The organism is Streptomyces sp. NPDC048297 (assembly GCF_043201585.1).
GTDB lineage: Bacteria > Actinomycetota > Actinomycetes > Streptomycetales > Streptomycetaceae > Streptomyces.
On sequence record NZ_JBICZA010000037.1, the window covers coordinates 1 to 56,398 of the forward strand.

The window sequence follows — 56,398 nt, forward strand, 5'->3', positions numbered from 1 at the left end:
ACACCTGTGGTCGCCCTCGTACTTCTCCGCGTCGTGCGGCGGAGCACCGTTGGCGATCGTCCGCCAGTACATCGAGCAGCAAAAACGTCCGCTCTGAATCGTACGTCAGAGCAGTCTTGAGATGCATTCATCCCCGGCGTGAACGCCGGGGCTTTCTGCAAGAGTCCCGGTAAACGGACTTGTTCCGTTGGTTGTCATGCGTTTCAAGGACGCCAACGCCCGTGCGGCAGCGTTGACCGGGGCAACGAAGCCCGTTCCCGGGATGATTACGTACCTCATCGCCGAAGACAGGTGGGAGGGACGCCAGGGCGACGGAGCAAGGCCAGCCGGAAGATCGACGACGCCCCAGCGGCACGTCTGACGCAGCTGGCTCGGTCGATCGGCCCAATCGATCAGAACGACGTGGCCACCCTTTCGCGTGACTTTCTTCAGCACCTGGTCCAGCCGCGGGGCCGCGCGGCGAGCAGTTCGATCACCTCCATTGCTCAGCGGCGCACCGTGGTCGCGGAGATGCGGTTGCCGCCCGCCATGTCGGCAAGCCGCTGGTCATGGCGGAGAACGGCGAGGACGATCGTGGCGATCTGCCCGGGCGAGAGCTTGTGCCACCGCGAGCCGATCTTCTTCAGATCGCCGCGCAGCAGGTCACCGAGGAAGGTCAGGACGGCCGTGGACAGCTGCAGGCCGGGACTGGTAGACAACCGTCTCAGTGCCCCCGGCTCGGCGTCCAGCTGTTCGGCCAACCGACGCGCGACCCGCTCGGCGACGGCAAACTCCTCCAGTTCGTCGCGGACGTCGTGAAGTTGCTGGCTCAACTTCTCTGCCTACGAAGTCAGTTCGGCCCTGCGGGCTGTGATCAGCCCACGAAGGGCCGGTTCCGCACCCCTGGCCACCTGTGCACCTCTCGCCCGGGTCGTACGGGACAGGCGCTTCGCTCACACCGGGGGACCCGTGGATCCGCGATCACCGGGGCAGACGATCTTGAATTCCGTCAACCGCCCGTGACCAGCACGAGCAGACGACCACGGACTCACACCAGCCCCGTGACCAGCGACGTGTCGAAGCCGGCGCGTGACCATCCGCGAAGGAGGAAACGTACCCTCACGTTGGGGCGGCCCATCGGTACCACCGATCCGCTCGCCCCGGTCGATCTCGGGGTAGCCCAACGGCTGACCCGCCGAGTCTCCACGGACCACCTGGAGATCGGCGAGGCAACCGCGCACCGCATCGTCGGCCAGGCCCCGGCCTGGAGTTGGTGATCAAGATTGGTGCGGGTTTTCCGGGCCTGGCGGGGGTGCCTCTACAGTTCGTGTCCGGGCTACTGGGGTGGCGTGGGGGAGGGCAGCCGAAGGGTAAAGGCGGCACCGGGACCGTCTTCGTCCCCTTTATCTCCCGGGTGGGCGGGGGCGACGGTGAGGGTGCCGTCGTGGGCGGTGGCGATGTCCCGGGCGATGGACAGGCCGAGTCCGGTTCCGGTGGACTGGCCCGGCTTGCGGGCTCGGGCGCTCTGGAGGCGGACGAAGCGGTCGAAGATCCGTTCCCTGGCCTCGGGCGGGATGCCGGGGCCGTCGTCGGCGACGGTGAGGACGGCGGTGCCGGACTTCTCGGTGGTGACGGTGACGGTGACGCAGTGGCGGGCGTGGTGGTCGGCGTTGTCCAGGAGATTGCGGATCAGCCGGGTGAGCTGGTCGCCGTCGCCGAGGAGCACCACCGGGTGCGGGGCATCGAGGCGGATGGGGATACGGGAGGGTGCGGCGTCGATCGTGGCCGTGGTGAGGGCTGTGAGGTCGAGGGGGGCGCGGCGGGTGAGGAGGGTGTCGTCGTCGGCGCGGGCCAGCAGCAGAAGCTGGTCGACCAGGCGTTGCAGCCGTGTGGTCTCCGTGACGGCGCGCTCGGCGAGTTCGGGCCAGGGCGCGCGGTCGGGGTGGGCGAGGCCGACTTCCAGGGATGTGCGGACGGCGGCGAGCGGGGTGCGCAGTTCGTGGGAGGCGTCGGCGAGGAAGCGGCGCTGGCGTGTGGCGGAGGACTCCAAGCGGGCCAACATGGAATTGAGAGTGCGGGTCAGGCGGCCGATCTCGTCGTTGCTGACAGGTTCGGGGATGCGGCGATGCAGGTCGCTCGCGGTGATCTCGGCGGCCTCCGCGCGGATGCGTTCCACGGGGCGCAGGGTGCGTCCGATCAGCAGCCAGGACAGGCCCACCGCACCAGCCAGGCCCAGGGGCAGGACGTAGAGCAGGCGGCCCTGGATGTCGCTGGTCAGCAGGGAGAGTAGTTCGGTGGAGCCGCCCGCGTAGATGACGACGGGGGTATGGCCGGAGACGTAGCGCTGGGCGATGACGCGCTCGTCGGACTGCTCGGCGGCCGCAGTGCGCTGCGGGGTTGTGCTGTTTACGGGCACGGTGTAGCGGGCCTGCTGGCCGGCGACGTTCGCGGTGGCGGCGACGACGCTGCCGGACGTGTCGACCACCTGGGCCCAGGCTCCCAGCCCGCCGGGCGCGGGGGGCAGCGGACGGGGCCAGGTTCCGTCGCTGCCGGAGCGGGCGACGCTGTCGGCGTAGGCGCCAAGTGTGGTGGTGACATTGCTGCGCACCGCGCGTACGACGCTGAAGACCAGCACGGCGGTGGCCAGGGCGACGGTGACGGTGATCGCGAGGGTGGCCAGCGCGGTCAGTCTCAGGCGCAGGGAGCGGCTAGGGGCGATGCGGGTCAATGCGGTACCCCGATCCTCGGACCGTCTCGACGAGGCGGTGGGTGAAGGGCTGGTCGATCTTGCGGCGCAGGTTGTGGATACGGACCTCGACGACGGCGGGGTCGGTCTGCGCAGCCATGTCCCAGCAGTGGTGGAGCAGTTCGCTCTTGGGCACGGCGCGCCCGCTCGCGCGCAGCAGGTATTCCAGGACAGACAGTTCGCCTGGCGTCAGGGCGATGGTCTGCCCGGCCCGGTACACGGTGCGGGTGGCCGGGTCCAGGGTCAGGTCCGCGGCGGTGAGCAGGGCGGGGCGTGGGGTGGCGGCGCGGCGTAGCAAGGAGCGGATGTGGGCGAGCAGGACCGGGTAGGCGAAGGGCTTGGTGAGATAGTCGTCGGCACCCAGATCGAGGCCTTCGGCCTGGTCGAGGTCGGTGTCCATGGCGGTGAGCATGAGGATCGGCGTCCAGTTGCCCGCGTCGCGCAGGCGGGAGCAGATCTGGTAACCGTCCAGGCCGGGGAGCATGACGTCGAGGATGATCAGGTCGAACTCGCCCTCGGTGGCCTGCCACAGGCCTTCGTTGCCGTCGGCGGCGAGTTCGACGGCATAGCCCTCGGCGCGCAGTCCCCAGGTCAGGGAGGCGCCGAGGGTGTCGTCGTCTTCGATCACCAGGATGCGCATCGTTCAAGCCTTAGGTGGCGGCCAGGGTGTGGGTGGCGGGGATGATGAGTTTCAGGGCGAGACCGCTCGGCCCTGGGCGGGCCGAGGACAGCTGTGCCCTGGCGGGTAGTGCTTTCAGATAGACGGTACGGGGTGTGAGGCCGACAGCCAGGCTGTTTGCGCCGAGTGTGTGGGCCACGGCGCTGACGGGCAGGGCCCGGCCCAGGACAGACACGGTGGTCGGGATGAGGGTGATGCTGTGGGCGGTGGTGGTGATGCGCGCAGCCACGGTCACCGGCAGGCCGAGTGTGCCCGCGCTCTGGGTGAGGGTCACCTCGTCGCCGTCCGTAGCAATGCTCGCGTGGGCGGCCTGGGTGCCCAGGTGCCCCATCAGCGCGGTGTAGGGGATGGTGGCGGTGGCGGTGCCGCCGGTGGTAGAGCCGTGGGTAGTGACGTCGTGCAGGGTGGCGGTGATGTTCTCCAGGTCCAGAGTGCCGCGATGGACGCCGTCGGCGGTGATGCGGACGGTGCCGAAGGTGCCGGTGAGCGTGTTAAGGCCGGCCAGGGCGTCGGTGAGCTGGACGGTGACCGCCCCGCTGGGGTGGAGCCTTTGGTGCACGGCGTGCGTGATGTGCTGCCGCGCGGTGTGGACGACGAGCTGGTCAGTGATGCAGGTGCCGGCCGCGCCGACCGCTGCGAGAGCGGCGGCGATGATCACTGGGATGCGATGCAGTTTCATTTGTCACGGCTCCGAATTCGGACGTTGGAAGGCCACAAGGCCCCACCCCCGGACCGGCGCTGTGTCGCTTCGGTCCGGGGGCCCTTTGCGCGGGACTGGGGCCGACGGGATGAGTGCAGGTGCGGGTGGGGGGCATCGAGGCGTCAGGTGCGCTGCCGGGGCAGCGCGCCCGCCGGGGTCAGGAGACCGTCGTCGTGGCCGCTTTCCCCCGGGTCCCGGTGCTCGGCGACGGCCGCCGGCTTGGTCCGCAGGACCTTCGCGGCCCAGGCGGGCAGGTACCAGTTGGCCCTGCCGAACAGGACCACCAGGGCGGGGGTGAGCAGGGTGCGCACCACGACGGCGTCGATGAGGACGCCCGCGGCCATGCCGGTGGCCATCATCTTGATGGTCACGTCGGGGGCGGAGGACAGCGACAGCAGGGCCAGGAACAGGATCAGGGCGGCGGAGGTGACCAGCCGTCCGGTGCGGGAGATGCCTTCGACCACGGCGGAGTTGGTGTCGCCTGTGCGGTCGAACGCTTCACGGACCCGGGCCAGGATGAACACCTCGTAGTCCATCGAGACACCGAAGAGGAAGCCGAACAGCAGCATCGGCACCAGCGGGCTGATCGACCCGGTCGCGGGGATCCCCCACAGGCTGTTGGAGCCGTAGCCGAGCTGCCAGATCAGCACCAGCACGCCGTAGGCGGCGCCGACGGAGACGATGTTGAGTGCGACAGCCTTGGCGGGAAGCAGCAGCGAGCGCATACCGCGAGCCAGCAGCAAGAAGGTGACCAGAGCGACGATGGCCAGCAGCAATGGCAGCCAGTGGATCAAGATGTGCGTGATGTCGGTGTTCTGGACGTCCTCACCGCCGATGAGAGCGTTGTGCGGGGCGGCGGCACGCAGGTCCGCCACGATGGTCCCGGCGTGGGAGGTGCCGACCTCAGTCCTGGGCAGCCCCACGATCACCGAGCTGCCCGTGTGGCGCCAGGCGGGGGTGTCGGCGACCAGGACGCCGTGTACAGAGGGCACGGCGCGCAACGTCGCGGCCGTGGCGGAGGGGTCGGTCCCGGCAGGCAGTTCGATGGGAACCGAGGTGAGCACCCCGGCGGGGAAGCCGTCGTGCTGCAAGGAGACCAGTGCCTCCTCGGCGGGGCTGGCGGACGAGAGTGAAGTGACGGCGGGCTGGTTCATGTTGATGGTCGCCCCGAACGCGCACAGCACGCCCAGGATCGTGGCTCCCACGGCGGCGGCGATCTTGGGCCGCCTCACGATCGCCTGCGCCGTGCTCGTCCACATCGTGCCCGGGCCGGTGTTCCGGCGCTTGCGCAGCCGGATCCGGTCCATGCGCGGCCCGACGCTGGACAGCAGCAGCGGGACGACGGTCAGCGAGACCAAGGCCGCGATGGAGGGGATGAACAGGCCGGACACGCCCACACCCTGGAGGAACGACACCGGCACCACCATCAGGGCGAACAGCCCCAGGGAAGCGATCAGGGCACTGAAGGCTACGGAGTGGCCGGCCTTGTGCAGCGATCGGATCACCGCCTTCTTGTTATCCGCGCCCGCGTCGCGTTCCTCACGCCACCGGTTGACCAGCAGCAGCGCGTAGTCGATTGACAGACCGAGCCCCAGCAGGGCGACGATGAACTGCACGGAGGGGTTGATCGCGATGCTGGTGGCGTAGGTCAGGCCCCAGACGGCCAGCTGCATGGTCAGCACCGAGATGATGGCCGAGATCAGCGGCAGTACGGCCAGCGCGGAGCCGAAGACCCAGGCCAGAACGATGAGCGCGAGCCCGATGCCTACCAGGATCTCGCTGAGCACGCTGCCGCCGGACGCACCTCCGCCCGAGCTGAGCTGCTCGACACCCGTCACCTGCACGTGCGCCCCGGGAACGGTGTGGGTGATCGCCGCGCGCATGGCGTCGGTGACCTGCTGCGGCACCGGGTCACCCATACGGGGCGGATACACCATCACCAGGGTGGAGGTCTTGCCGGTGCCGACCAGGGAGCGGTCGCCTGTGTTGGCGTAGGACAGGGAGCGCACCTGCGGCACCTTGTCGGCGATCTTGTCCGCGGCCGCAAGACCCGCCTTCACCGTCGGGCTGTCCACGGTGGTGCCCTTGGGCAGGCCGACCACCAGCACGCTGGGCCGGGCGGCGACCCCGCCGTACTCCTTCTGTAGAGCCTGGTTCGCGGTGTAGCTCGCGGCACTGATCGTGGTGCCGCTCTTGAGGCGACCCGACACCTGCGGCGCTATGAACACCCCAACGACCGTGACTGCGACCCAGGCCACGGCTACCCAGATCCGGTGCCGCATCACGAATGCGGCGAAGCGTTGCATGACTGCATTACCTCCAACAGTGGCGGGCCCGTCGTCGCGGACCCCTCATGCCTGCCGAAGGTAGGGAGCCGAACCTTTCGATTCGCTTAACCGGCCACCCTCGCGCAAGCGCCTCGTTTCGGGCAGGTTGGTGGCCGGTGACTCTCAGGTTTCCACCCCCTTGACACCCGCGGGTCGCCAGTGCAAGGTCTGCTGCCATAGCAAACAGCCCACAGGTAAAATCCGAATAGGTGCATTATGCTATAGCATATTGCCTACGGAGAGAGGTTGTCGTCATGCGTCCCAAGTCCTCCCATTCCGCTGTCCTGGCCCTTGCTGTACTGGTGGCGGGTGCAGCTCTCGCGGGCTGCTCGGCCAGCGGCTCCAGCGGCTCGACCACGCCAGCGGCTTCGTCGTCGCCTGCGGCCTCCCCGGCGGCGGTCACCGATCTGGTGAGCCGGTCCCACAAGGAGTCCGGGCTGATCGTGTACGGCAACACCCCGGCATCGGTGATGAAGCCGCTGCTGGACGCCTTCACCAAGGCGCATCCGTGGATCAAGCCCGCCTACTCGCAACTGTCGGACAACCAGGTCTTCAGCAAGTACCAGTCCGAGCACGCCCAGAGCGCCCGCACCGCCGACCTGCTGATCTCCGACTCGATCCCGCAGGTGCTGCAGGGCGAGAGCAACGGCCTGTTCGCCTCGGTCACCCCCCAGGGGCTGGAGAAGTTCCCGAAGTTCACCAACCAGGGCCACGGCGTCTATGTCATGTCTCCCGACCCGGTGCTGGTGACGTGGAACACCAAGCTGGTCCAGGGAGCGAAGGTCCCCACCAGCTATGCCGGCCTGGCCGCGAACGTGAAGGCCGACCCGGCGCACAACTCGCTGGTCAGCTACTCGCCCGACAACCCGCTGGGCTACGAGGCGGTCTACGGGCTCATCCACATCCTGGGCGCCGACACCGTCTACAGCCAGCTCGACGCCTTCGGCCCGCACACCAAGACCTTCGACGAGGGCCTGGACGGTCTGCAGTACCTGGTCCAGGGCGGTGCCTCCACCGGCTGGCTGTCCAGCGGCATCGCCCAGGCCGTCGTCCCCCAGTACAAGGGCCTTTTGAAGTACGGGTACATGAGCGACGCCACCCCGCTGACCCCGCGCCTGATCAGCCAGACCTCCGGGGCCGCCTCGCCCGCCTCCGCGCAGCTTTTCCTCGACTTCGTCTTCAGCGAGCAGGGCCAGCAGGTCATGTGCGCATCCGGGATGGAGGCCTCCATGAACGGCTTCAAGCCCGCCACCGGCTGCACCGCCGACCTCACGGATCTGGCCAAGCATGTGCCGGCCGCGAAGACTTACCTGGTGCCGGTCTCGCAGGGCGTCGTCGATCAGCAGAAGACGATCACCGGCCGCTGGAACAAGGCCCTGGGCCGCTGACCCGCCATGACTCTTGACGCCCTCCCGTCACCGGCCGCCACAGGGCAACCCGCGGGCCGGTCCATGGAACCATCTGCGCGGCGGCGCCTCGGCGCCGCTCCCGGCCAGTACCTGGTCTGGGGTCTGGTTGCCGTCCTCGCCCTGGCACCACTGGTGCCGCTGGTGTACACGTCGCTGCTGTCCAAGCCCTACTACCTGCCCGGTGGCGTCTTCAGCACCGACGCCTACCGGCAGCTGTTCACCGACCCCGCCTTCCGTACCGCGGCCGTCAACACGCTGGTCTTCGCCGCCTCGTCCACCGCCGCCGCGCTCGTTTTGGGCGCTGCCTTCGCGGTCCTGGTCACCCGTACCGACCTGCCCGGCCGGCGTCTGCTCGGACCGGTTTTGCTGGCCCCGCTACTCATCCCGCCGCTCGGCCTGATCGTGGGCTGGGAGTCGCTGTACGGGCCCTCGGGGTATCTCACCCAGCTGTGGCACAAGAACCTGCACCTGCCCGTCTGGAATCTCACCTCGCTTCCCGGCATGTCGGCGCTGGGCGCCGTGGTCACCTTGCCCATCGCCTATTTGACGTGCAAAGCGGTACTGGAGGGCGCGGACGGAACCCTGGAGGACGCGGTGCGCGCCTCGGGCGGCGGCACGCTGCTGGTGCTGCGCACGGTGACCGTGCCGATGCTGCGCACCGCGCTGCTCGACAGCGGCCTGCTGATCTTCACGCTCAGCCTGGAGATCCTCGGTATCCCGCTGTTCCTCGGCCGGCCGGCGAACATTCAGTTCATCGCCAGCTACCTGTATGACTCCTGGTCCAACAGCCCTGTCCCGGACCCGCCAGTTGTCTCCGCCGGCGCAGTGCTGCTCCTGGTGGTGGCCTCCGGCATTCTGCTGCTGCGCGGACGGCTGCTGCGCCACTCTGCCCGCTACACCGCCGGCGCCCGGGCCACCCCGCCCGCACGCCCGATCGCGCTGGGCCGCTGGCGGAAGCCGCTCGCCGCCGTAGCGGCCGCATTCGTCGGGTTCACCTCGGTGATCCCGCTGCTGGGTCTGGCGCTGATGTCGGCGGTCACGTCCCTGACCACGCTGGTGGCGCCCTGGCATCTGTGGACCGGCGACAACTGGCGGCAGATCTTCACCGACCCCACGCTGCACCGCGCCATCACCGACAGCCTGATCGTGGCCGCGGTCGGCAGCCTGGCCACCGTCGCCCTGGTCGCCCTGGCCACCGTGATCGCGCACGCCTCCGGGTTCCGGCTGCGCCGCACCCTGCCGGCTTTGCTGGTCTACCCGCGGGCCACGCCCGGCATCGTCTTCGGCGTCGGCTTCTTCTGGCTCTTCCTCATCGTCAACTGGCCCGGGGCCATGCTCCGCACCAGCCTGTGGGGCGAGCTGATCGCCCTGTGCGTGCGCAACATGACCCTCTGCTACATCATCCTCGCCCCGGCTCTGGCCCGGCTCAGCCCCGAGCTGGCCAGGGCGTCGGCGGCCTCGGGCGCCGGCTGGTGGACCACCACCCGCCGCATCACCCTGCCCCTGCTGCGCCCGGCGCTGATCAGCAGCCTGGTACTGATGTTCGTGACCTTGATCAGCGACTACGACCCGGTGGTGTTCCTGACCAAACCCGGCACCGAGCTGATGGGCACCACCATGCTCCAGACCTGGTCCAAAGGGCTTCCCGGTCCGGTCGCGGCCCTCGCTGTGGTCCAGGTCCTCCTAGTCGCACTCGCCCTCGGCCTGGGCCGGCCCCTGCTCAAGGGGCCGTCTCATTTGGCGAGTCGGCAGTAGTCGATGAGGGTGCAGGCGCTGCTGGTGAAGGCCGGGAAGTGTTCGGCTTTGCGTTTGTAGCGGCGGTGCAGCCGGCGAGCCAGGCCATGGTGCGTTCGATCCTTTCTTGCCCCGGTCTACAGGATTCGGACCTGTCAGCTCCCCCCTCTCAAGGCCCGCATGCCACCGAGTCGATCGCGCATCGGGACCAGTCCAGCTCGCCGTGTGCACCCAGTTCGTCCAGGACCAGGCGGTGGAGCTTGGCCCAGACCCGGGCCCTGCTCCACTCGCTGAGCCGCCGGTGGGCCGTCGGCCCCGGGGGCCCGAACGAAGGAGGCGACTGCCGCCGTGTGCAGCACGACGTGGCCACGAAGATGATCGCTGTCAGAACCTCGCGGTCTCCGTACCGCCGTCGGCCACCGTCCTGCGGTCGCGAGGGAGCGGGCGGCACCACCCGCTCGAACAGTTCCCACAACTCATCCGGCACCAGACGCTCAACAGATCCCCACGGTTCCAGACTATCGAACACGCCAAATGAGACGACGTCCAAGAAAGCCACCGCCATGCCTGAGATCACCATCACCCGGCTCACCCAGGTCTTCGGGGCCACCAAGGTCCTTGACCAGGTCGGCTTCACTGTCCCCGACGGCCGTTTCGTGACCCTGCTCGGCCCCAGTGGCTGCGGCAAGACCACCACCCTGATGTCGATAGCCGGATTCCACACGCCGAACGGCGGCACCATCACCCACGGCGAGCGGATCCTGTTCGACGCAGGCAAAGCCAACCTGCCCGCCGAACGGCGCGACCTCGGCGTCGTCTTCCAGTCCTACGCACTGTGGCCGCACCTGAGCGTCGCCGAGAACGTCGCCTTCCCGCTCAAGATCCGCAAAGCAGGCAGGCTGGAAATCAGGCAGCGCGTCGCCGACATCCTCGAACTGGTCGAACTCGGCTCCCGCGCCAATGCCTACCCCCACCAACTGTCCGGCGGGCAGCAGCAGCGGGTCGCCCTGGCCCGCGCCCTCGCCCACGATCCCAGCGCCCTGCTGCTGGACGAGCCGTTCTCCAACCTCGACGCCAAACTCCGCGACCGCGCCCGCGAATGGCTCGGCGAACTCCAGCGCGACCTCGGCATCACCACTGTCTTCGTCACCCACGACCAGACCGAGGCCCTCGCCATGAGCGACTACATCCTGGTCATGAACCAGGGCCGCATCGTCCGCGCAGGCACCCCCGAAGACGTCTACCATCACCCCGGCAACCGCTTTGTCGCCGAATTCCTGGGCCGCTGCAACTTCCTTACCGGCACCGCCCGTTACCTCGACGGCCACCACTGGCTCCTCGAAGCTCCCCACCTGCCCGGCGGCCTGCCATTCCGTAGCCCCACCCCGCCGCCCGGAGGCGTCACCCTCGCCGTGCGCCCCGAAGCCGTCCTCCTCGATGCCCCCGTCGCCCCCGGCGCTCCCTCCTGGCAGGCCGAGATCACCAGTGCCACGTTCCTCGGCGACCACTACCTCTACACCCTTCGCATCGGCCCCCACGAGCTGCAGGCCTTGCACCGCCGGCGCCTGCACGAGGCCATCGTCCAGGTCACCCTCGTGCCCGACAGCGCCACACTCGTCACCGACGAACCCGACCCGCTGCCCGCCAACGACCCGGTATCTTCGGCCCTCCGCGCATCCGTTTGACAATGTGCTGTAGCAGATATCGAATACGTCCATGTCGCTTCCCGTACTCAGTTCGCAGTCCCTGTCCGACCAGGCCTACCAGGCCCTTCGGGCGGCGATCGTCCAAGGTGACCTGCCCTGGGGCGAGAAGATCACGGAGCGTGGGCTTGCCGATCGCCTCGGCGTCAGCCCTACCCCCGTCCGCGAAGCCCTGCGCCGACTGGAGCAGGAGCAGCTGGTGGAGCGCACCGGCCCGCGCTCGCTGCGCGTGGCCAGCGTCTCACCCCTTGCCCGCAGTGAGGGCGGCGCCATCGAGGCCGCCTTGGAAGGAGTCGCCGCCCGCTTCGCCGCCCAGAAGGCAACCGATGAACAACTGCAGCGCATGCAGCGGCTCCTCGACGCCGCAGACAGGGCCGCCCGGGTGCTGCGCGCCGACCACGACGCCGGACGCGAGCCGTCCGCCGAGCACACCGAGCGTATCTTCAACGCCGTGCGCGACTTCCACCGCGAGGTCGAGGCCGCCGCCAGCAACGCCCAGCTCACCCGGGCCCTGGACCAGTTTCGCGCCTTCAGCCGCTCCCAGCGGCTGAGTATCGCCACCGCCCAGATCTCCGCCGGCCGCACCGCAGGGCAGGAACAGCGCTACCACCAGCACCACAAATTGCTCGACGCCCTGCGCGCCCGTGACGCAGAGCGCGCCGAACAGATCGCACGAGCCCACGCCCAAGCCTCAGTCGGCGATCTTATCGACTTCGACCACACCTACGACGCTGCGGCGGGTACTCGGGCGCGCTGAGTCGGCCAGTAGTGGTTCTGTCCCAACTTCTGTGGAGCGGTGGCGCTCAGTTTTGGCGAACGACTCTCTGCCATCACGACCGACGGCGCTGCCAGTGGGAAGATTGATGATTCCGGTCATGGCAGATCGCACTCCGGTCCTCTGGATCGTCACCTCCGCGGCGCGGGAGTCCTGAAGTGTCAACGGCCAGTTCGTTCTCCCCGTAGGCGGCCAGGAGTTCGCCCCGCTGGCGACCATCGAGATGTCCCCGGTGGCGGCCAGATAATTCCCCGCCCTCGGGTCGGTCGGGTCAGCTGAAGGGCTTCACTCCCTGTCCGCTGGTGGCCTGGGTGAGCCGGTAACTGTCACCCTGGGTGACGACGATGTGAGCGTGGTGCATAAGCCGGTCGACCGTCGCGGTGGCCGGGGTCTTGGGCATGATCTCGTCGAATCCGGCGGGGTGGAGGTTGCTGCTGACGGCGATCGAGCGTCGTTCGTAGGCGGCGTCGACCAGGCGGTAGAAGCCTTCGGCGGCGTCCGGTGAGACCGGTAGCAGTCCGATGTCGTCGATGATGATCAGGTCCGAGCGGATGATCTTCGCGAGGGCTCGGGCGATGGAGTCGTCGGCGCGGTGCCGGCGGACCAGGGCTCCGAGGTCCTCGATGGTGAACCAGGCAACGGTCAGTCCGGCCTCGACCGCGGTCTGGCCGAGGGCTTCGGTGAAGTGGCTCTTGCCTGTGCCCGAGGGCCCGCAGATGCAGAAGTTCTCCCGGCGGCCGATCCATTCCAGGGACTTGAGGGCGTCCTGGGTGGGGCGGGGGATGGCGGACTTGGTCTCGTCCCAGTCGCCGAAGGTCTTGCCGGTGGGGAAGTCGGCCCGCTTGCGGCGGGTGTGGAGGTTGGCCCGTGGGTCACGCCTGCACGGCGGCAGGCGTCGGCGAAGGCCCGGCTGCAGTACTGGGCCCCGTGATCGGTGTGCATCACGGCGCCGGCGAGGCTGCCGCGGGTTTGCCCGGCCGCTTTGAGGGCGTCGACGACGAGGTCGGCGCGCATGTGGTCAGCGATCGCCCAGCCCGCCAGGCGCCGTGAGCAGAGATCGATCACGGTCGCGAGATACCGGAACTTCCCGCCGGCCGGCGGCAGATACGTGATGTCGCCGACGTACTTCGTGTTCACCTCGTCCGCGGTGAAGTTACGGCCGATCGGGTCCGGGACCTTGGCCGCGGCGGGGTCCGGGATTGTGGTGCGATGCTTCCTGCGCAGGCGGAGACCGGCCAGCCCGATCGTCCTCATGACCCGGGCGGCCCGCTTGTGGTTCACGCGACCTGGGGCAATGTCGGCCGTGAACCGGTGCTCTGTAGCCGGATCAGCTCAGGGGCTGTTGAGGGCGGCGAAGGCGTCCTCGATGAAGTCGGTGAGCTGACCGATCGTGCGAATGGTGTCGCTCTGGTCGGCATGGACGGCGACCAGGGCGCGTAGGGCGGCGACGCCTGCCCTGGCCTTGACCGCCGCCTGGAGCCGGACTGTCCCGGGATCTGCATCGGGTGCGCTCGCCGCGAGGCGTCGCTCCAAGGCGTCCGTGACAGCCGCCTCCAGGTCCGAGAGGAGGAAGCGGTCCGTGCGGGAGTCGGGGTCGAAGCGTCGGGGCGGGCCGGTGATGAAGATGGCGGGCGGGACGTCGTGCTGGTCGGCGAGGGTGAGTACCGCGTTGCGCATCGCAGTGTAGGGCGGTTCGTCGGCCGGACGGTCGAGGAGTAGCTGCGCGAGGCGAGGGATGAGCTCGCGGACCTGGCCGGAGACGAGGGATTCCTTGGTGGGGAAGTAGCGGAACAGGGTTCGCTCGCCGACGCCGGCGGCCCGGGCGACGTCACGGATGGTGGTGTTGGCGAAGCCGTGCTCGTCGAAGAGGTGGGCGGCGGCGTCTTCGATGGCCTTGCGGGTCTTCTGCTTGTTCTGTTCGCGACGTCCGGGAATGTTCATGCCCGTGATCATCCTTCCTGCGTACTCGATCCCAAAGTGGCAGCACTGCCATTTTCATGTAAAGTGACAGTGCTGCCATTTTATGCGTCGGGCGTAAGTCCCGCGCCTTCCTCCTGGAGCACCTCCATGGCCACCCTTCTGTACCGGCTGGGCCGGGCCGGCTTCCGCCGCCGCAAGCTGGTGATCGCGGTCTGGCTGGCCGCCCTGGCCGCCGTGATCGCGGCGATGTCGCTGTTCGGCGGCGTCGGCAAGCTGAACGACGACTTCTCCATCCCCGGCTCCGAGTCGCAGCAGGCGCTCGATGCGATGGGCCATGAGTTCCCTGGCACCGCTGGAACGAGCGCCCAGCTCGTCTTCACCGCCCCGGCCGGGCAGAAGGTCACCGACTTCCGCTACAAGGCCGCGATCGACAGCGTGCTCGCGAAGGCGGCGAAGGCCCCGCAGGTCGTCCAGGTGACGCCGCCGGCGAAGGCCGGAACCGTCTCTGCCGACCAGAAGGTGGCGGTCGCGCAGGTCTCGTACGACGTCGTCAAGGACGACCTGCGCTCCGGCAGCCTCGACGCGCTCGATGCGACCGCTGCCCCGGCCCGCGCCGCCGGCCTGGATGTGGACCTGGGCGGCGCCGCCCTCGGCGGCGGTGGCGCGCAGCCCGGAGCGCAGGACCTGATCGGCGTGGTGGTCGCCGTGATCGTTCTGGCGATCACCTTCGGCTCGCTGCTGGCGGCCGGGATGCCACTGCTGACCGCCCTCGTCGGCGTGGTCGCGGGAGTCGTCGGCGTGTTGGCGCTGACCGGGGCCGTGGCCATCTCCTCCACCGCGCTGACCCTCGCGTTGATGATCGGCCTCGCGGTCGGCATCGACTACGCGCTGTTCATCCTCACCCGCTACCGCTCGCAGCTCGCGCAGGGCGACGATCCCGAGCACGCCGTCAGCCTCGCCGTCGGGACGGCGGGCGGCGCCGTGGTGTTCGCCGGGCTGACGGTCATCATCGCGATGGCCGGGCTCTCCGTGGTCGGGATCCCGTTCCTCACCGTCATGGGCCTGGCCGCCGCGCTCGCGGTCTTCGCCGCTGTCGCTGTCGCGCTCACCCTGCTGCCCGCCGTCCTCGGATTCGCCGGAAGCCGCCTCGCCCCGAAGCCCGGCTCCCGCGCTGCCCGCCGCGAAGGGGCCGTCGCCGCCCACACCGCCGACGTCGCGGTGAACGCCGGCGAGAAATGGGTGCGGTTCGCCACTGCCAGGCCCTGGCTCACCGTCCTCGCCGTCCTCGCCGCGCTCGGCGCCCTGGCCTGGCCGGCGAAGGACTTGGCGCTCGCCTTGCCCGACAACGGCTCCTCCCCCGCCCACACCTCGCAGCGTGCCGCCTACGACACCATCGACAAGGCTTTCGGGCCCGGCTTCAACGGCCCCCTGATCGTCCTCGCCGACACCAGCCGCACCAGCGCACCCGGACAGGCCGCTGCCACGATCGCCAAGGACCTCAAAGACCTCCCAGGCGTCGCCGCGGTCACTCCTCCCGCGCTGAACCAGGCCGGCACGTACGGGATCGTGCAGGTCGTCCCGAAGGGTGCGCCCGACTCCAAGAGCACCGAGGGCTTGGTCACCGCCATCCGGGACAAGGAGCCCGGCATCGCGAATGAGACTGGAGCAACGGTCCGGGTCACCGGCCAGACCGCCGTGTCCATCGACGTCTCCGCCCAGCTCTCCTCCGCCCTCGTGCCCTTCGGCGCGGTCGTCGTCGGCCTGTCGCTGCTGCTCCTGCTGGTCGTCTTCCGCTCGCTGGTCGTGCCGCTGAAGGCCGCCTTCGGTTTTCTGCTCTCGGTCGCCGCCACCTTCGGCGTCGTCGTGACCGTCTTCCAGAACGGGCACTTGCAAGGCCTGGTCGGCGCGGACGGGTCCACTCCCGTCGCCTCCTTCCTGCCCGTCGTCGTCATGGCCGTCCTGTTCGGCCTCGCCATGGACTACGAGGTCTTCCTCGTCTCCCGCATCCACGAGACCTACACTCATACCCGCCGCCCCCTGCACGCCATCCACGTCGGCGCCCGGTACAGCGCCCGCGTGGTCACAGCCGCCGCGCTGATCATGGTCTCGGTGTTCGCCGCGTTCGTGCACAGCGAGTCGATGATCCTCAAGCAGATCGCGTTCGCGCTCGCGCTCGGCGTCGTCATCGACGCCTTCGTCGTCCGCATGACACTCGTGCCCGCGATCCTTGCCCTCACCCGGCATTCCGCATGGTGGCTGCCCGCCTGGCTCCGCAAGCGCCTTCCCGACCTCGACATCGAAGGCGCCCGCCTCACCGAGCCCGGCCCCGCCGGGGCGGTCGAGCCTGCAGCCGCCGAGCTCCACTGACCCGGCACTACACGGCAGCACCCCCTCAGCCCGTTCCGTCCGGCACACCTGCTGCCGGACGGGACGGGTTGAGGCAAGGACATCAACCGCTTTCCGGGCGGCAGTGCCCAGGGATATATCGCTTTGCCTCAGAGGAGCCACGTGACCGTATCCGACCGCCACCACTACGCAAAGAACCTCCGCGCCGGCGCCCCTCAAGCGTTCAAGGCGCTCCTGGCCGTTGCCGCGTCCCTGACCACGTACGGCGCCTACTCCATCGACACGCACCCGAAGGCCTCGTGCGCCGAAAGCACACCCCAGGAAGAAGCGGCGGGGACTTCCCTTGGGGCATCCGTGCAGGCGCCGTAGCCCCCTGGTCCGTACGTACGGGGGCAGCAGCCCGGCCGTCCGACCGCGCCTGCCTTCAACTCCGAGCCCAGGATGGGCTTCCCGCGCCGCGAAGACGGTCGATTGTCTCCTTGCCCCCGCCCTTCCCGGGGACGGCCTGGTCCCTGGCGGCGTACAGCCCGGCCCGCCCCAGCTGGTTTGCGGGCCGCCACCAGACAGATATGGCTTGGCCAACGATTCACCTTGACCCATTGACTATTTGCTATAGCAGGAGCACTCTTGCTTGCATGAGTAATGACGCCCTGGGTCCCATGGAGACGATGTCGCTGGCCGACCAAGCCTACCGGCGGCTTCGTGACGCGATCCGTGAGGGCGCCCTGTGGCCGGGGGAGAAGATCACCGAACGCGACCTGGCCTCCCGGCTCGGCGTCAGCCCTACCCCGATCCGGGAGGCGCTGCGCCAACTCGTCCACGAGGGGGTCGTCGAACGTGTGGGCTCGCGGGCCCTGCGGATCGCCGACCACTCCTCGGCGGCGCGCGCGGAGATCGTCGAGGCGGAGGTCCGACTGTCCGGACTGATGGCCCGTCTCGCGGCGCGCAACGCGACCGCCGAGCAGCTCACCGGGCTGGTCTCGCTGCTGACGCAGACCGACCAGATGGTGGCCGGTATCGAGGAGGCCGTCGCCGAACAAGGCCAGGAAGTCGATGTGGCCGACCAGGTGCAGGCCGTCTTCCACAAGCTGCGCCTCTTCCACCATCAGGTGGAGGCATGCGTGGGCAACCCGGTCCTGGCCGGCCTGCTCGACCAGGCTCGGGCATTCAGCGACGAGGAACGCCTCGACCTCACCATGAAGATCGCGCCAGAGCGGGCCGAGGCCTTCCGGGTCCGCTACCACGAGCACCGCGAACTCCTGGACGCACTTCTCGAACGGGACGAGGACCGCGCCGAAGAGCTCGCCGTGCGCCACCACCGCGCCGCGCTCGTTCAACTCTCCAGCGGCTGACCCCCTTAGAGCCGCCTGCCCGCCCAGGGACGTACGGGCGGGCAGGCATCCCATTCTTGCTATAGCATATAGCGCAGGAGCCGACATGATGTTCGATTCCCCACCCGCCTCTGGCGGGGCGACGACCATGCCTCGCCCAAGCGTCGGTGAGCGTATGAACCGCAGCGCCGTGCTGTGTGTGACCCTCGCCGTGTTCGCTCAGGAAGCGGTCTGGAACTTCTACGACGCCCAGGTCCCTGAGCAGCTGCGCCACTACTTCACCTCCGCTGGCGTGATCGGGCTGATCATGGGCCTGGACCACTCCTGGGGCATCATCACCCAGCCGTCCGTCGGGTTCGTCTCCGACAAGCTCGTCCGGCGCCGCCTCGGCCGCTGGCCGATCATCCTGGTTGGCGCCGCTGTCGCGGCCGTGCCGTTCGCCCTGATTCCCTGGGCGACGAACCTGCCCATGCTGATTGTCTGCGTGGTGGCGTTCGCCGCGATCGCCAACGCCTTCAAAGGTGTCACCGAGACCCTCGTCTCTGACTACGTGGTCCCCTCTCAGCGCAGCAAGGCGCAGGGGTTCATCAAGGCGGGCGTCGGCCTCACCATCGTCGTCTCCTCCCTGATCAGCCTCTTGGTCGTCGACCGCTCCCTGCACCTGGCCTTCGCGATCCCCCCGCTGCTGATGCTGATCATGCTGGGGCTGTCCTGGGCCTTCCTGGGCCGCCGTCACACCGAGGCGGTCCTCCCCGAGGGGAACTCGGGGGCCAAGGCCCAGACGGTGCGGGAGTTCGCCTCGCCATGGGCGGTGATCAAGGACGCAGTGCACTCGCCGTCGAGCCCGATGCTCATGCTGATGGTCGGCATCTTCTGCTTCGCCGGCATGTGGTCCGCGCTCCGCTCGCTGATGACGCCGTACAGCACCCAGGTCCTGGGCCTGACCCGCGGCGAGGCCGGCGGCTTGGCCCTGCCCGGCGCCGTCGCCTTTCTCGTGTGCGTCGTGCCGATCGCGTACGCGTCGAACCGGCTCGGCCAGCTGCGCACCATGCGCTACGGGGTGGGACTGTTCATCGCGGGCCTGCTGGTCGGCTTCGCATGGCCCACCGTGCCCGGCACGATCGCGGCGATGATCCTCTCCTCCCTCGGGTACGCCACGTTCGCGGTGAACGCGCTCGTCGCCCTGTGGAACCTCGCCCCCACACAGAAGCTCTTGGGCACCTACACCGCCCTGTACACGATCGCCTCGCAGTCCGGGATGGCGCTGGGCCCGGCGATCCTCGGCACCACGATCGACCTCACCGACTGGCGCTACATGCTCCTGAACGCCGCCTTCTTCGCCGGGATCACGTTCCTCGTCTTCACCCGTCTGGCCCGCCCTCTTCCCGACCGGGCCGCGCTCTGACGCCCCGGGACTTCCGCCTCCCGCACGCGTATCACCGAAAGGCCCCACTCTCATGGAACTCCGTATCCTGGCCCCTACCGGCGCCCTCGGCGCCGGGTTCGACGCCGACGCCCTCGCGCGCGGCGTCGCCGCCCGCCCGGACGTGATCGCCTGCGACGCCGGGTCCACCGACTCCGGCCCCGCCGCACTCGGCTCCGGCGTCCCGAAGCTGTCCGACCAGGCCGTCGCCCGCGACCTGCGCCTGCTGCTCAAGGCCCGCGACAAGCTCGGCGTACCGCTGATCATCGGCTCGTGCGGCACCTCGGGCCGCGACGTCGGCGTCGACCACGTCGCCGCACTCGCCCGTACCATCGCCGCCGAGGAGAACCTGCACTTCAAGCTCGGCCTGATCTACTCCGACCAGCCCGCAGACCGCCTCCAGGACCTCTACGACGTCGGCCGCATCGCTCCGCTCGCCAACGCACCTCGGATCGACCGGGACCTCTTCGATCGCAGCCACACGGTGGCGATGATGGGCATCGAGCCCATCCAGGAAGCCCTCCAGGACGGCTGCCACGTCATCCTCGCCGGCCGCGCCAGCGACACCGCCCTCTTCGCCGCCCTGCCCCACCTCAAGGGTGCGGACCCCGGCCTGACCTGGCACATGGCCAAGACCATCGAGTGCGGCGCCGCCTGCGCGATCCCCCCGTCCGCGAACGGGTTGCTGGTGACCCTACGCGAGGACCACTTCGAGGTGACCACGCTGGCCACCGGCAGCCGGCTTACGCCCCGGTCGGTCGCCGCGCACACGCTGTACGAGAACGCCGACCCCTTCCACATCGCCGAGCCCTCCGGCGTACTGGACACCACCGACGCCACCTACGAGGCCGTCGACGAGCGGACCGTACGGGTGCGCGGCGCCCGCTACGTTCCGGCCGACGGCTACACCAACAAGCTCGAAGGCGCTGAACTCGTCGGCTACCAGACCGTGATCTTCGGGGGCGTGCGCGACCGGGTCGTGGTCGACACACTGCCCAAGCTGCTGCCGATGGCCAAGTACTACTTCGACGCCAAGATCTCCGATGTCTTCGGCGGCGCGGTCGACCCGGCCGACGTCGACATCGATTACCGCCTCTACGGGGCAGGGGCCGTGCTGGCGGGCAGCGAGCCCAACCCGCTCGACCCCCGCGAACTCGGTGTCCTGATCACCATCACCGCCCCCGACCAGGCAACAGCCCACGCCGTCGCCACGTTCGTCGCCCACGCCAGCAGCCACCTGCCGGTCCCCGAGTACGACGGCCTGGTCTCCACCCTCGCCTACCCCTACTCCCCGCCGGAGATGGACCGCGGCCCGCTGTACCGCTTCACCCTCAACCACGTCGCCACCGGCGTCACCCCCACCGAGCTGTTCCGCACCAGCACCGAGGAGCTGTGACCCGTGACCACTCTGCTCGACTACTGCTCCCTCGTCCGGTCCAAGAACGCCGGGCCGTTCACCCTCACCTTCGACTTCATGTGCCACGACCAGACCGCCTATGACGCCCTCGTCGCCACCGGCTTCCTGAACGAGACTCTCTTCGCGACCCTGTATGACACCGACCCCGCGGAGATCCTCGTCGTCAACCACCCCCGCGCCCTGGCCGTGAAGGCCTCCCTACCCCGCCCCACCGTCCAGGGCGACCTGCATGACACCGACTGCTACGCCGGCCAGCAGTACGCCCCGCTGATGGACATGGAAGTAGCCCCAGCATGACCACGCACCGCCCGGCAGCCCGGTCATCCGGGCTGCCGGTGTCGTGGCTGGTGACTGTCACCACCTGCCAGCAGGTCTATGGACACGACGTCCACAGCACCCGCTCGTGGATCGTCGCCGCCTTCGACCAGCAGGGCGCCCTGCACGCGGCCGCCGCCTTCATCCAGACCGTCGCACGTCCCCTCACGGGACCTCCCACCGCCCGTCGCCTGAGCGCCTAGCCAAGCCCGGACCGCGCGGTATTTACGCGCACGTCTCCGCCGCCCCGCCCTGCCGCCACCACGGCCCTGCTCCCTTTTCTATGGCCGACCCGGCCCACCCACGGCGGTCGCCCCTCCCGCACTGACGCATCCGGCGATCCCGGCCATGGGGACCTCCCCGACCCACACCTGCCCGGAGCCGCACATGCACACGCCCCTTGATGCCTTCGCTGCCTTCGACCCCAGCCCACCATCCGACCGCGCCTCCGTTCCGACGCAGCTGCCGACCGCGGCCAGCCGCCTGCGCCGGCGGCTCGTCGGAATCAACGTCGCCGCCGCCAGCACCGTCCTCGCCCTCAGCTGGACCGTCCGGGACGGGCTCGCCACCCGTGTGACCGGACCGCTCACCCTCGGCATGATCCTGCTCGCCCTGTACACCCTCACGCTGTGCAGCAGCGCCCTGTGGTACGACCGCGCCTGCGCCGTGCAATGTGACCCGCTGGTCACTGGCGACGACGAACAGGAGCAGAGATGATCCACCTCGCCTCCGCCGACGGCGGCCTGACGACCTCGCTGACCGCGTTCCTGCTCGTAGTCGTCGCGTCCTTCTTCCTCTGCCTGATCGTCGGCACCTCATACGACACCGTCTCCGGATTCCTGACCGCGAACCGGTCCCTCGGAGCCCTGCGCAACGGAATCGCCATGTGCGGCGACTACATATCGGTGACCGCCCTGCTCGTCCCCGTCGGCACCATCGCGCTCGCCGGCCAGGACGGCATAGCCTTCACCACCAGTACCGTCGCCGCCCTGATCATCCTGCTCGTGCTGGCCGAACCCGTGCGCAACACAGGCGCGTTCACCCTCGGAGGCATCCTTACCACCCGTGTCCCCGGCCGCCAGGTCCGCATCGCCGCCGCCGTGGTCACTCTGATGGTGTGCGTGCCGCTGACCGTCGTCCAGCTCAAGGTCGCCGGAGATGCCATGACCTACCTCCTCGGCCTGGACGACGCCGGCGCCGGACAGGTCTGCATCGTGTTGCTCGGCCTCCTGATCGTGTCCTTCTCCGCCTTCGGCGGCATGAGCGGCACCAGCATGATCGAGATCGCCAAGGTCATCCTCGCCTTCGGCACGTTCGTCACCGCCACGGCGGTCATCCTGAACCGGTTCCACTTCGACCTCGGCGCCCTCCTCGCCGCGGCCGCGAAAGGCAGCGGCCGCGGCGAGGACTACTTCGCCCCCGGCCAGCTCTACGGGCCCACCGCGACCGGCACCGCCGAACGCTTCTCGGTGGCACTCACCCTCGCCCTCGGCTCCGGCATCCTGCCCCCAGTACTGATGCGCATCAACGCCTCCCGCACCGGGCGCACCGCACGACGCTCCGCCCGGCACGCCGTGCTCGCCTTCGCCGCCTTCTCCCTCGCCCTGACCGTCCTCGGCCTCGGAGCCGCGGCGCTGGTCGGCACCCCGGCCATCGTCGCCCGCGGCGGACAGGGCTACGCGGCCCTGTTCTTGCTCTCGGAATCGATCGCCGGTGGCCACGGCGGTGGAACCTTCTTCACCCTGTTCGCGTGCGCCGTGTTCGTCACCGCCCTCGGCGCCGTCTCCGGACTCACCTTGTCCGCCGCCGCCTCCCTTGCCCACGACCTGCGCACACCCCACGACGGCACCACGACAAGGGACGAAAAGCAGGTCACCCAGACGCGCTGGTGGCTCGCCGTCGTCGGCATCGTCAGCGTCGTACTCGCCGTCCTCGTGTACCGGTGGAGCATCCTCTTCTTCGCCTCCTACGCCGCCGCGCTCGCCGCCTCCACGATCCTGCCCGCCCTGATCTACGCCCTGTTCTGGAGGGGGTTGACCCGGAACGGACTGCTCGCCACCCTCTACGGCGGCGCGGCTGCCTGCATGCTCCTGCAGGTGTTCAGCCCGACCGTCTCCGGAAGCCCCGCCGCGCTGTTCCCCGGGCAGGACTTTCACTGGTTCCCGCTGGAGAACGTGGCGCTCCTCAGCGTCCCCGTCGGATTCCTCGCCGGCTGGATCATGAGCCGCTTCGACCGTCGCCCTCCCGCCCAGTACGCCACACCCCAGAACCGGATGCTCACCGGCAAAGCCCCCACAAGTGAGACACGGGGACGGCCTCAGTGACGCACAAGTGTGCACCACAGAACCCCGGGTTGGGCCTCCCGCAGTGGCGGCGAGAGCCAACAGACTGGTATCCGCCGAGTGCGGTACTGCGGCCCCATGGCGGCCAGGTTCAGCTCACACTCGAGGGCGGGGAAGATGCCGGCCCTGAGACCGCGTTCACGATCTCCCGCATGCCGTAGGCGCCCTGATGGCCGCTCACCGAGCAGTACCAGTCCTTCCCCGCGATGATCACCGGCTCGATCAACGACCACTGCTCATCCGATACGTCACTGGAATACGGCTTGCGTTCACTCACCCCGCCAACCCCACCAGACCCCGCACCGCGGACCCGCGGATTCCGTCCACACCCCACAGCATCGGGAGGCCCCAGAACCACCCAAAGCCCCACATTGCCTTTATCCCCGCTCGATTATAAATTCTAATATAAGCGCGGCTGCACGATGCCGCCCTAGGGCCCGCTTCGGGCCCAACCCAATGGAGGTGAGTACGGTGTCCGCACCACCGACACTGGCGGCCGGCGGAGCCCCCGGCTCCCCGGGTGGCCCCACCGGTCAGGCCCTCTCTGGCCGGCAAACTCCCCGGACGGACCGCCTGGACGGCACAAGTCGTTCAGGTGAGGCTGCGGGGCAAAGACGGGTAGCGGCAATTTCGAGGCACAATTGGGGCAACAGGGACAGAGTGAAGGTTGGTGTGGTCGCGTGGGACCAGATCACCCAACGGGCGCTGATGAGCTACATCCATGACCGGGCCGAGCTCATACTCACCCCGCCCGGTGCCGGGGGTGATGCCGAGTTCGTCGTCGCTGCTGTGACCGACCCGGATATCGCCGCTCTGACCAAGCTGCGTGGCCTGGTGGGTGCCGAAGCCTTCCTGGTACTGATCGTGGACGGCGAGTGGCGTGGCGACATCCAGAAGGCCCTGGAGCTCGGCACAAGAGCGGTGATCTTCCGGCCTGACTTCACCTGGGAGAGATTCAGCGAGGCACTGCAGCGGGTGATCGCGGGGCACGGCGACCTGCCTGCCGTGCTCCAGGGACGGCTGATGGACCAGGTGGAGAGAACCTACATCGAGGTACTGGAGCCACGCGGGCTCACGGCCGGAGGACTCACCGTCCGAGAAGTCGACGTCCTGCGTCTGATCGCGGACGGGTACGACCTCCAGGCGATCGGCTCCGAACTGGGCTACTCGGAACGAACCGTCAAGAGCGTGCTGTACGGCGTCATCAAGCGCTACAACCTGCGCAACCGAGCCCACGCCGTCTCCTTCGCCATCCGCTACGGCATGATCTGAGCGCACCACGCCGCTCGCAGCGTGCCCGGCCCCGGGAAGGATGCACCCAGGTCTCTCGTCGGCGCCCGCGTGTCAATCCCCTCGAACTGTGGAGATCTTCTAACTAGCCGGGGAGATGATCGACGCCACGCTGGACGCCGGGATCACCGCCTCCTGAGTGACCGGCGACGAAGCCTACGGCCAGGCCCCCAGCTCCGCACTGCCCTTGAGGCACGCGGCATCGGTTACGTTCTGGCCGTTGCCTGCTCGACCGGGTGAGGATCAATCACGGCCGCACCCTTGTCCGCGCGGATACCGTCGCCGGCCGCCTGCCCTGACTGCTCCGCAGTCTGCGGGGCGGCCGTGTGCTCAACGGTCTCACCGACCGGGCGACCGGCACTGTTGGTGTTGGTGGCAGTGGCGTCGACGGTGTGGCCGGCGCCGTTGGCCGCTGTCGCGGGGGCGATGGCGGTGGCGGTGGGCGTGGCGGTGGATCCGAAGATTTCCTGGTGGTCGGCGGCGGTCTGGCGGGCCCATTCCTCGCGCAGGATCTACCGGCCGGTCTCCCACAGGGTATGGGAGCCGGACATCGCCGCGCCGGACGTCGCGGCTGGGGGACGGCGTGGCCGAAAACGGCCAGGGACGCGGTATGCCACGTGTCGGCGTGGGCGGCGGCGGTGAGGAGGTGCTGAACCGGACGCTGATTACGCGTCCACAGAACATCGGCCTGCCGGGTGAGGCTGACGAGGTCGCGTCCTGCCGTGGCGGTATCGGTGCGCGCGACCGCGGTTTCGGCCTGCGCACCGATACCCGGCTCGAGAGCCTGCCAGGCCGTGCGATGGACATGGATCGCCGTCCCAGGAGCAGACAGCGCATGAGCGCGAGCGTCTCTGGTACCGGTCCCGGCGGACTCGACCTGGGTACGGGCCCAGGTATTCCAGTCGGTGTCGAAACGCTCCGCGAGGTGCTCGACGACGCTTTCGACAGCGGGCTGACGCGTCAGGTCGGTGGTGATCTCCCGCGCACCGCGGGAAGCCGCGGAGGGAAAGACGCGGTACGGCTGGGTGACGTGCTCGCGGGCACGGACCACGACCTCGGAGGGCAGGTGGGAACCAGCAGCAGCCCAGGCGCTCGCGGTGGCATCCAGCCCTGCTTGCACGGCATCCAGCCCAGAGGTGCGCTCCGCCATACCGGCCGGATCACCGGTACCCCCGTTACCTTCTTCGTGGCCCCGGGCTCGGGGCTCCCGGCCTCCGGGCCTGGCATGACTTTTGCCCCCTGTCGACCATGACCCGGGGGGTGGTGTCACCGGGCCGGGAGGCACCGGTAGACCGCTGATAGGGGCACGAGCGCCGGTCCGTCCGGCAAGGCTCTGCGTAACGTGGTTGCCGGCAGCTGGTGCCACGTCGAGGCCGGTGCGGCATGACGGCGGCCATGACAAGCTCCCCGTAGGCGGCCACTTGCCGCCCCACTGATGGCCACGGGATTCCCCACGTACGGCCAGATATCTCCCCGCTCGCATTGGACGCATCCCGCTCGGCGAGGCTCGGGCGGGTGAAGAACAACAGGGAGATCATGGAGATCCTTGAGGCGTACGACCTCACGGGCAGTTACCGCGCTGCGGCCGGACTGACCGGCGTCGACCACCACACGGTGGCCCGCTATGTGAAGATGCGGGCCGCCGGCCCGCATCCGGACCAGCGCCGTCACCGGGCCCGCGCCATCGACGACTGGGCCCTCACCCCTGATCTTGGACACTCGCGATGGTGGATCTTGAGGATCTGAGAGACGGACGTGTCGTGGTCATGAAGCACTGCCCGCCGGAGTTCAAGGCGGACGCGGTCGCGCTGTACGAGTCGCGGCCGGAGACGACGATCAAGCAGGTCGCCGCCGCAGGGCCTGGAACGACGAACGCGAGGCCCGCCTGGACCTCTTCCGCTGGCTCCATCGCTACAACACCGTCCGACGCCACTCCCGCCTCGGACACCGCAGCCCCATCGCCTACGAGCGAACCCTCCGAACAACATCAACTACGCTGACCGAAGCCGCATAACCCGTGTTCAGGATCAGGGGTAAAGGCCCCCAGGGGATTCACCCCGATCCCGAAGCGGTGGGCGGTCGAGCGGACCTACGGCCGGCTGATGCTCCACCGTCGCCTCGCCCGCGACTACGAGGCCCTGCCCGCCCGTTCCGAAGCCATGGTCCACCTCGCCATGACCGACCTCGTGGCCCGCCGCCTCACCGGCGAGAACACCATCTCCTGGCGGGACTCGACACCTCGGACCAAACACCAGGTTCCGGGATAAAACATTGAGAGAAAACGACCCCTTCCGCGGCGCTGTGGAAGGGCGCCACCAGTCGCGTTCTCACGGAGCCGACTCGAGCTCTCCGTCCGAGACGATCCGGGCGACAGCGTCGGGCAGAGAGACCTCATGTCCCTTCGCGCACTCGACCACAGCGCTGAGGGGGCTGCCGCAATCGGCGTGGATGAGTTCGACACCGCCCTTGGCGCCAAGGCGCACACCCCACTCGAGCAGAGCGACGAACACGGGAAACAACGCCCGGCCCAGATCGGTGAGGACGTATTCGTTCCGGGTGCGTTGACCCGGCTCCCGATATGGGTGCAGCCGCAGCAGGCCGGCGTCGACCAGACGCTTGAGGCGCTGTGAAGTGACAGCCTCGGTCAGACCGGTGCGCCGTGCCAGTTCGTCGAAGCGCCGCCCGCCGTAGTAGATCTCGCGCATCAAGATCATCGCAGACCGGGTGCCGACCAGTTCCAGGGCGTGCTCCATGTGGCACCAGCCCTCCGCGTCCCATGCATCGCGATCCGCGAAACGGCCCGCGCGTGTAATGGCTGCCTCCGTGTCGCGCTCAGGCGCCTGTGTCCGCTCGGCCATGACGATCACATCCCTCCTGGCTAGATGTTTGTAAAGTCAGTGTGCTAGCTTCTGGCTATGATTTCCACAAGTCAGGTTATCACTCGCGTGGGGCGACCCTCTGTGCCCGCTCCCTCCGGCAGGCGGAGATGGTGGGCTCTCCTCGTCCTCTGCCTCGGTGTGATGATGGCCTTCGTCAACGTGTCGTCGACGATCTCGGCGCTACCGCCAATCCAGGACGATCTGCATATCTCGGCGAGCACGGTGGTCTGGGTGAGCAGCGCCTACTCCCTTGCCGTGGCCAGCCTCGTCCTGTCGGCCGGCACCCTGAGTGACCTCATTGGGCGGCGTCGGGTGTTTCTGGTCGGTGTAGTCCTGTTCACGCTCGGTAGCGTGCTGGCCTTTCTGGCGGCGACTCCGGGCCTGCTCATCGCGGCCCAGGCCCTGATGGGCGTCGGTGCAGCGGCCCTACTGCCCTCGAGTCTGGCGATCGTGAGCCACACGTTCACCGACCCCCACGAGCGGACCAGCGCGATCAGTATCTGGGCCAGCTGCACCGGTCTCGGACTGGCCATCGGACCCTTGACGGCGGGGGTATTGCTGGACCAGGTGTCGTGGCACGCGGTCTTTCTCACCAACCTGGTCATCGGCGTGATCGCCCTCGTCCTCACTCCGGTCTTCGTGACCGAGAGCAAGCATCCGACACGACGGTTCGACCCGGCCGGTGTGGTGCTCGGCACCCTGGCGGTCGCGTCGGCCACCTACGCCATCATCGAGGGCGGCGCCAGCGGCTACGGACGTCCCTCGATCATCGCCGTGTACGTCGTCTTCGTCGTCTCACTGGCGGCCTTCATCCGGGTCGAACTGCGCCACCACGATCCCATGCTGGAACTGCGGCTGTTCAAGAACGCGTCGTTCGCCACCGTGATGAGTGTCGGCGCCGTCACGATGTTCGGGTTCGTTGGCGTCTCGCTGCTCGCCGTGCTGTATCTGGAGCGGGTCGCCCACGCAAGTGCCCTGGCGACCGGGGTCAAGCTGCTCCCGATGTTCGCCACCTACATCGTCATCAGTGCCTTCGCGGCACCCCTGGCGCGCAGGTTCGGTATCGCGGCCGTGCTCACCTCCGGCCTCGTGCTCGTCGGCGCGGGGGCTTTCGCGCTCCTGGCAGTCGGACCGTTCAGTGGCTACGGCGCGATGTGGCCCGGTCTGTTCCTCGCCGGAGCGGGCTCGGCGCTGCTGGTGGCGCCGTCGACCGCCGCCGCGGTCAACAGTGTGCCCCCGCTGCAGGCGGGCATGGCGGCCGCGTCAGTCAACATGTTCCGACAGCTCGGCAGCGTCCTCGGCCCGAGCGTCCTCGGCACCCTCGTCACGACACGCTTCCCGAATTATCTGCACGACCAGCTGGCCTCAGCCAAAGTCCCGCCCAGGGGAATTGACGAGGTCGTCGCAGGAGCCACGCACGGCGGCACGAGCCGTCCCCCGGCGTCACTCGCGCAGGCGGTGTCCAGCGCCGTGCCGAGGGCCTTCACCGACGCCCTCCACCTGGGCTGGCTCATAGCCGGGATAGTGCTGCTGGCCATGACGGTCCCCTCGGTGCTGTTCCTCCGGCGTCGGCACTCCGCGGCGTAAGCCGACCAGCCTCACTCATAACTGTGATGACGCACGGCAACGCGGCGGCTGATGCTCCTGGACGAACCGAACCTGCGGGCAGCATGTACCGGGATACCGCAGGGGCCATGACGCCCCTGGGCGCTCGCCGGAGCCGGTGGTCGCGCGTGCCCGTTCAGTGGGACTCGGCGGCGGCGACGGCGCCTGTAGGATCAGATCGGCGACCGCGTCGGGACGCACAATCAGGGACACCTCGCAGGAGTTGATCTCCACGGTGTGGGAGTGGGCGGGTTTGACCTCGAAGCCGTCAGCCATCGGCGGCAAACTCACCAGCCACGCAAGTCGCTCTCGACTCAGGCACCCCGGGCTAATCCATAGCCCATATAGGCCCTCGACACCACGTCCGGTGCAAAACACCCCTTTCGAAAGGCGTTTTGTACCGGACGTGGCGTTTGGTGGATATTCCGTGGATCATCAGATGTGGACCTATCCGGGCCGACGTGGTGCCCCAGTTGGAGTTGGTTGCTCCTGTCTGAGCTTGACTCTGTCGGGGATCTTGGATGGTCGGGCTCAGGTACCGAGGGTTCGCCAGGACTTCGGCCGGGGGATGTCGCTCTGGTCCAGGAAGGTCTGGAAGGTGGTCGGCGGTCTCGGTGAAGAGGCTTCCTAGTACTCCAGCAGCGTTTCGCTATCTGGGCTGGTCAGAGGCATCGTCCGGAGTGTAGTTGGCTGATGTTGGGTCGGGGGCGGTCTTGCCGGATCGTCCGTCCAACGAGTGGATCGAGAACTGTCCGTGCTCAGAGGCGGGCAGCCTCCCAGCGTGATCGACGACCTTGCGGACGCGAGCTGGGACCGGGAACTCAACGACCTCTTCCTTCGTATCGGCCACCGCTTCGGCCGCGCCGACCTGCGCCGCCGCATGCGGGACTATGTCCGTGCCCTGCTCGGCCCGGTCGGCCGCAAGAACGGCTGGCAGCTGGCCGAATACGCCGGCCATAGCACCCCCGACGGCCTGCAGCGGCTGCTCGACGGAGCAACCTGGGGCGAAGGCGGCGATGCGGGCGATGGCGGCGACGTACGCGGGCTTGCGCGGCTTGTAGGAGCCGATGGCCGGGCGACCTGGCCGAGGGTGTAGCGGCCGACCGTGTGAGTGCGGTGGGCGCGGCCACCGGCGACGGTGCGGCGGGTGCGGGCGGTGGCGGCCGGGGTGACGCCGAGGCGCTTGGCCACGGAGCGTAGACCGTTCGCGCAGCCGGTGGCGGTGGTCTTCTCGACGCCGGCCGCGATGGCCACAGTGGCGAGTGAGTGGGGCTGGCGGTGGCGGCTGGAGGCGAGCCGGTTCGCGGCCGAGCGGCGGCGAAGTCCGGTACGGAGGACGCGCCAGGTGGAACGGCGCTCACGGCGGATGGAGGGATGCGTCACAGCGGGTCTCCCGGTGTAGTCGGGTGGATTCCGTGAGGCCCTCGTTCGGTGTTGGCGCACCGGCGGGGGCCGCTTGCGTTGTCGGCTGGATTCCCCTGCCGACAACTCCACTTTAGGGAACGCGATGTTCCTTGTTCAATGGCTTCATCCATGGATATCGACTCGAATCTAGGTAACCTGATGTGCCATAACGATAGATGGAACACTGTGTGCCATGGACAAGCGATCACTGACGCAGATGGCGCAGCGCTTCAGGGAAGCCGAGCAGCGAACCGAGATCCTGCGGCAAGAGCTCGCGGTAGCGATCAGGCAGGCAGACGCGGACGACGTACCGCAGAAGGACATCTGTGAGGCCACGGGGTACACGCGCCAGCAGGTGCGACGCATCGTGCTGGCCGGCGAGACTGAGACGGCCGCTGAGTCCTGACGGGCGGCCGTCTCACATTCGTCTCACATATGGGCGCACGGCGACCCGTCTAAGGGCTCGCTGACCTGTACTTTCCTACGGTCCCTGGACGGTACAGACCCTATATGGACGGACTGTAAACTCTGGACACGTGACTTCTGCGCCCGCCAAGCCCCGCATCCCGAACGTCCTCGCCGGACGCTACGCCTCCACCGAGCTCGCCACGCTCTGGTCGCCCGAGCAGAAGGTGAAGCTGGAGCGGCAGCTCTGGCTCGCCGTGCTGCGTGCCCAGAAGGACCTCGGCATCGAGGTGCCGGACGAGGCGATCGCCGACTACGAGCGCGTCCTCGGCACTGTCGACCTGGCCTCCATCGCCGAGCGCGAGAAGGTCACGCGGCACGACGTGAAGGCGCGGATCGAGGAGTTCAACGACCTCGCCGGGCACGAGCACGTGCACAAGGGCATGACCTCCCGCGACCTCACCGAGAACGTCGAGCAGCTGCAGATCCGGCTCTCGCTGGAGCTGGTGCGCGACCGTACGGTGGCCGTCCTGGCGCGCCTGGGCAAGCTGGCCGGCGAGTACGCCGAGCTGGTCATGGCCGGACGCTCGCACAACGTGGCCGCGCAGGCCACGACTCTCGGCAAGCGGTTCGCGACCGCCGCCGACGAACTGCTCGTGGCCTACGGCCGGACCGAGGAGCTGCTCGGCCGCTACCCGCTGCGCGGCATCAAGGGCCCGGTCGGCACCGCGCAGGACATGCTGGACCTGCTCGGCGGCGACACCGCCAAGCTCGCCGAGCTGGAGCACCGCATCGCCCACCACCTGGGCTTCTCGCAGGCGTTCACCTCGGTCGGCCAGGTCTACCCGCGCTCGCTGGACTACGAGGTCGTCACCGCGCTGGTGCAGCTGGCGGCGGCGCCGTCCTCGCTGGCCAAGACGATCCGGCTGATGGCCGGGCACGAGCTGGTCACCGAGGGCTTCAAGCCCGGCCAGGTCGGCTCCTCGGCGATGCCGCACAAGATGAACACCCGCTCCTGCGAGCGCGTCAACGGCCTCATGGTCATCCTGCGCGGCTACGCCTCGATGACCGGCGAGCTGGCGGGCGACCAGTGGAACGAGGGCGACGTGTCCTGCTCGGTGGTGCGCCGGGTCGCGCTGCCCGACGCGTTCTTCGCGCTCGACGGGCTGCTGGAGACCTTCCTGACCGTCCTCGACGAGTTCGGCGCCTTCCCGGCCGTCATCGCCCGCGAGCTGGACCGCTACCTGCCGTTCCTCGCCACGACCAAGGTGCTCATGGGCGCCGTGCGCGCCGGTGTCGGCCGCGAGGTCGCGCACGAGGCGATCAAGGAGAACGCCGTCGCCACCGCGCTCGCGATGCGCGAGCAGGGCGCCGAGCGCAACGACCTGCTCGACAAGCTCGCCGCCGACGAGCGCCTCCCGCTCGACCGCGACCAGCTGGCCGCGCTGATGGCCGACAAGCTGTCCTTCACGGGTGCCGCGGCCGACCAGGTCGGTGTGGTCGTCGGCCGGATCGACGAGATCGTCAAGCAGCACCCGGAGGCCGCCGGCTACACCCCCGGAGCGATCCTCTGACCCGCTTCACCCAGGCTGAACTGGAGGCCGCCCGCGACCGTCTCGTCCCCGACGTGGTCGCGGACGGCCTCCATGTCCTGTTCTGCGGCATCAACCCGGGCCTGATGACAGCCGCCACGGGCCACCACTTCGCCCGCCCCGGCAACCGGTTCTGGCCTGTGCTGCACCTGTCCGGCTTCACCCCGAGGCTGCTGAAACCGGCCGAGCAGCAGGAATTGCTGTCGTACGGGCTCGGCATCACGAACGTGGTGGCGCGGGCGACCGCGCGGGCCGACGAGTTGACGGCCGAGGAGTACGTGGAGGGCGGGCGGCTGCTGACGGCCCGCGTGACGCGCCTGTGGCCCCGCTGGCTCGCGGTGGTCGGCGTGACCGCCTACCGCGCCGCTTTCAAGGAGCGCACGGCGCGGGTGGGGCCCCAGGAGCGGACCATCGGGGACACGCGGGTGTGGGTGCTGCCCAACCCCAGCGGCCTGAACGCGCACTGGACGGCGGCGACGATGGCCGAGGAGTTCGCCCGGCTGCGCAAGGCCGCACAAGCCTGACGCGGCCGCACGGGCTGAGGTGGCGGCACAGGCCTGACATGGCGGCACGGGTCTGGCGTGGCCGCACAGGCCTGGCGGGGCACCGCGGGCCGGTCTCGGTGACCACCAGCCCCACCGATCCCATCAGCCCCATCGGTCCCACCGGACCTACGAGCCCTACCGGTCCCACCGGACCCCCCGTACCCCACTGCAGGCCCTCACGCGTCCCTGCGGCGGATGCTCCTCGCTCCCGCGAGCAGAGCCGCCCCCGCCCACAGCGCGGTCACGGCGAGCCCGGTCCAGGGGCCGAGGGCGCCGTCCCAGGTGCTGTGCAGGGCGACTTGGCCGGCGCGGTCGGGCAGGAAGTCGGCGACGCCCGCGGACAGGTCGCCGACGACGAAGGACACGACCAGCAGGAACGGGATCAGGACGGAGAGCGTCGTGACGCCGCTGCGCAGCACAGCCGCGACCCCGGCGGCGAACAACGCCATCAGCGTGAGGTGGAGGCCGCAGCCCAGGGCCCCGCGCAGACCCTCGCCCCAGGCCGGACCGGACGTGCCGAGTACGGCCTTGCCCACGGCCAGCGTCGCCAGGCCGGTGAGCAGACCGACCGCCAGCACGGGCAGGGCGATCGCTGTGGTCTTCGCGGCGAACCAGCGCCGCCGGTCGGGTACGGCGGCCAGCGTCAGGCGCAGCGCGCCGCCCCGGAACTCCGCCGAGACCGCCGTCGTACCGAAGGCGACCGCGGCGATCTGGCCGAGGCCGACCCCGAAGAACGCCGAGAACAACGGGTCGACGCCGTCGGCGTCGGCCGCGGCGATCGCGGAGAACGCCGTGGTGGTCACGAAGATCGCGGCCAGGGCGGCGACGAGCGGACGCAGTGTGCGGATCTTGATCCACTCGGCGTGCAGGACGGGAGTGAACGGCATGGTCAGGCCTCCTGGGGGTGCGCGGTGAACTCGGCCTCGGCAGCGGTCAGATCGAGGTAGGCCTGCTCCAAGGTGGCTTCCTGAGCGGTCAGTTCCAGTACGGGGACGCCCGCTCGCGACATGAGGCGGCCGAGGTCGTCCACGCGCGCGTGACGCACGGTCCACGTGCCGTGCTCGTCCCGGGAGGCGTCGTGGCCGTGGCGGGCGAGCAGGTCGCCGAGAGCGGCCGGGTCAGTGGAGCGGATCCTGACCTGGGGCCGTACGCGCGCGTGGATGAATTCCTGGACGGGCGTGTCGGCGAGGAGGCGGCCCCGGCCGAGGATGACGAGGTGGTCGGCGAAGGCGGCGGTCTCGTTCATGAGGTGGCTGGAGACCAGGACGGTACGGCCTTCGGCGGCGAGCCGGCGCAGCAGGGTGCGGATCCAGACGATGCCCTCGGGGTCGAGGCCGTTGGCGGGCTCGTCCAGCAGGATCACCTCGGGGTCGCCGAGCAGGGCGGTGGCGATCCCGAGCCGCTGGCGCATGCCGAGGGAGTACGTCTTCACCCGGCGCCGGGCCACCGGTGCCAGCCCGGTCTCCTCCAGGACCGCCCCGACCCGGCGGACGGGGATACGGTTGCTCGCCGCGAGCGCGCGCAGATGGTCGTACGCGCTGCGGGATCCGTGGGCGGCACGCGCGTCGAGCAGGGCGCCCACCCGGCGCAACGGCTCACGGAGTTCGGTGTAGGGCCGGCCGCCGATCGTCGCGGTGCCGGCGGTCGGCCGGTCGAGGGCCAGGACGAGGCGCAAGGTGGTGGACTTTCCCGCGCCGTTGGGGCCGAGGAAGCCGGTGACCCGACCGGCGCGGACGCTGACCGTGAGGCCGTCCACGGCTCGGCGGCCGTCGTACTCCTTGGTGAGATCCCGAAGGTCGATGCTGGTCATGGCACCAGCGTCGCCGGGCGGGCGGGTTCGGGTCCTCCCCCGCCCGTGGAGATCGTCTCCCCCGTGCGGGGGAGGACCGTTGTCAGTCCTGCCTGCGACGATGGCCACATGGCCGTCCGCATGATCCGTATCCTGCGCCCGCTGCTGCGCGGGGCGACGTACACGCGTCTGCTGCATCTGTGGACGCCCGTGCTGATCGTCAGTGTGTGGCTCTTCATCGACATGTCGACTCCCTGGGTGCCCGCGCTGTTCCTCGTCCCGCTCGGCCTCGTGCCGGCCGTGCGGATGGGCGAAGGGGTGCAGGCGCGGCTGCTGTTGACGCCCGGCGAGGAGGAGCCGGGCATCTCCATCGCGCCGTCGTCCTCCTGGCGCGACCGGTGGCGCACGGTGCTGTGGCTGGAGCTGCGGATGGTCCTCGGCGCGATGGCCGTGTTCGCCACGGTGTGGCTGCCGATCCTCACGTACGAACTGGCGAAGTGCGCGTGGGGCGGGGGCCCTTCAGGTTTCCCGTGGCTGGACCGGCTGCCGCCGGACCGGGCCTACGCCCTTCTCGTGCCACTCCCGCTGTTCGCCCTGTACGGCGGCGTCGTCGGCCTGGGCGCGCTCGTCACGGCGTGCGCGCGCCGGCTGCTCGGACCGTCCGCCGCAGAGCGGCTGGCCGACATGGAGGAGCGCACCGAGAACTTGTTGGAACGCACCCGGATCGCCCGGGAGTTGCACGACTCCATCGGGCACGCCCTGACGGTGGCAGTAGTGCAGGCGGGCGCCGCGCGGGCGGCGGGCGATCCGGAGTTCACCGACCGCGCGCTGGCCGCCGTCGAGGACACGGGCCGGGCCGCCCTGGAGGATCTGGAGCGCGTCCTCGGGGTACTGCGCGACTCGGAGCGGCCGGTGAGCGTCCGGCCCACGCTGGCCGACGCCGACCGCCTCCTGGACTCGGCGCGTGCCGCCGGCGCCACGGTCGACGCCGAGGTGACCGGGCCCGTGGCGGCGCTCCCCGGCCCGGTCTCGCGCGAGGGCTACCGCATCCTCCAGGAAGCGCTCACCAACGTGCTGCGGCACGCGGGAGCCGTTCCCGTAAGGGTCCGGGTGGCCGTCGCCGGCGGCACGCTCGCGCTGGAGGTCCGCAATCCGCTGCCGGCCGCGATACCCGGGCCCGGACGGGGCAGCGGCCTGCGTGGCAGCGGCCTGCGCGGCGTCCGGGAGCGCGCCGCACTGCTCGGGGGCAGTGCCCGTACCGGGCCGGACGGGGACGACTGGTTCGTGCGCGTGGAGCTGCCGCTGGGCTGATCTAGGCTGGCCGGATGCCGGTCACCGTTCTCCTCGTCGACGACGAACCCCTGGTCCGTGCGGGTCTGCGGGCCGTGCTGGAGGCGCAGCCCGACATCGAAGTGGTCGGCGAGGCGGCCGACGGAGCGGCGGTGATCCCGCTGGTGCGCCGGCTGCGGCCGGACGTGGTCGCGATGGACGTGCGCATGCCACTGCTGGACGGGATCGAGGCCACGCGCGCGGTGCTGCGCACCGTCCACGCGCCGCCGAAGATCCTGGTGGTGACGACCTTCGAGGACGACGAGTACGTGTACGAGGCGCTGCGCGCGGGTGCCGACGGGTTCCTGCTGAAGCGGGCCCGGCCGGCCGAGATCGTCCACGCGGTGCGGCTGGTGGCGGAGGGCGAGTCGCTGCTTTTCCCGGCGTCCGTACGGCAGCTCGCGGCCCGCTACGGCGGTGACCGTACGGTCGGTGACGCGCTGGCGGATGCGCGGCTGACCGAGCGGGAGGCGGAGGTGCTGCGGCTCATGGCGCGCGGGCTGACGAACGCGGAGATCGCCGTGCGGCTGGTCGTCGGGACGGAGACGGTGAAGTCGCACGTGAGCGCCGTGCTGGCCAAGGTCGGGGCGCGCGACCGCACCCAGGCGGTGATCGCCGCCTACGAATCGGGGTTCGTCGCGCCGGGCTGATCCGCGACGGCCGCACCGGTCGGCGCGGCCCGGCACTCGCCGGGGTGGGCCGGGCCGAGTACGATCCGCCCAACACGCCCGCGAGCTGGGAGGACGGACGGTGGGCCAGCTGACCGGCGGCGACCCCTCGCTGCTGCGAAGGATCAATTCCGCGGTGGTGCTGCACGCGCTGCGTGCGACGGACTGCGCGACGCTCACCGAGATCACCCGGGTCACCGGTTTGTCCCGGCCGACCGTCGAGGGGGTCGTGGAGGGGCTGATCGAAGCGGGCCTCGTGGTCGAGAAGGCCGCCGAGGAGGGCACCGCACGCCGTCAGGGGCGGCCCGCGCGCCGGTTCCGGTTCCGGGCCGAGGCCGGGCATCTGCTGGGCCTGGAGATCGGCGCGCACCGGGTCGCCGCGCTCCTGTCCGACCTGGACGGGCGGGTGCTGGGCGCGCAGGCCAAGGAGGTCGACGAGACCGCTCCGGCGGACGAGCGGCTGGAGCGGCTGCGCGTCGCCGTCGCGGAGCTGCTGCGCCGGGCCGGGATATCCCGGGGTTCGCTGCGCGCGGTGGGCGTGGGCACACCGGGCATCGTGGAGGCCGACGGCACGGTCCGGCTGGGCACGGCCCTCCCGGAGTGGACGGGCCTTCGGCTCGGCGAGCGGCTCAGCCGCTCCTTCAAGTGCCCGGTGCTGGTGGAGAACGACGCCAACGCGGCGGCCGTGGCCGAGCATTGGAAGGGCGCGGCGACGGAGACCGACGACGTGGTGTTCGTGCTGGCCGGGCTGAGTCCGGGCGCGGGTTCGCTGATCGGCGGCCGGCTGCACCGCGGGTACGGCGGGGCCGCCGGGGAGATCGGCGCACTGCATCTGCTGGGCCGGGGGGCGACCCCGGAGACGCTGCTGTCGACCACGGACGAGCCGCTGCATCCGCTGGACGAGCAGGCGGTCGCCGAGGTGTTCGCGCTGGCACGGAAGGGCGACCGGCGGGCGCGGGCGGCCGTGGAGCGGTTCATCCAGCGCCTCGTGCACGACGTGGCCGCACTGGTCCTGGCCCTCGACCCCGAACTGGTCGTGATCGGCGGCTGGGCGGCCGGCCTGGACGGCGTCCTGGATCCCCTGCGCCGCGAACTGGAGCGCTACTGCCTGCGACCGCCCCGGGTGACGCTGTCCCTGCTCGGCGATTCGGTGGTGGCCACGGGCGCGCTGAGGCTGGCTCTCGACCATGTGGAGGAGCAGTTGTTCGCGGTGGAGGGGACGGTCACGGCGCGGCGCTGAGGTGGGGCACGGCGCCGTCGATCCCCCTTGGGCGGACACCGCCGACTCCCTCACCGCCGACTCCGATTCCGTCACCGGCGTCACCGGCGTCACCGGCGTCACCGGCGTCACCGGCGTCACCGGCGTCACCGGGAAAACGCACGGCGCCCCGGTGGAGTTCCGGGGCGCGGCAGCGGGCGACGGGTCGCGGTGAGGGCTACGGCGTCAGGAGGCCCGCCGCTCGGGGTCGTGGTGTATCTCGACGTCGGGCGAGTCGCCGAAGGTCAGCCGGCAGGTGTCGGCGCGGTACGTCGCCACGGAGAGCGCCGCGGTGCGGCCCTCGGCGAAGAAGCGGGTGGTGACGACCAGGACGGGCGAGCCGGGCAGCCGGTCGAGGTCCCTGGCGTCGTCCGCGCGGGCCGAGCCCAGCTCGACGGCACGGTCCTGCCCGTCGAGGTCCAGGCGCTGCAGCTCGCGCAGTACCGCACGCGCGTGTGCCGGGCCGGACGGCGCGTCTATCGAGGTGAGGTCGGGCACCGCGGCGGCCGGGATGTAGACCAGCTCGGTGGCGACGCGCTGGCCGTGGGACATCCGGGAGCGACGCACGATGTGCACCTCGGCGGTCCCGGTCTCCAGGGCCGCCGCGACGGCCGCGGGCGGCGCGGCCTGCTCGGAGTCGATGGGCTGCCAGGCGTCCTCGCCGGCCCCCGGCCAGACGTGCCGCTCGGAGCCGACGGCCACGCCCACGCGCGGCGGAGCGACTGTCGTGCCGACCCCGCGTCGGCGCTGCAGCCGGCCCTCCAGCTCCAGCTGCTCCAGGGCCTGACGGAGCGTGGCACGGGCGACGCCGAAGCGAGCGGCCAGGTCGCGCTCGTTCGGCAGGATCTCACCGACCGAGAACTCCGAGTCCAGTGCCTCGCTGAGCACGGTCCTGAGATGCCAGTACTTCGGTTCCGGCACCGTTTCCAGCTGCGTGGTGGTCCCCACCCTGTCCTCCGCAAGAGCCGTGGTCCGGCGGTTTTTAGCGCCCTTGTTTATTAAAGGTTGTTGCACTTCTGTGCGACCATAGGGCGCCCCTCACCCTTGGTCAAGACCAATCCTCGATCCCTGACGAGACCTGGGCGTGCCGCGCCGCGGAGCGTTCACACGGCGTTCGTACGCGCGCGCGTAGGTGACATCGCGGCGAAGCCCTCGCCGTACGACGAGGACTTCGGTACCGGAGTGACGGGTGGGACGGGCGGAGGGGTGGGGCGGGTACGGGTGAGTGCGGGCGGCCCGGTTCAAAGGCCGGCGAGAGAACCCAGTTTGTCGGGGTTCCGCATGATGTAGACCGTAGCGACGCGGCCGTCGACGACATCCAGCTGGAAGACACTGTCCGGCTTGCCCCCGGACAGGACGAGCACGGCGGCACCGCCGTTGATCTCGATGAGCCGCACCGACACGTCCTGCACGCCCTGCGGGGCCACCGCGACCAGGAAGCGGCCCACCTTGTCGGCGGACTCCAGGACCCGCCGCGGAGTCTTCGCCTTGCCTCCGCTGTCGCCGACGAGACGGGCGTCCGGGGCCAGCAGGGACATCAGCCCGTCGAGATCGCCCCCGGCCGCGGCGGCGAGGAAACGTTCGGTCAGGTCCCGGCGCCGGACGGGGTCGACGTCGTAGCGCGGCCGGCGCTCCTCGACGTGCCGGCGGGCCCGCGAGGCGAGCTGCCGTACCGCCGCCTCGCCGCGGTCGAGCAGGGTGGCGATCTCGGCGAACGGGTAGCCGAAGGCCTCCCGCAGGACGAAGACGGCGCGCTCCAGCGGCGACAGCGACTCCAGGACGACGAGCACCGCGAGGGAGACGGAGTCGGCGAGCACGGCGCGGTCGGCGGTGTCGGCGACGGTGTCCCCGAAGTCCGTGACGTACGGCTCGGGCAGCCAGGGGCCTACGTAGGCCTCGCCACGCGTCTGCACCTGGCGCAGCCGGTCGATGGCCAGCCGCGTGGTGATGCGCACGAGATAGGCGCGCGGCTCGCGGACCTCCGTGCGCTCGGCGCGCGACCAGCGCAGCCACGCGTCCTGGACGACGTCCTCGGCGTCGGCGACCCGCCCGAGCATGCGGTAGGCGACTCCCATGAGGAGGGGCCGGTTCTCTTCGAACACGTCGGTCACGGTGTCGGCGCTCACCGCTCCATCCCATCCGACACACCAGGCCGTGTCCAGGCGGAATCGCCCCATCCGCAGGGTGGCCCCGACCACAATGATCGCGGACCGCCGGTGGCCGGCGGCCGGGATCCGGAGGTGACCGATGCGGTACGCGGTGCTGGGCACGGGCGAGGTGGGCCGCACCCTGGCCGGCCGGCTCGTGGAGCTGGGCTACGAGGTGATCCTGGGCTCGCGTGCCAAGGACAACCCCGTCGCGCGGGAGTGGGCGATGGCGACGGAGGGCCGCTCGCGCGCGGGGACGTTCGCGGAGGCAGCCGCCGCGGGTGACGTGGTGCTCACCGCGGTGGGCGGCCGGGTGGCGCTCGACGCGCTGCGGGCGGCGGGCGCGGAGAACCTGGACGGCAAGATCGTCGTGGACGTCAGCAATCCCCTGGTGTTCGAGGGCGATCAGGTGCGTCTGGACCCGGTGGAGTCGGACAGCGTGGGCGAGCGGATCCAGCGCGCCTTCCCGCACGCGCGCGTGGTGAAGACGCTGAACACGGTCAACTGCCAGGTGATGGTGGATCCGGGCCGGGTCCCGGGCGAGCACAACCTGTTCGTGTGCGGTGAGGACGCCGGCGCCAAGCAGCAGGTGACCGAGTTGCTCGGGGAGTTCGGCTGGCCGGCGGACCGGGTGCTGGACCTCGGCGGGATCCGGTCGGCGCGCACGGTGGAAATGCTGCTTCCGCTGTGGCTCACCCTCATGCGGAGCTTCGGGCACGCGGACTTCAACTTCGAGGTGCGGCGGGCCCGTTGAGGCCGGGACAATGGGGGGCCGGCGGTGCGAAGGCCCGCCGGAGCCCCGCATCCGGGCATGCGGCACCATGGGGGCTACCCGCTGGTAGCAATTGCTGACAAGCTGTCTACGGCATTCGTCAGCAGCCCATCCGAGGAGCAGTCGTGTCCGCCACCGTCTCCTTCCCGGTCCCGGTCCCCGGTCCGCACGGCCCGAAGGACGTGACCGTGTCCTACGCGCGCGTGGGACACGGTGAGCCGCTGGTCCTGCTGCACGGCATCGGCCATCACCGGCAGGCCTGGGACCCGGTGGTGGACATCCTGGCGACCGAGCGCGAGGTGATCACCGTCGACCTGCCGGGCTTCGGCGCGTCCCCGGGCCTGCCCGACGGCCTCGACTACGACCTGCCCACGACGAACACCGCGCTCGGCGCCCTTTTCGAGGCGCTGGAGCTGGACCGCCCGCACGTGGCCGGCAACTCGCTGGGCGGCCTCCTGGCCCTGGAACTCGGCCGCGAGAAGCTCGTACGGTCCGTCACGGCTCTCTCCCCCGCCGGGTTCTGGAGCGAGGCCGAGCGGCGGTACGCCTTCGGTCTGCTGCTGACGATGCGGGGCATCGCCCAGCGGCTCCCGCTGCCCCTGGTGGAGCGCCTGTCGCACTCGGCGGCCGGTCGTACCGCCCTGACGAGCACCATCTACGCCCACCCGGCCCGCCGTTCGCCCGAGGCCGTGGTCGCCGAACTCCACTTTGTTCCACTTCGAAGTGCCAGGAGGCATGTGGCAGACCGTGATCTGCAGGCCAGTCTCGCTGGCCAAAACGGCGAGTTCGGCCTTCCAGGCGCGGGTGCGGTGGCCGTTGGATCCGCCGGCGTCCGCGGTGATCAGCAGTCGTGCGGCGTGCGGGTAGTCGTGCCGTCCGTGGGAGTGCCACCAGCGGCGGATCGATTCCACAGCGAAGGCCGCGGTGTCGTGGTCGCACCCGACGTTGACCCAGCCGGTGTTCGCGGCGATGTCGTAGATCCCGTACGGGATCGCCTTGCCCGGCCCCTGGCGGTCGAGGAAATCGTGCGTCTTGACCTTCACCGGCTCTCCTGCGGGCTGCCACTCGTGCCCGGCGTTCTTGTACTGCCCGACCAGCTCTTTCTTCTTGGTGTCCACGCTGATCACCGGGTCCCCGGCGTCCCGGTGGTCGCGGGCTTGTTCGTTGATGTAACGGAACTGCGCGTCGCGGTCCGGGTGCTGGCTGCCCTCGATCGTCTTGGCGTTGGCCTGCAGGCTGAAGCCCTCCTCACGCAGCAGGTCACCGACGGTATCCGCACAGACGCGGTGGCCTTGCCGGGTGAGTTCGTCGGCGAGTTTGCGTGTCGACTTCGTCGTCCAGCGCAGCGGCGACATCGGATCCCCGCGCATATCCGGCTCGACCAGCGTCAACAGCGCAGGTCGCAGCCCCGGATCCACTGCGGCGGCCCTCTTGCGTCCGCCGCCGGGGCGGCGGACCCGACCCAGCGGCTCCGCACCCGCTTCCAGCTCGTCGACGCCGTTGCGGACGGTGGTCTCGCTGACGTCGGCCGCCCGCGCGACAGCCCGGATCCCGCCGTGCCCCAGGATCCGGGCCTCGGCCCCCATCAGCAGGCGGCGCTGACGCTCGTCCAAGTGCGGGAACAACACCGCAAATCTCACGGCGAGTTGATCTCGAGTCTCCTGCGATATGCCTATACCACATCAACGAGCCAGATCCACGGAATCAACACCTTGATTCTCTGCGAGCCCTAGGGACTGCGTCGATGACATCGTCGCCAACGGCTGCCGCAAGGGTGGGCAGGCTGGTACCCGGCTCGCCGTGTCCACCGCCGAGGGCGTCCTTATCCGACTGAAGGAGGCGCTCGGACGGGCTGTGGTGCTGTGGTGCTGTGGTGCTGTGGTGCGCAAGCTGATCCCGACCAGCCCTGCGCAGTACGTGCGCGTCAGCCTCGCTGACAAGAAGACAGACAAGCGCGAGCGCCCCAAAGCCAGGCCGTGGACCGTCCCCGAGGTGCAGAGGTTCATCGCCGGTATCGAGCGGGACCGCCCGTGCGCGCCGCTCCTGCTGTCCCTGATGGGCCTGCGGCCGGCCGAAGTCGTCGGCCTGCGCTGGTCGGACCTCGACATGAAGCTCGCCACTCTGGAGATGACGAACACTCGCACCATGATCGGGAACGTGCAGGTGCTGGAGAAGGACGCCAAGACCGCGGCTGGTGAGCGTGTACTGCCGCTGCCTGGGCCCGTCGTGGATGCGCTGAGGAAGTTCCGCGCCTGCCAGGCCCGCGAGAGGCTGGCCGCTGGCGAGGGCTACACCGAGTCGGGGTACGTCGTCGTCGACCAGCCCGGGATACCGAGGAACACCCGGCACCTGCGCGAGCACGCGTACCGGCTCATGCGTGAGCACGCGTACCGGCTCATGCGTGAGCTGGAGACGCGGCGGGTCCGGCTGTGCGACGCCCGGCACTCCTGCCTGTCGTACCTGGCGAACAACGGGGTGCCAGACCACATCCTCGCGGCGTGGGCCGCCATACGAACGCCAGCTTCACAAAGAGGAAGTACGTGCACGTGGACGTTGAGGACATGAGGGCTGCGGCGCAGGCGTGGGACAGCTTCCACGGGGAGATCAAAAAGCCCCTGTGTGAGAAATGGTAAGACAGGAGCTGCCGTTGTCCATGCGACATGTCCTCGGAACAGCACATATGTGATCGGTCGTAGAACAGCGTCCAGGTTCTACTGGCGATTTGTGCAGGCCAGCGCCAGAGGGTTGTTCGGCGGAAGCTACGAGAGCCATGTCACGCGGCCCGCTCCGGCCCGCTCACCAGATCCGGCACCGTCGCGCCGCCCCCTCGCACGCCGGCCACGGCTGCCTCGGCGCAGGGCAGCTACGCCCGCCCCTTGTACGGCAGCAGCTCCGGGCGCTTGGGCGGGCGCCCGTCTCCGGAGGAGCGGCCGGTCAGGCGGCGGCCCATCCAGGGCAGCAGGTGCTCGCGGGCGAAGCGCGCGTCCGCGGCGCGCCGGGCCGCCCAGCCCGGCGGCGGCGTGGCCGGCATCGGCGTGCGCCACTCGGTGTCCTCGGGCTCGTAGCCGAGCGACTGCCACACCGCCTCCGCGACCCGGCGGTGGCCCTCGGCCGTCAGATGCAGCCGGTCCACGTCCCACAGCCGCGGGTCGCCCAGCGAGCGCGCCCCGTACAGGTCGACGACCACGGCGCCGTGCCGCGCGGCCAGCTCGTCGACACAGGCGAACAGTTCCTCCATGCGCGGCCGGAACCGTTCCAGGACCGGGCCCTGGCGGCCCGGACTGCGCATCAGCACGAGCTGCTCGCAGCTGGGCGCGAGACGTTCCACGGCCTCCGTCAGCAGCCCCTTCACCCGGCCCATGTCGCACTTGGGCCGCAGCGTGTCGTTGAGGCCGCCGACGAGCGTGATCACGTCGGCGTTCATCGCGGCGGCCACGTCCACCTGCTCGTCGACGATCTGCCCGATGAGCTTCCCGCGCACGGCGAGGTTCGCGTACCGGAAGCCCGGCGTGCGGGTGGCCATCCGTGCGGCGAGGAGGTCGGCCCAGCCCCGGTACGAGCCGTCGGGCCGCAGGTCCGACATGCCCTCGGTGAAGGAGTCGCCGACGGCGACCAGGCTGGTGTGCGGGGGAGGCGCGGGAGATGTGGAGTTCGTCTGCATGGCGACAGCGATGGTATCCCGGCGCCATACCCATCGGTCGGTCACCCCGGTTGGCCACCCCCGTTTGGTCACCGCGGCCGGTCACCCCGGTCGCCGATCCCCGGCCGGTCACCCCCCCAGCACCCGGCCACTCCGTTCCATCCGCATCCCCCGGAGGTGCCCTCACGCCGGTTGTCCGAACAGCTCTCGCAGGATGTTCTCCATGGTCACCAGCCCGGCCAGCCGGCCGTCGTCGCCGATCACGGCCGCGAGGTGCGTGCGGCTGCCCCGCATCGCGGTGAGTACGTCGTCCAGCGGGGTGCTCTCGCGTACGCGCGCGATGGGGCGCATGTCGCGCAGCCGGAACGGCATGTCCCGGGGCGAGGCGTCCAGTGCGTCCTTGACGTGCAGGTAGCCCACGATCCGGCGGCCCACGTCGACCACGGGGAACCGGGAGAAGCCCGACTCGGCCGACAGCCCCTCCAGCTGTTCGGGGGTGACGCCCACGCGCGCGTAGACCACGCGTTCCAGGGGTACGACGACGTCCCGCACGGGCCGGCTGCCCAGCTCCAGGGCGTCGCGCAGCCGTTCCTGCGCCCGGCCGTCGATCAGGCCTGCCTGGCCCGCGTCCCGGACGATCTCGGCGAGCTCGGTGTCCGAGAACGTCGCCGCGACCTCGCTCCTGGCCTCCACCTTGAGCAGTTTCAGCAGCCCGTTCGCGAAGGTGTTGACCGCGAAGATCACCGGACGCAGGGCCCGGGACAGGTCGACCAGGGGAGGGCCGAGCAGCAGCGCACTGCGCACGGGTTCGGCGAGCGCGATGTTCTTGGGCACCATCTCGCCCAGCAGCATGTGCAGATAGGTCGCCAGGCCCAGCGCGATCACGAACGACACCGCGTGACCCGCGCGCTCGGACACCCCGACCGCGTGGAACACCGGCTCCAGCAGATGCGCGATGGCCGGCTCCGCGACGACGCCCAGCACCAGCGTGCACAGCGTGATGCCGAGCTGGGCGGCGGCCAGCAGCGCGGACACGTGCTCCAGACCCCACAGCACGCGCTTCGCCCGCCGGTCGCCCTCCTGCGCGAGCGGCTCGATCTGTGAGCGGCGCACCGAGATCAGCGCGAACTCGGCACCCACGAAGAAGGCGTTCACGACGAGGGTCGCGACACCGATCAGCAACTGGACGACGGTCATCGCGCCCCCTCCGTTCGCGAGTCGTCCCCGCCCCGCTTATCGCCGCCCGGCGCGTCCCCGCCCCGCTCATCGCCGCCCGGCGCGTCACTGCCCCGCTCGCCGCCGCCCTGCGCGTCGTCCAGCGGCGCGTGCAGCCGTACGCGCGCCGCCCGGCGCCCGGATGCGTCCACCACGTCCAGTCGCCAGCCGGCGACCTCGACCGTGTCCCCGGTCTCCGGTATGCGGCCCAGCTCGGTCGCGACCAGCCCGGCCAGCGTCTCGTACGGCCCCTCGGGCACCCGCAGGCCCACGCGCGCGAGCTGGTCCGTGCGGGCGGCGCCGTCGGCCGAGTACAGGGCCCGGCCGTCGCCGTCGGATCCGGCGGGCGCCAGGTCGGGCGTCTCGTGCGGGTCGTGCTCGTCGCGCACCTCGCCGACGACCTCCTCGACGATGTCCTCCAGGGTCGCCACGCCCGCCGTACCGCCGTACTCGTCGATGACGACGGCCATCGTCCGCTTGCCGGACAGCCGGTCCAGCAGCCGGTCGACGGTCAGGGACTCGGGAACCAGCAGAGGCTCGCGCATCACCTGGGTGACGGAGCGGACGGGCCGCTCCTCGGCGGGCAGCGCCAGGACGTCCTTGATGTGGGCGACGCCGACGACCGCGTCCAGGCCGCCGCGGTGGACCGGGAACCGGGACAGGCCCGTCGCCCGGGTCGCGTTCGCCACGTCCTCGCAGGTGGCCTGGGTGTCGAGGGCGACGACCTGGACGCGCGGGGTCATCACGTTCTCCGCGGTCAGATCGGCCAGGTTCAGCGTCCGGACGAACAGCTCGGCGGTGTCGGCCTCCAACGCCCCCTCCTTCGCGGAGTGCCGGGCCAGGGCCACCAGTTCCTGCGGCCCGCGCGCGGAGGCCAGCTCCTCGGCGGGCTCGATGCCGAATCGTCGTACGAGCCGGTTCGCCGTGTTGTTGAGATGTGTGATGAAGGGGCGGAAGGCGGCGCTGAACCAGCGCTGCGGGGTGCCGACCCGTTTGGCCACCGCCAGCGGCGAGGAGATCGCCCAGTTCTTGGGCACCAGCTCGCCCACGACCATCAGGAACACCGTCGACAGGGCCGTGCCCAGGACCAGCGCGATCGTGGTCGCCACGTCTGGTGACAGGCCCAGCGCCTGGAACGGCCCGGACAGGAGACGCGCGATCGACGGCTCGGCGAGCATGCCGACCACCAGGTTGGTGACCGTGATGCCGAGCTGGGCGCCGGAGAGCTGGAAGGTCAGGTTCCGTACGGCCTTCCGCGCGCCCGCCGCGCCCCGCTCGCCCCGTGCGACGGCCCGGTCCAGCTCGCCGCGGTCGACCGTGGTGAGCGAGAACTCCGCCGCCACGAAGGCACCGCAGGCGAACGACAGCAGGATCGCCACCAGGAGGAGCAGTACTTCGGTCATCGGGTCACCCCTGTCCCATGATCGGACAAGGCGGGGCGCGACGCGCGGTGTCGGGGACGGTGTCGGGGAGGTTCGTCCATGGGTGGACGCTCACGACCTTTCATCGAGGGCGGGACGGTCCCTCAATGGTAAAGGATGAGTAAAGCGCTTTTCGGGGGCCAGTTGTAGGGGGCCAGTTTTCGGGGTCCAGTTGCGCGGAGTCCAGCTTTCGGAGTCCAGCTTTCGGGGTTCAGTCCGTGAGGGGCTTCACCCAGCGCCGCCAGTGGTCCTCGCGGTGGTAGCCGGCCGCCGCCCAGGTGTGGTGGGCCCGCTCGTTGGCCTCCAGCACCATCGCGTCCACGCGCCGGCCGCCCAGCGCCGCGAACCTCTCCTCCGTCGCCCGCAGCAGGGCGGTGGCGACGCCCTGCCGGCGGTGGTCCGGATGCACGGCCAGCCGGTAGACGGAGCAGCGCCACCCGTCGAACCCGGCGATGACCGTGCCCACCAGGACGCCGTCACGCTCGGCGAGGAGGAGGGCCTCGGGCTCGGTCGTGACGAGCCGGGTCATGCCGTCGGGGTCGTCGCTGATGCTTGTTCCTTCCGCGGCCTCACGCCAGAACAGCAGCACGCTGTCGATGTCCGGGAGGGTGGCGCGGCGGATGCGGAGGTCGCTCATGGAGCGAGCCAAGCAGAGCGTCCGACCGCCGGGCCAGCGGATTTCGCTCCCCGAACCGGCGGATTTCGCTCCCCGTGCCAGCGGATTCCGCTCCCGGAACCAGCACTCCCTGGCACCAGCACTCCCTAGGCACCAGCGCTCCCCGGAGACCAGCGCTCACCGGGACCAGCGCCGCGCCCTCATGCGGCCTCCTCCTCCCGCAGCCGTTCCATGACCGGCGCGAACGCCTCCATGAACGGCTCCAGGACGGTCAGGTACGAGAACCCGAAGCGCGCACGCAGCGCCCGTACACGGGCGACGACGTCCTCCAGGGGGCCGGCCAGCACGATGGGCAGGTCCAGCGCCTGCTCCAGGGTCAGCTGGGGCTGGCGCTCCAGCAGCGGCTCGAGCGCGACCTCGGGGGTGTCGGTGACGGCCACGAGCTGCAGCAGCATGTTCAGCTCCGCCGGCTCGGCCCGGCCCGCCGCCAGCTCCCGGTAACGGGCCACGCGCCGGTCCACCTCCTCGGCGCTCACCGGCTCCAGCTTGCCCGTCGTGCTCCCCGGAACCATCCGCGCCCCGGTGAAGCCGACGACGTCCGCGTGCTCGGCGCTCAGCCGCAGCGTCCGCTCGCCGTCACCGCCGATCAGCAGCGGCACCCGGCGCTGCGCCGGACGCGGCTCGTACTCCGGGGAGCCGAGCAGCCGCTCCAGCTCCTCCACCATGTGCCGCAGATGGTCCACCCGCTCGCGCGGGGTGCCGAAGGGCAGACCGGCCGTCTCGTGTTCGGCCTGTACGTATCCGGTGCCGAGGCCCAGTTCCAGGCGGCCGGCGGTCAGCGCGTCGGTGGTCGCGACCTCCCGGGCCAGCAACGCGGGGTTCCAGAAACCGGCGTTGAGGACGAGCGTGCCGAGCCGGGGCCGCTCGGTCGCCTCGGCCGCCGCGACCAGCGCGGGGAACGGCGCGATCATGCCGAGGTGGTCCGGGACCAGGATCACGTCGTATCCGAGTTCCTCGGCGCGACGGCACTTCGCCCGCCACTCGGCGGCGGGCGCGGGCGTGAGCAGATTGACCCCGAAGCGGAACGGACGCGACATGAACTCTCCGATGTGGCGGGCGACTTGATCCTCGACGTCCAGTCCACCACGCGAGCGGTCCTCCGGCACCGCTTCGACCCGCCGGGTCTCACTGCCGGGTCTCACTCGTGCGCGATCGCCGCCAGGACGTTCATCCGCGACGCCCGCGACGCGGGCAGCAGGGCCGCGACGACGCCCACCACCGCCGAGCCGATCACCACGACCACGACGGTGCCCCAGGGGATCGCGAGCGAGGTCAGGCCGCGCAGGGCCAGCACCTGCTGCGTGCACACGCCCCACACCAGACCCAGCCCCAGTCCCAGGACCGCGCCGAACACCGCGATCACCACCGACTCCAGACGGATCATCCGGCGCAACTGCCGCCTGCCGAGCCCGATCGCGCGGAGCATCCCGATCTCCCGGGTGCGCTCGACCACCGACAGCGCGAGGGTGTTGACCACACCCAGTACGGCGATGACGATCGCGAGCCCGAGCAGCGCGTAGACGAGGTAGAGCAGGACGGCGATCTGGTCGTGCACCAGCTTCTTGTAGTCGGCCTGGTCGCGCACCTGGACCTGCGGGTACGGCTTCAGCGCCCGCTCCAGACGGGGGCGCAGGTCCTTCGGGTTCGTGCCGGGGGAGGCGTTGACGTAGAGGGCGGAGTCCTGTCCGCCGGGTACGTACGTGTCCAGCGTCGCCATGCCGAGGAAGACGCCGCCCTGCGGGCCGAAGCCGTCGGAGGTGCCCTGGTCGGTGAGGGCGCCGACCGTGAGCCGCACCTGGCGGGCGCCCGGGAACTCGACCGGCAGCACACTGCCGACCCGCACCTTGTGGTCCTTCGCGAAACCGGCGTCCATCGCGAGGTGCCCGTCCGCCAGCGCCGCCGCCGAGTCGCCCTGCGCGTAGGTGAGATGGGCGACGTCGTCGAGACGGGGCCCGTACCCGGAGGCCGCGGTCCTGACGCGCTCGCCGTCCGGCAACCGCAGCGCGATCGCGGTGATCCGCTGCCGGACGACGAGCCCGACACCCGGCGTGCCGCTCACGGCGTCGTCGAGTTCCTTCGTGAACGGGGTGAGGTTGGCGCCCTGGACGATGTAGTCGGCCCCGAGCGTCTGGTCGATCCTGCGGTCGAGCGAGGCGGACATGGACGCGCTCGCCACCGACAACCCGCCGACCAGCGCGAGTCCCACCATCAGCGCGGACGCGGTGGCGCCGGTGCGGCGCGGATTGCGCAGGGCATTGCGCTGGCTCATCCGCCCGACCGGACCGAACACCGCCGGGAACGCACCGCCCAGGACGCGGATCACGGGCCGCACCAGCAGCGGCCCGGCGATGACGGTCGCGATCAGCGTCAGCACCACGCCGAGCGCCAGCAGCGAACCCGCCTGGCCGGCCTTCGTGGCCGCCGCGCATCCCGCGAGCGCGGTCGCACCCGCCGCCCCGACCACGGCCCAGACGACCGCCCGCACCGTCAACGGCTTGCCCACACCGGCGACTTCGGCGTCCGCGAGCGCCGCCATCGGCGAGACGCCCGCCGCGCGCCGCGCCGGCAGATAGGCGGCGACGAAGGTGACGCCCACGCCGACGACGTACGACGCGACCGGCGTTCCCCAACTGATCGCCATCTCCGTGGCCTTCAGGTTCATCCCGAACGCGCTCATCAGCCGGATCAGCGCGACCGCCAGCCCGATCCCGGCCGCGAGACCCAGCGTCGAGCCGACGAGCCCGAGCAGCAGCGCCTCCGTGAGCACGGAGCGCCGCACCTGCCGCCGGTCGGCGCCCAGTGCCCGCAGCAGCCCGAGTTCACGGGTGCGCTGCGCGATCAGCATGGAGAAGGTGTTGACGATCAGGAACACGCCGACCAGAACGGCGACACCGGCGAAGCCCAGCATCACGTACTTGATCACGTCCAGGAACCCGCCGAGATCGGCCGCCGCCGACTTCGCCTGCTCGTCGGACGTCTTCAGGTCGTACCTGCCGGTGCCGGTGCCACCGCCGGTGCCGATCGCCGCGGCGATCCGTTGCTTCAGCTCGGTGTCCGTGACGCCCTTGGCCGCGTCCACCGAGATGCTCGTGGCCCGCGCGGCCGAACCGAGCAGCCGCTCGCCCGCCACCGCCGGGTCGAGGAAGACGAGGGCCGCGCCCGGGTTGGTGGTGGTGAAGGTGGCGATGCCGACGACCCTGACCCGGAAGGTGCCCGGCTGTGCCTGCACCGTCAGCGTGTCGCCGATCCGTACGTGCTTCTTGTCCGCCGTGTCCGCGTCGAGCAGGGCCTGTCCGGCGCCGTGCGGCGCGTGACCGGAGGTCAGCTTCACCGGGCTGCGGTGGGTCACGTACCAGGAGGTGGCGATGGTGGGCGCGCCGGTGGTCGGGCCGACGGACCTGTTGCGGCTGTCGACCACCACGACGTTCTGCACCGACACGTCGGCATGGGCCGCCGCGACCCCGTCGACCTTCACGACCTGGTCCCGGAGCGCGGCGGGCACGCTCTGGACGACACCGGTCGGCACGGGGGAGGTGAGGTCCTCCTTCGGCTCGACCGTCACATCGGCGGAGGTCGAGGCGAACAGCCGGTCGAAGGTGCGGGTGACGGTGTCGGAGAAGATCAGGCTGCCCGCGACGAACGCCACGGACAGCACTACGGCCAGCGCCGACAGCGCCAGCCGGCCCTTGTGCGCCAGGAAACTCCGCAGGGTCGCCCTGAGCACGGGTCAGTCCTCCGGCGCCAGGGTGTCGTCGCCGAGCCGGCCCCGCACCACGTCGAACGCCTTCATCCGCTCCAGCACGGCCTGTGCCGTCGGCTGCTCCATGCGGTCCACGATCCTGCCGTCGGCGAGGAAGAGCACCAGGTCGGAGTGGGCGGCGGCGCCCGGGTCGTGGGTGACCATGACGACGCTCTGGCCGAGGTCGTCCACGGCGGCGCGCAGAAAGCCCAGTACCTCCAGACCGGCCCGCGAGTCCAGGTTGCCGGTGGGTTCGTCGGCGAAGATCAGCTCGGGCCGGGAGGCCAGCGCCCGCGCACAGGCCACGCGCTGCTGCTGACCGCCCGACAGCTGGGCGGGGCGGTGCGTGAGCCGGTCGCGCAGCCCGAGTGTGTCGATGACCTGGTCCAGCCACTGCCGGTCCGGCCTGGCGCCCGCGATGTCCATCGGCAGGGTGATGTTCTCGGCCGCGTTCAGTGTCGGGATGAGGTTGAACGACTGGAACATGAACCCGATCCGGTCCCGCCGCAGCCGGGTCAGCTCCCGGTCCTTCAGCCCCGTGATCTCGGTGTCGCCGAGCCACACCTGACCGGCCGAGACGGTGTCGAGGCCCGCCAGACAGTGCATCAGCGTGGACTTGCCGGAGCCGGACGGGCCCATCACGGCGGTGAAACGGCCGCGCGCGATCTCCACGTCCACCGAGTCCAGGGCGAGTACGGCGGTCTCGCCCGAGCCGTACGCCTTGGTCAGGCCGCGGGCGCGGGCCGCGGTTCCGCCACCGCCGGCACCGCCCGGCACGTCGTTCGCAGCAGCTGTGTACAAGGCGCCTCCCGGTCTCCTCGACGTCCCGGCACCGTGGTCCCGGCCGAGCCTAGTGTGACCGGGCCCACATCGGGAATCCGCCCTGGGGCCGAGGAGGCGTACAGCGTGTAAGGGGCACCTTCCGTGCCCGCGCGCCGGGGGCGCCGGCTCAGGCGGCAGGCCGCCAGGCGGTGCCGAGCGTGCAGAATGAACTGGGCAGCACAGGCCCCTTCTCCGGTACCAGCACCTGCCGCAGTGGACCGAGTTCGAAGCCGGCCCGGCGCAGCGCGGCGACCGGATCGCGGGCCAGATGGCAGCCGCCGCTCACCACGGGCCAGAGCGTGCGGTCCAGGGCGCGCTGCGTCAGTGCCATCACGGGGCCGCCACCCCGGCCGTGCTCGAAGAACCGCACCTGGCCGCCCGGCTTCAGCACCCGCCGCACCTCGCCGAGCGCCCGCTCCACGTCCCGCACACTGCACAGCACCAGCGACAGCACGGCCGCGTCGAAGGCCTCGCTCTTGACCGGGAGTGCCTCCGCGGTCCCCGGCACCACGTCCACCGGCACCTCGGCACGCAGCGCGGACTCCAGCGCCAACTGCCTGAGCAGCGGCTCCGGTTCGATCGCCACGACCTCCGCGACGTCCGCCGGATAGTGGGCGAAGTTCAGCCCGTTGCCCGCGCCGATCTCGATCACCCGCCCGGACAGCCCCGCGAGCAGCCGCTCCCGCAGCCCGGCCATCCCGAACCGCGTCTCGGCACCGACGCTGATCCGTGCGTAGTACCGGGCGAAGACCGGATGATGAACGGCCCGCCGCTCACCCTTCCCAGCCCGCCCCGACGACAACCGCATGGCAACCTCCCCTCCCGGAGAACGCTCCCCCACCAATTGCCCCCCGAAACCCCCTGAAACACCCCCAATTCCAACCCCCTATGAGCGCGAGGAACTGCGCGCCCAGCCCCCATACCCCCGCCCCCGGCCGACCGGCTGGCACCCCGGTCCCCCTCCGGCGTGCCCCGCCGACAACTCCCTAGGGGCGCGGGGAACTGCGCGATCAGCCCCCACACCCCCACACCCCCACACCCCCGCACCCGGCCGTCCACCCCGTACCCCGGTCCCCCCTCCGGCGTACCCCGCCGACAACTCCCTAGGGGCGTGGGGAACTGCGCGCCCAGCCCCCACACCCCCGCACCAAAGCCACGGCATTCACCCCAACGGCGCTACCCCGCCCCCTAAGAAGCCACCCCCGCCCGAAACGCCTCCGCATCCCACACCCCATCCAGCCGCGGCGCCACCCACCCCCGCGCCGCCGCACGGAACGCGCCAGGATCCACCCCGCCCACCCCGGAGGGAATCGCACCGAGGAGAGGAGCGTCGGACACCACGGGAAGGTCCGTCACGTTGCAGCGGGACGCCAGGTCCGGGGACTCGGGCCAGCTGCCGATCACGACACCGGCCAACTCCACCCCCCGCGCCCGCAGCTCGCGAGCCGTCAGCTCGGTGGAATTGAGGGTGCCGAGCCCGGCCGGTGCCACGACCAGCACCGGCGCACCGAGCAACTGCGCCGCGTCCGCCAGCGTGCCGCCCACCGCGTCGAACCGGACGAGCAGTCCGCCCGCCCCCTCCACCAGCACCAGATCGTGCTCGGTGGCCAGCTTGGCCGCGGCCTCGGCCACGTCACCGGGGCGCACCGGTGCCATCCCGGCCCGCCGGGCGGCCGTACCCGGAGCCAACGGCTCGGGGTAGCGGGCCAGTTCGGCGGTGGTCACCGGGCCCGCGAGCCGCGCGACCTCGTCGGCGTCCCCGCGCTCACTCGGTCCCACCCCCGTCTGCGCGGGCTTCAGCACGGCCACCGAACGCCCGGCCGCCAGCGCCGCCGTGGCGACGGCCGCCGTCACGACCGTCTTGCCGACCTCCGTGCCCGTCCCCGTGATCACCAGTACCGGCATGTCATCCCTCCAGCGCCGCGGCGCACACCGCGCGCGCGATCCGTGCCACGTCCTCGTCACCCGTGACGTACGGCGGCATCGTGTAGACCAGATCGCGGAACGGACGCAGCCACACGCCCTCCCGCACGGCCGCCCGGGTGGCCGCGGCCACGTCCACCTCGTGGTCGAGCTGGACGACGCCGATGGCACCCAGGACACGGACGTCCTTCACCCCCGGCAGGGCGGCGGCCGGAGCCAGCCCTTCCCGCAGGCCCGCCTCGATCCGCCGGACCTCCGCACGCCAGTCCTGCCCGAGCAGCAGTTCGAGGGACGCGCACGCCACGGCGGCCGCCAGCGGATTGCCCATGAACGTCGGACCGTGGGCGAGGACCGGCACCTCGCCCCGCGAGATCCCGTCGGCCACGCGCGACGTGCACAGGGTCGCGGCCATCGTCAGATAGCCGCCGGTCAGCGCCTTGCCGACACACATGACGTCCGGAGTCACGCCCGCGTGCCCGGCCGCGAACAACTCGCCCGTGCGGCCGAAACCGGTCGCGATCTCGTCGAACACCAGCAGCACGTCGTACGCGTCGCACGCCTCGCGCAGCACCCGCAGATACGCGGGGGAGTGGAACCGCATCCCGCCCGCGCCCTGCACCACCGGCTCGACGATGACCGCGGCCAGGTCGTCCGCGTGCCGTTCGATCGCCGACCGCAGATGCTCCGCGTACGACTCCTCGTACTCGGCGGGCGGCGCGTCCGCGAACACCTGACGGGGCAGCACCCCGGTCCACAGCTCGTGCATCCCGCCCTCGGGGTCGCACACCGACATCGGGTTCCAGGTGTCCCCGTGGTAGCCGCCCCGCCAGGTCAGCAGCCGCTGCTTGCCGGGCCGGCCGAGCGAGCGCCAGTACTGCAGGCACATCTTCACCGCGACCTCGACGGACACCGAGCCGGAGTCGGCGAGGAACACATGCTCCAGTCCGTCAGGTGACATGTCGACAAGGAGCTTCGCCAGTCGCACGGCGGGCTCGTGGGTGAGCCCGCCGAACATCACATGGCTCATCCGCCCCAGCTGCTCGCGCACGGCCTCGTTGAGCACGGGGTGGTTGTAGCCGTGGATCGCCGACCACCAGGACGACATGCCGTCGACCAGTTCGCCCGAACCGTCGGCGAGCGTGAGCCGGACCCCGCTCGCAGACTGGACGACGAGCGGTTCGGTCCGTCCGGGCATCGGGCCGTACGGATGCCACACGTGCCGCCGGTCCAGGTCCAGCAGCTCGGGCACGCTCAGGACGGGCCGGTCCGGCAGACCGGGCCGGTCCGGCAGGCCGGGCACGTCGTGCGGATCAGGCATTGGGCGCGAGATCCGTTCCGGCGCCCCGGCGGCGCACGGCCACCAGGTCGGTGCGCGGTTCGGCCGCGGCCGGCACGGACGCCGTACCGCACACCCCGCCGCCCACGTGCGACCCGCACCCGCCCTCCGCCTCGGCCCCGCCACCGGCCTGCGCGCGCGAGCCGCAGCCCGCGTCACCGTGCGACCCGCAGCCCGCGTCACTGTCCGATCCGCAGCCCGCCTGCGCGTGGGAGCCGCAGCCGCCCCCGACGGACGCCCGGTGCTCGGGCAGCGTCACCTGGTCGGAGCCCTCCACCTCGAAGCCGGCGTCCGCGATCATCTCCAGGTCGGCCTTGCCGGCCTGGCCCTCGCTGGTGAGGTAGTCGCCCAGGAAGATGGAGTTGGCCAGGTTCAGCGCGAGGGGCTGCATCGTGCGCAGGTGGACCTCACGGCCGCCCGCGATGCGCACCTCCACGTCCGGGCAGACGAACCGGACCATCGCGAGGATGCGCAGGCAGCGCTGCGGGGAGAGGTTCCACTCCTTGGCCAGCGGTGTGCCCTCGAACGGGATGAGGAAGTTCACCGGAACGGAGTCGGGGTCCAGCTCGCGCAGCGAGTACACGACGTCGACCAGGTCCTCGTCGCTCTCACCCATGCCGGCGATCAGACCGGAGCAGGCGGACAGACCGGCCGCGTGCGCCTTGTGCACCGTGTCCACCCGGTCGGCGTACGTGTGGGTCGTCGTGATGTCCCCGTACGTGGCCTCGGAGGTGTTGAGGTTGTGGTTGTACGCGTCGGCACCGGCCTCGCGCAGCCGCTCGGCCTGGCCGTCGGAG

General features: G+C 70.4%; 51 protein-coding genes and 8 pseudogenes (1 of these 59 cut by a window edge). 32 read left to right on the plus strand and 27 right to left on the minus strand.

Annotation, left to right across the window (positions count from 1 at the left end):
- Positions 1-97, plus strand: a 97-nt coding sequence (locus ACGFYV_RS31220; RefSeq protein WP_030183493.1) for a transposase, incomplete at its 5' end; no start/stop codon positions are given.
- Positions 98-485: 388 nt separating this feature from the next.
- Here ACGFYV_RS31220 and ACGFYV_RS31225 read toward each other — a convergent pair.
- Positions 486-812 (minus strand): hypothetical protein, encoded by a 327-nt coding sequence (locus ACGFYV_RS31225; RefSeq protein WP_393881875.1) that lies wholly within the window; start codon positions 810-812, stop codon positions 486-488.
- Between the two features lie 228 nt (positions 813-1,040).
- On the opposite strand from ACGFYV_RS31225, the gene ACGFYV_RS31230 reads away from it, so the two are divergent.
- Positions 1,041-1,256: a hypothetical protein gene (locus ACGFYV_RS31230; RefSeq protein ID WP_393881876.1), complete on the plus strand. Its 216-nt coding sequence runs from the start codon at positions 1,041-1,043 to the stop codon at positions 1,254-1,256.
- A gap of 59 nt (positions 1,257-1,315) precedes the next feature.
- Here ACGFYV_RS31230 and ACGFYV_RS31235 read toward each other — a convergent pair whose 3' ends face one another.
- From ACGFYV_RS31235 to ACGFYV_RS31250, 4 genes are all read right to left on the minus strand, one after another.
- Positions 1,316-2,707 (minus strand): sensor histidine kinase, encoded by a 1,392-nt coding sequence (locus ACGFYV_RS31235; RefSeq protein ID WP_393881877.1) that lies wholly within the window; start codon positions 2,705-2,707, stop codon positions 1,316-1,318.
- Entirely contained in the window at positions 2,688-3,365 is a 678-nt protein-coding gene (locus ACGFYV_RS31240; protein ID WP_393881878.1) for a response regulator transcription factor, read from the minus strand. Before ACGFYV_RS31240 ends, ACGFYV_RS31235 begins: the two co-directional genes overlap by 20 nt.
- Before the next feature lie 10 nt (positions 3,366-3,375).
- On the minus strand, positions 3,376-4,083 hold the full coding sequence (locus ACGFYV_RS31245) for a hypothetical protein (RefSeq protein WP_393881879.1): 708 nt from the start codon (positions 4,081-4,083) through the stop codon (positions 3,376-3,378).
- A gap of 143 nt (positions 4,084-4,226) precedes the next feature.
- Positions 4,227-6,332, minus strand: a complete 2,106-nt coding sequence (locus ACGFYV_RS31250; RefSeq protein ID WP_393881880.1) for an MMPL family transporter — start codon at positions 6,330-6,332, stop codon at positions 4,227-4,229.
- A gap of 353 nt (positions 6,333-6,685) precedes the next feature.
- Here ACGFYV_RS31250 and ACGFYV_RS31255 point away from each other — a divergent pair, with 353 nt between their 5' ends.
- Together ACGFYV_RS31255 and ACGFYV_RS31260 are read left to right on the plus strand one after the other, a co-directional pair.
- Positions 6,686-7,819, plus strand: coding sequence for an ABC transporter substrate-binding protein (locus ACGFYV_RS31255; protein WP_393881881.1), 1,134 nt, complete (start codon positions 6,686-6,688; stop codon positions 7,817-7,819).
- 1,047 nt (positions 7,820-8,866) lie between these two features.
- Complete coding sequence (locus ACGFYV_RS31260) at positions 8,867-9,595, plus strand: ABC transporter permease (protein ID WP_393881938.1); 729 nt, start codon at positions 8,867-8,869, stop codon at positions 9,593-9,595.
- On the opposite strand, the pseudogene ACGFYV_RS31265 reads toward ACGFYV_RS31260, so the two are convergent.
- A pseudogene (locus ACGFYV_RS31265) lies at positions 9,533-10,091 on the minus strand (transposase); the annotation flags it as partial. The gene ACGFYV_RS31260 and the pseudogene ACGFYV_RS31265 overlap by 63 nt on opposite strands.
- Positions 10,092-10,137: 46 nt before the next feature.
- On the opposite strand from ACGFYV_RS31265, the gene ACGFYV_RS31270 reads away from it, so the two are divergent.
- Positions 10,138-11,259 (plus strand): ABC transporter ATP-binding protein, encoded by a 1,122-nt coding sequence (locus ACGFYV_RS31270; RefSeq protein ID WP_393881882.1) that lies wholly within the window; start codon positions 10,138-10,140, stop codon positions 11,257-11,259.
- 31 nt (positions 11,260-11,290) lie between these two features.
- Positions 11,291-12,034 (plus strand): GntR family transcriptional regulator, encoded by a 744-nt coding sequence (locus tag ACGFYV_RS31275; protein ID WP_393881883.1) that lies wholly within the window; start codon positions 11,291-11,293, stop codon positions 12,032-12,034.
- A 289-nt stretch (positions 12,035-12,323) separates the two neighbouring features.
- Here the strand turns inward: ACGFYV_RS31275 and ACGFYV_RS31280 are convergent.
- From ACGFYV_RS31280 to ACGFYV_RS31290, 3 genes and pseudogenes are all read right to left on the minus strand, one after another.
- Positions 12,324-12,920, minus strand: a pseudogene (locus ACGFYV_RS31280) (ATP-binding protein); the annotation flags it as partial.
- 2 nt (positions 12,921-12,922) lie between these two features.
- Positions 12,923-13,363, minus strand: a pseudogene (locus ACGFYV_RS31285) (DDE-type integrase/transposase/recombinase); the annotation flags it as partial.
- Positions 13,364-13,384: 21 nt separating this feature from the next.
- On the minus strand, positions 13,385-13,993 hold the full coding sequence (locus ACGFYV_RS31290) for a TetR/AcrR family transcriptional regulator (RefSeq protein WP_393881884.1): 609 nt from the start codon (positions 13,991-13,993) through the stop codon (positions 13,385-13,387).
- 126 nt (positions 13,994-14,119) lie between these two features.
- Between ACGFYV_RS31290 and ACGFYV_RS31295 the strand changes: the two genes are divergently transcribed.
- From ACGFYV_RS31295 to ACGFYV_RS31335, 9 genes are all read left to right on the plus strand, one after another.
- On the plus strand, positions 14,120-16,339 hold the full coding sequence (locus tag ACGFYV_RS31295) for an MMPL family transporter (protein WP_393881885.1): 2,220 nt from the start codon (positions 14,120-14,122) through the stop codon (positions 16,337-16,339).
- A gap of 141 nt (positions 16,340-16,480) precedes the next feature.
- Positions 16,481-16,687, plus strand: coding sequence for a hypothetical protein (locus ACGFYV_RS31300; RefSeq protein ID WP_393881886.1), 207 nt, complete (start codon positions 16,481-16,483; stop codon positions 16,685-16,687).
- 266 nt (positions 16,688-16,953) lie between these two features.
- A complete protein-coding gene (locus ACGFYV_RS31305; RefSeq protein WP_393881887.1) occupies positions 16,954-17,670 on the plus strand; it encodes a GntR family transcriptional regulator in 717 nt (238 codons plus the stop codon).
- A gap of 154 nt (positions 17,671-17,824) precedes the next feature.
- Positions 17,825-19,054: an MFS transporter gene (locus tag ACGFYV_RS31310; protein ID WP_393881888.1), complete on the plus strand. Its 1,230-nt coding sequence runs from the start codon at positions 17,825-17,827 to the stop codon at positions 19,052-19,054.
- 52 nt (positions 19,055-19,106) lie between these two features.
- Positions 19,107-20,468: an acyclic terpene utilization AtuA family protein gene (locus tag ACGFYV_RS31315; RefSeq protein ID WP_393881889.1), complete on the plus strand. Its 1,362-nt coding sequence runs from the start codon at positions 19,107-19,109 to the stop codon at positions 20,466-20,468.
- Between the two features lie 3 nt (positions 20,469-20,471).
- The gene (locus ACGFYV_RS31320) at positions 20,472-20,786 is read left to right on the plus strand and encodes a DUF4387 domain-containing protein (RefSeq protein WP_393881890.1); all 315 of its coding nucleotides are present in this window, start codon (positions 20,472-20,474) and stop codon (positions 20,784-20,786) included.
- Positions 20,783-21,007: a hypothetical protein gene (locus ACGFYV_RS31325; RefSeq protein WP_393881891.1), complete on the plus strand. Its 225-nt coding sequence runs from the start codon at positions 20,783-20,785 to the stop codon at positions 21,005-21,007. Before ACGFYV_RS31320 ends, ACGFYV_RS31325 begins: the two co-directional genes overlap by 4 nt.
- A 184-nt stretch (positions 21,008-21,191) precedes the next feature.
- Entirely contained in the window at positions 21,192-21,521 is a 330-nt protein-coding gene (locus ACGFYV_RS31330; protein ID WP_393881892.1) for a hypothetical protein, read from the plus strand.
- The gene (locus tag ACGFYV_RS31335) at positions 21,518-23,128 is read left to right on the plus strand and encodes a cation acetate symporter (RefSeq protein WP_393881893.1); all 1,611 of its coding nucleotides are present in this window, start codon (positions 21,518-21,520) and stop codon (positions 23,126-23,128) included. The genes ACGFYV_RS31330 and ACGFYV_RS31335 overlap by 4 nt, the downstream gene beginning before the upstream one ends.
- Before the next feature lie 148 nt (positions 23,129-23,276).
- On the opposite strand, the pseudogene ACGFYV_RS31340 reads toward ACGFYV_RS31335, so the two are convergent.
- Positions 23,277-23,423 (minus strand): annotated as a pseudogene (locus ACGFYV_RS31340) (transposase); the annotation flags it as partial.
- A 395-nt stretch (positions 23,424-23,818) separates the two neighbouring features.
- Here ACGFYV_RS31340 and ACGFYV_RS31345 point away from each other — a divergent pair.
- From ACGFYV_RS31345 to ACGFYV_RS31365, 5 genes and pseudogenes are all read left to right on the plus strand, one after another.
- Entirely contained in the window at positions 23,819-24,418 is a 600-nt protein-coding gene (locus tag ACGFYV_RS31345) for a response regulator transcription factor (RefSeq protein WP_393881894.1), read from the plus strand.
- 601 nt (positions 24,419-25,019) lie between these two features.
- Complete coding sequence (locus ACGFYV_RS31350) at positions 25,020-25,688, plus strand: hypothetical protein (protein ID WP_393881895.1); 669 nt, start codon at positions 25,020-25,022, stop codon at positions 25,686-25,688.
- Between the two features lie 263 nt (positions 25,689-25,951).
- Positions 25,952-26,131, plus strand: a pseudogene (locus ACGFYV_RS31355) (IS21 family transposase); the annotation flags it as partial.
- 79 nt (positions 26,132-26,210) lie between these two features.
- Positions 26,211-26,450 (plus strand): integrase core domain-containing protein, encoded by a 240-nt coding sequence (locus tag ACGFYV_RS31360; RefSeq protein ID WP_393881939.1) that lies wholly within the window; start codon positions 26,211-26,213, stop codon positions 26,448-26,450.
- A gap of 31 nt (positions 26,451-26,481) precedes the next feature.
- Positions 26,482-26,703, plus strand: a pseudogene (locus tag ACGFYV_RS31365) (IS5/IS1182 family transposase); the annotation flags it as partial.
- 60 nt (positions 26,704-26,763) lie between these two features.
- Here ACGFYV_RS31365 and ACGFYV_RS31370 read toward each other — a convergent pair.
- A complete protein-coding gene (locus tag ACGFYV_RS31370) occupies positions 26,764-27,294 on the minus strand; it encodes a winged helix-turn-helix transcriptional regulator (protein ID WP_393881940.1) in 531 nt (176 codons plus the stop codon).
- A gap of 57 nt (positions 27,295-27,351) precedes the next feature.
- On the opposite strand from ACGFYV_RS31370, the gene ACGFYV_RS31375 reads away from it, so the two are divergent.
- The 5 genes from ACGFYV_RS31375 to mug all read left to right on the plus strand — a co-directional run bounded on the left by ACGFYV_RS31375 (position 27,352) and on the right by mug (position 32,845).
- A complete protein-coding gene (locus tag ACGFYV_RS31375; RefSeq protein ID WP_393881896.1) occupies positions 27,352-28,902 on the plus strand; it encodes an MFS transporter in 1,551 nt (516 codons plus the stop codon).
- Between the two features lie 799 nt (positions 28,903-29,701).
- Positions 29,702-30,016, plus strand: coding sequence for a hypothetical protein (locus tag ACGFYV_RS31380; RefSeq protein WP_393881897.1), 315 nt, complete (start codon positions 29,702-29,704; stop codon positions 30,014-30,016).
- 501 nt (positions 30,017-30,517) lie between these two features.
- Positions 30,518-30,730, plus strand: a complete 213-nt coding sequence (locus ACGFYV_RS31385) for a hypothetical protein (RefSeq protein ID WP_393881898.1) — start codon at positions 30,518-30,520, stop codon at positions 30,728-30,730.
- Between the two features lie 130 nt (positions 30,731-30,860).
- Positions 30,861-32,303 (plus strand): adenylosuccinate lyase, encoded by a 1,443-nt coding sequence (purB, locus tag ACGFYV_RS31390; RefSeq protein ID WP_393881899.1) that lies wholly within the window; start codon positions 30,861-30,863, stop codon positions 32,301-32,303.
- 53 nt (positions 32,304-32,356) lie between these two features.
- Complete coding sequence (mug, locus tag ACGFYV_RS31395; protein WP_393881900.1) at positions 32,357-32,845, plus strand: G/U mismatch-specific DNA glycosylase; 489 nt, start codon at positions 32,357-32,359, stop codon at positions 32,843-32,845.
- Positions 32,846-33,042: 197 nt separating this feature from the next.
- Here mug and ACGFYV_RS31400 read toward each other — a convergent pair whose 3' ends face one another.
- Both ACGFYV_RS31400 and ACGFYV_RS31405 read right to left on the minus strand, forming a co-directional pair.
- Complete coding sequence (locus ACGFYV_RS31400) at positions 33,043-33,753, minus strand: ABC transporter permease (RefSeq protein WP_393881901.1); 711 nt, start codon at positions 33,751-33,753, stop codon at positions 33,043-33,045.
- A gap of 2 nt (positions 33,754-33,755) precedes the next feature.
- A complete protein-coding gene (locus ACGFYV_RS31405; protein ID WP_393881902.1) occupies positions 33,756-34,676 on the minus strand; it encodes an ABC transporter ATP-binding protein in 921 nt (306 codons plus the stop codon).
- Between the two features lie 120 nt (positions 34,677-34,796).
- On the opposite strand from ACGFYV_RS31405, the gene ACGFYV_RS31410 reads away from it, so the two are divergent.
- The 4 genes from ACGFYV_RS31410 (at position 34,797) to ACGFYV_RS31425 (ending at position 38,085) form a co-directional block, all read left to right on the plus strand.
- Positions 34,797-35,966 carry a sensor histidine kinase gene (locus ACGFYV_RS31410; RefSeq protein ID WP_393881941.1) on the plus strand — a complete coding sequence of 390 codons (1,170 nt, stop codon included), beginning with the start codon at positions 34,797-34,799 and terminating at the stop codon, positions 35,964-35,966.
- A 14-nt stretch (positions 35,967-35,980) separates the two neighbouring features.
- Complete coding sequence (locus ACGFYV_RS31415; protein WP_393881903.1) at positions 35,981-36,634, plus strand: response regulator; 654 nt, start codon at positions 35,981-35,983, stop codon at positions 36,632-36,634.
- Between the two features lie 100 nt (positions 36,635-36,734).
- Positions 36,735-37,892: an ROK family transcriptional regulator gene (locus ACGFYV_RS31420; protein WP_393881904.1), complete on the plus strand. Its 1,158-nt coding sequence runs from the start codon at positions 36,735-36,737 to the stop codon at positions 37,890-37,892.
- Position 37,893: 1 nt separating this feature from the next.
- The gene (locus ACGFYV_RS31425; RefSeq protein WP_393881905.1) at positions 37,894-38,085 is read left to right on the plus strand and encodes a hypothetical protein; all 192 of its coding nucleotides are present in this window, start codon (positions 37,894-37,896) and stop codon (positions 38,083-38,085) included.
- An 11-nt stretch (positions 38,086-38,096) separates the two neighbouring features.
- Here ACGFYV_RS31425 and ACGFYV_RS31430 read toward each other — a convergent pair whose 3' ends face one another.
- Together ACGFYV_RS31430 and ACGFYV_RS31435 are read right to left on the minus strand one after the other, a co-directional pair.
- Complete coding sequence (locus ACGFYV_RS31430; RefSeq protein ID WP_393881906.1) at positions 38,097-38,858, minus strand: GntR family transcriptional regulator; 762 nt, start codon at positions 38,856-38,858, stop codon at positions 38,097-38,099.
- A 293-nt stretch (positions 38,859-39,151) separates the two neighbouring features.
- The gene (locus tag ACGFYV_RS31435) at positions 39,152-40,036 is read right to left on the minus strand and encodes an RNA polymerase sigma-70 factor (protein WP_393881907.1); all 885 of its coding nucleotides are present in this window, start codon (positions 40,034-40,036) and stop codon (positions 39,152-39,154) included.
- A 121-nt stretch (positions 40,037-40,157) separates the two neighbouring features.
- On the opposite strand from ACGFYV_RS31435, the gene ACGFYV_RS31440 reads away from it, so the two are divergent.
- The gene (locus ACGFYV_RS31440) at positions 40,158-40,811 is read left to right on the plus strand and encodes an NADPH-dependent F420 reductase (RefSeq protein WP_393881908.1); all 654 of its coding nucleotides are present in this window, start codon (positions 40,158-40,160) and stop codon (positions 40,809-40,811) included.
- 143 nt (positions 40,812-40,954) lie between these two features.
- Positions 40,955-41,530 (plus strand): annotated as a pseudogene (locus ACGFYV_RS31445) (alpha/beta fold hydrolase); the annotation flags it as partial.
- Here ACGFYV_RS31445 and ACGFYV_RS31450 read toward each other — a convergent pair.
- Positions 41,531-42,415 (minus strand): annotated as a pseudogene (locus tag ACGFYV_RS31450) (ISAzo13 family transposase); the annotation flags it as partial.
- A gap of 214 nt (positions 42,416-42,629) precedes the next feature.
- Here ACGFYV_RS31450 and ACGFYV_RS31455 point away from each other — a divergent pair.
- Positions 42,630-43,394, plus strand: coding sequence for a tyrosine-type recombinase/integrase (locus tag ACGFYV_RS31455; protein WP_393881909.1), 765 nt, complete (start codon positions 42,630-42,632; stop codon positions 43,392-43,394).
- Between the two features lie 298 nt (positions 43,395-43,692).
- On the opposite strand, the gene ACGFYV_RS31460 is transcribed toward ACGFYV_RS31455, so the two are convergent.
- From ACGFYV_RS31460 to bioB, 11 genes are all read right to left on the minus strand, one after another.
- Positions 43,693-44,490, minus strand: coding sequence for an SGNH/GDSL hydrolase family protein (locus ACGFYV_RS31460; protein ID WP_393881910.1), 798 nt, complete (start codon positions 44,488-44,490; stop codon positions 43,693-43,695).
- Between the two features lie 162 nt (positions 44,491-44,652).
- The gene (locus ACGFYV_RS31465; protein WP_393881911.1) at positions 44,653-45,666 is read right to left on the minus strand and encodes a hemolysin family protein; all 1,014 of its coding nucleotides are present in this window, start codon (positions 45,664-45,666) and stop codon (positions 44,653-44,655) included.
- Positions 45,663-47,087, minus strand: a complete 1,425-nt coding sequence (locus tag ACGFYV_RS31470) for a hemolysin family protein (RefSeq protein ID WP_393881912.1) — start codon at positions 47,085-47,087, stop codon at positions 45,663-45,665. Before ACGFYV_RS31470 ends, ACGFYV_RS31465 begins: the two co-directional genes overlap by 4 nt.
- 229 nt (positions 47,088-47,316) lie before the next feature.
- Positions 47,317-47,742, minus strand: coding sequence for a GNAT family N-acetyltransferase (locus ACGFYV_RS31475; RefSeq protein ID WP_393881913.1), 426 nt, complete (start codon positions 47,740-47,742; stop codon positions 47,317-47,319).
- Positions 47,743-47,921: 179 nt separating this feature from the next.
- Entirely contained in the window at positions 47,922-48,818 is an 897-nt protein-coding gene (locus ACGFYV_RS31480) for an LLM class F420-dependent oxidoreductase (RefSeq protein ID WP_393881914.1), read from the minus strand.
- Positions 48,819-48,919: 101 nt separating this feature from the next.
- Positions 48,920-51,505, minus strand: coding sequence for an ABC transporter permease (locus tag ACGFYV_RS31485; RefSeq protein WP_393881915.1), 2,586 nt, complete (start codon positions 51,503-51,505; stop codon positions 48,920-48,922).
- Positions 51,506-51,508: 3 nt separating this feature from the next.
- Positions 51,509-52,321, minus strand: coding sequence for an ABC transporter ATP-binding protein (locus ACGFYV_RS31490; protein WP_393881916.1), 813 nt, complete (start codon positions 52,319-52,321; stop codon positions 51,509-51,511).
- A gap of 148 nt (positions 52,322-52,469) precedes the next feature.
- Positions 52,470-53,150, minus strand: a complete 681-nt coding sequence (locus ACGFYV_RS31495) for a class I SAM-dependent methyltransferase (protein ID WP_393881917.1) — start codon at positions 53,148-53,150, stop codon at positions 52,470-52,472.
- A gap of 380 nt (positions 53,151-53,530) precedes the next feature.
- Positions 53,531-54,247 (minus strand): dethiobiotin synthase, encoded by a 717-nt coding sequence (gene bioD / locus ACGFYV_RS31500; protein WP_393881918.1) that lies wholly within the window; start codon positions 54,245-54,247, stop codon positions 53,531-53,533.
- Between the two features lies 1 nt (position 54,248).
- The gene (locus ACGFYV_RS31505) at positions 54,249-55,583 is read right to left on the minus strand and encodes an adenosylmethionine--8-amino-7-oxononanoate transaminase (protein WP_393881919.1); all 1,335 of its coding nucleotides are present in this window, start codon (positions 55,581-55,583) and stop codon (positions 54,249-54,251) included.
- A protein-coding gene (bioB, locus tag ACGFYV_RS31510; protein ID WP_393881920.1) for a biotin synthase BioB crosses the window boundary here: on the minus strand, positions 55,576-56,398 show its 3' portion. 443 nt of this gene lie beyond the right edge of the window; only the last 823 of its 1,266 coding nucleotides appear in the window; its start codon lies off the right edge, out of view; its stop codon occupies positions 55,576-55,578. Before bioB ends, ACGFYV_RS31505 begins: the two co-directional genes overlap by 8 nt.

What these genes read in the sequence shown, in the direction of transcription:
- ACGFYV_RS31460 (WP_393881910.1), bottom strand. Translation starts at nt 44,490, where the DNA reads ATGCAGACGAACTCCACATCTCCCGCGCCTCCCCCGCACACCAGCCTG.
- ACGFYV_RS31385 (WP_393881898.1), top strand. Translation starts at nt 30,518, where the DNA reads ATGGACAAGCGATCACTGACGCAGATGGCGCAGCGCTTCAGGGAAGCC.
- ACGFYV_RS31415 (WP_393881903.1), top strand. Translation starts at nt 35,981, where the DNA reads ATGCCGGTCACCGTTCTCCTCGTCGACGACGAACCCCTGGTCCGTGCG.
- ACGFYV_RS31290 (WP_393881884.1), bottom strand. Translation starts at nt 13,993, where the DNA reads ATGAACATTCCCGGACGTCGCGAACAGAACAAGCAGAAGACCCGCAAG.
- ACGFYV_RS31480 (WP_393881914.1), bottom strand. Translation starts at nt 48,818, where the DNA reads ATGTCGCGTCCGTTCCGCTTCGGGGTCAATCTGCTCACGCCCGCGCCC.
- ACGFYV_RS31400 (WP_393881901.1), bottom strand. Translation starts at nt 33,753, where the DNA reads ATGCCGTTCACTCCCGTCCTGCACGCCGAGTGGATCAAGATCCGCACA.
- bioD (WP_393881918.1), bottom strand. Translation starts at nt 54,247, where the DNA reads ATGCCGGTACTGGTGATCACGGGGACGGGCACGGAGGTCGGCAAGACG.
- ACGFYV_RS31405 (WP_393881902.1), bottom strand. Translation starts at nt 34,676, where the DNA reads ATGACCAGCATCGACCTTCGGGATCTCACCAAGGAGTACGACGGCCGC.
- ACGFYV_RS31335 (WP_393881893.1), top strand. Translation starts at nt 21,518, where the DNA reads ATGATCCACCTCGCCTCCGCCGACGGCGGCCTGACGACCTCGCTGACC.
- ACGFYV_RS31495 (WP_393881917.1), bottom strand. Translation starts at nt 53,150, where the DNA reads ATGCGGTTGTCGTCGGGGCGGGCTGGGAAGGGTGAGCGGCGGGCCGTT.
- ACGFYV_RS31305 (WP_393881887.1), top strand. Translation starts at nt 16,954, where the DNA reads ATGAGTAATGACGCCCTGGGTCCCATGGAGACGATGTCGCTGGCCGAC.
- ACGFYV_RS31410 (WP_393881941.1), top strand. Translation starts at nt 34,797, where the DNA reads ATGATCCGTATCCTGCGCCCGCTGCTGCGCGGGGCGACGTACACGCGT.
- ACGFYV_RS31315 (WP_393881889.1), top strand. Translation starts at nt 19,107, where the DNA reads ATGGAACTCCGTATCCTGGCCCCTACCGGCGCCCTCGGCGCCGGGTTC.
- ACGFYV_RS31470 (WP_393881912.1), bottom strand. Translation starts at nt 47,087, where the DNA reads ATGACCGAAGTACTGCTCCTCCTGGTGGCGATCCTGCTGTCGTTCGCC.
- ACGFYV_RS31505 (WP_393881919.1), bottom strand. Translation starts at nt 55,583, where the DNA reads ATGCCTGATCCGCACGACGTGCCCGGCCTGCCGGACCGGCCCGGTCTG.
- ACGFYV_RS31330 (WP_393881892.1), top strand. Translation starts at nt 21,192, where the DNA reads ATGCACACGCCCCTTGATGCCTTCGCTGCCTTCGACCCCAGCCCACCA.
- ACGFYV_RS31465 (WP_393881911.1), bottom strand. Translation starts at nt 45,666, where the DNA reads ATGACCGTCGTCCAGTTGCTGATCGGTGTCGCGACCCTCGTCGTGAAC.
- ACGFYV_RS31270 (WP_393881882.1), top strand. Translation starts at nt 10,138, where the DNA reads ATGCCTGAGATCACCATCACCCGGCTCACCCAGGTCTTCGGGGCCACC.
- ACGFYV_RS31260 (WP_393881938.1), top strand. Translation starts at nt 8,867, where the DNA reads ATGTCGGCGGTCACGTCCCTGACCACGCTGGTGGCGCCCTGGCATCTG.
- ACGFYV_RS31245 (WP_393881879.1), bottom strand. Translation starts at nt 4,083, where the DNA reads ATGAAACTGCATCGCATCCCAGTGATCATCGCCGCCGCTCTCGCAGCG.
- ACGFYV_RS31325 (WP_393881891.1), top strand. Translation starts at nt 20,783, where the DNA reads ATGACCACGCACCGCCCGGCAGCCCGGTCATCCGGGCTGCCGGTGTCG.
- ACGFYV_RS31375 (WP_393881896.1), top strand. Translation starts at nt 27,352, where the DNA reads ATGATTTCCACAAGTCAGGTTATCACTCGCGTGGGGCGACCCTCTGTG.
- ACGFYV_RS31475 (WP_393881913.1), bottom strand. Translation starts at nt 47,742, where the DNA reads ATGAGCGACCTCCGCATCCGCCGCGCCACCCTCCCGGACATCGACAGC.
- ACGFYV_RS31275 (WP_393881883.1), top strand. Translation starts at nt 11,291, where the DNA reads ATGTCGCTTCCCGTACTCAGTTCGCAGTCCCTGTCCGACCAGGCCTAC.
- ACGFYV_RS31440 (WP_393881908.1), top strand. Translation starts at nt 40,158, where the DNA reads ATGCGGTACGCGGTGCTGGGCACGGGCGAGGTGGGCCGCACCCTGGCC.
- ACGFYV_RS31255 (WP_393881881.1), top strand. Translation starts at nt 6,686, where the DNA reads ATGCGTCCCAAGTCCTCCCATTCCGCTGTCCTGGCCCTTGCTGTACTG.
- ACGFYV_RS31240 (WP_393881878.1), bottom strand. Translation starts at nt 3,365, where the DNA reads ATGCGCATCCTGGTGATCGAAGACGACGACACCCTCGGCGCCTCCCTG.
- ACGFYV_RS31370 (WP_393881940.1), bottom strand. Translation starts at nt 27,294, where the DNA reads ATGGCCGAGCGGACACAGGCGCCTGAGCGCGACACGGAGGCAGCCATT.
- ACGFYV_RS31295 (WP_393881885.1), top strand. Translation starts at nt 14,120, where the DNA reads ATGGCCACCCTTCTGTACCGGCTGGGCCGGGCCGGCTTCCGCCGCCGC.
- ACGFYV_RS31310 (WP_393881888.1), top strand. Translation starts at nt 17,825, where the DNA reads ATGAACCGCAGCGCCGTGCTGTGTGTGACCCTCGCCGTGTTCGCTCAG.